The following is a 57,671-nucleotide window of genomic DNA, read 5'->3' on the forward strand; positions in this document are numbered from 1 at the left end:
GTGCGAACGCTCGCCGGTCTTCTGCTGCACGGCCAGGCGGGTGAGCTGCTGCAGGGCGTCCACCACTTCGCCGTTGCGGCCGATCAGATGCTTGATGTCGGTGTCGTCGTCCGCGACGATCTGCACCATCGGGCGGCCGTTGCGCACGCCCATTTCGATGTCGCCCTCGTAATCGGCGATGTCCAGCAGGCCTTCGAGGTAGTCTGCGGCGATGTCGGCTTCCTCATTGAGCTGATCGATCGTCTTCGCGTCATCCTGTACCATGTGTGTCTCCTTACCCAAGCTGGTAACAGTATTCCAGTCCATCCCGACTACGTTGCCGCGGACGGCGTGGCGGAACGGGACCGGCCGCGCGCGTTCTCGCGAACGTTCCACGCGGCCGGCGGTCGTCTCTGTGACGGGTATGGAAGGCGCCTACTTGCGCTTCTTCCGGCGGACGGGCTGCTGGCGCTGGAAGCCGGTCTCGGCCTTGCGCGCGGCGTCTTCCTTGGCCTTGGCGAGGGCCTCCTCCTCGAGTGAGGGTTCGCCGGCCTTCTCGCGACGGGCGTTCTCGCGCTTGTGGTCGCGGATCTCCTTCTCCTCGGCGGCCGGGGAGCCCGGCGTCGGGATGGCGTACATCTGGTACTGGGAGCGGATGAGGTTGCACACGTTGTTGGTGATCCAGTAGACCAGCACGGCGAACGGGAACATCACGCCGGAGAAGATGTACATGACCGGGAAGCCGAACGCCATGGCCTTCTGCATGGTGTACATGGAGCCCTGCATGGAGGCCTTGGGCAGGTTCTTGCGCATGTTGTTGAACTGCATGAGGAACAGCGTCAGGCACATGAGAGCAATGAAGATGCCCATGATGATCTTGCCGTGCGTGTCCGACTCCGTGAAGCGCTGGGACAGCGTGACGCCGAACGCCATAGAGTTGGCGAAGTCCTCCGCGACGGGCTGGGTGAACGCGCCGAGCGGCTCGCGCACGCCGGTGGCGATGTACGACACGGCGGACAGCGTGTACCACACGGACATGAAGGCCGGGCCCTGCACGATGGCGATGCCGCAGGAGCCCATGGGGTTGGCGCCGTTCTCCTGATAGAGCTTCATCGTCTCGCGGCTCATGGCCTCGCGGCTGGCCGGGTCGTTCCTGCCCTTGTACTTGCGCTGGATCTTCATGATCTCGGGCTGGATGGCCTGCGTCTTGCGCATGGACTTCATGGAGTGCCACCACACGGGCAGGATGATGGCGTGCACCACGAGCACGAGGAACACGATCGACAGCACCCACGCGATGCCGGGACCATCCTGGAAGCCGAGGAGCACCAGGAAGTCGTGGAAGATCTTCATGATCCACGTCTGGAGCCATTCGATGGGCCTCAGGATCGTGTAGAAGAATCCGAAGAAACCGCTGTCAAGCGTAAAATGCTGGGAATCGTACATAATGTTTTGGGTCCTATTCCTTGGGTTCCCACGCCAGTGGCGTCACACGAGGCTCCTCATGGGCCTTGGACCACGAGAACCGATAAAACGGCGAGAACCGCCGGGGAACGTCGTCGATGCCGCCGGGATTCCATGGCATGCACCGCGCGATGCGCAACACGGCGAGCAACCCTCCCCTGAGCGCGCCAAAACGTTCGATGGCGGTGAGGGCATAGGCCGAACAGCTGGGATAATACCGGCACCGCGGCGGGGACAGCGGGGAGATCCAGCGCTGATACCACCGGATCATGGCGCCCATGGCCCTGGCTGCGATCGCCGGAAAGGCCATCAGTCCGCGACCTTGGCGCTGCGGGACGCGATCTTGCGGAACATGCCGGAGATCTGCTCCTCGAGCTGCGCGTATTCGGCGTGGGCGGCCGAAGGCTTGGCCCTCAGCACGACGTCGCATGATTCCGGCAGCTGGTCCTCATAACGGGCGGCCAACTGTCGGAACCGACGTTTCACCCCGTTGCGGGCAACCGCTTTGCCCACGGCCTTGGATACCGCCAGTCCCAATCGACGCTGCGGCAAGCCATCGGGCGACGAGGGGACGCGGTAGTGCGCGACGATGTCCCTCGAACCGACCTTCGCGCGGGTCTTCAGCACCGCGACGAATTCCTGATGGCTTCTAAGCCGTTCCACGTTCGGGCCGACGGTTCCGTGGCGATCAGGCGGACAGGGTCTTGCGGCCCTTGGCGCGGCGACGGTTGATCAGCGCGCGGCCGGAACGGGTGCGCATGCGAACGCGGAAGCCGTGCTTCATGTGACGGCGACGGTTGTTGGGCTGGAATGTCCTCTTCATAGTTGTAACTCCCGGGTCTGTTTAAGCCATGCGTGCGCACGGCTTCTCTTGAAGTCAAGCTATACCAAATTACACACCCGGCGCGACACAGTCAAATGCCGCGGAACGGGAGGCGGCGAGGAACCGAGTTATCCACCGATTCCTTCACATTTGTGGATAACTGGGCATCCACCGCCGTCCGGCTGGGAAGATTGCGGCGGACGAGGGTTATCCACAAATTACACACATGTTATTCACCGGTTTTTCGGGCGCAACACGCGAACGTTGTGGATAACTTTCCCAAAGACGTGTAAATATGGTCTACTGTCTATTTTGTTGTTCGCCCGCGCGACCCGAGGAACGGAGGTGACCCCCGATGGGCCAGACCACGCCTGACGCCGACACCCGGCGCATTTGGGGCACCGTCCTGCAGCTGCTGCAGCACAACGATTCGCTCACGGCCCGCGACAAGGGGTGGCTCGGGGACATCGAGCCGGAGGCCGTGTTCGGCACGACGATCGTGCTGCGCGTCTCCAGCAAGGCCACGCAGCAGGCGATCATGGACGTGCTCAACGCCCCGCTGCTCGAGGCGCTCAACATGGTCACGGGCAAGGACATGTTCCCCGCGGTCAAGGTGGTTCCCAAGGCCAAGGAGGCCCCGCGCAAGCCCGAACCGCAGCGCGAGCGCGATGCGTGGCCGGAGGCCCCCGCGGCCGAGCCCGAGCGCCGCCGCGACGCGGAGAAGGCGCCGCGCATGCCCGAGCAGCCCAGCATCGCCGAGCTGGCGGAGTCCTACGCCAACCAGTCGATGGTCCAGCCCACGTTCGACACCCCGAACTACCCGGCCGACGGCCGCCGCATCGAGCGCGACCCGGGCACGCACCTCAACAAGAACGCCACGTTCGACACCTTCGTCCCCGGCGACTCCAACCGCTTCGCGCGCACGGTCGCGCTGGCCGTGGCGGAGGGCTCCGGACGCGACTTCAACCCCCTGTGCATCTACGGCGGGTCGGGCCTGGGCAAGACCCACCTGCTCAACGCTATCGGCAACTACGCCCTGGTCAAGGACCCCACGCTGAAGGTCCTGTACGTCACCAGCGAGGAGTTCACCAACGAGTTCATCTCCGCGCTGCAGAACTCCGCGCGCTCCCAGGGCCAGATCGCCGAATTCAACCGCCGCTACCGCGAGGTGGACGTGCTGCTCATCGACGACATCCAGTTCCTGAGCGGCAAGACCGAGACGATGGAGCAGTTCTTCCACACGTTCAACGCGCTCTACCAGGCCAACAAGCGCATCGTGATCGCCTCCGACGTGGCGCCCAAGAACCTCAAGGGCTTCGAGGCCCGCCTGATCTCCCGATTCGACTCGGGACTGACGGTGGACGTCAAGCCGCCGGACCTCGAGACGCGCATCGCGATCATCAGGATGATCGCCTCACGCAACAACGTGGCCGTCCCCAACGACGTGCTCGACCTCATCGCGGAGCGCTTCACCGAGAACATCCGCGAGCTCGAGGGCGCCCTGACGCGCGTCACCGCGGTCGCGAGCCTCAACAACCAGCCCGTCACGCGGGCCCTCGCGGAGCAGACGCTGCAGGACTTCTTCGCCACGGACGTGGAGATCAAGCCGACCGACATCATCACGCAGGTGGCCAAGTACTTCCGCCTGACCTTCGACGACCTCGTGGGGCGCTCGCGCACCAAGAACATCGCCAACGCGCGGCAGATCGCCATGTACCTCGCCCGCGAGATGACGAGCATGTCCCTGTTCGACATCGGCCAGGTGTTCGGCGGGCGCGACCACACCACCGTCCTGCACGCCTACCAGCGCATCAGCGACGAGATGCAGGAGAAGCGCGAGACGTACAACTACGTGATGGAGCTGACGGTCCGCCTCAAGCAGCATCCGAACAACTGACGGAATGCGGCCGGCCGAATCGGCGGATGTGCACAACTCGGATTTCCGCGGCCTCGCACTATCCTCAAAGTTATCCACAGGGTTGTGCACGAATGTGGGTAACCGCAGGGTATAAGCCGTGGAAAACGCCGAAAACGGTTGTTCACAATATGTGGATCCATCCACCGAATTTGTGGAAAACTTTTCCAAGCCTCGACATCGGTGGATAACCCACCCACTTATCCACAAGTCCATTCGCATGTTATCCCCTGTGCACAACGCTGTGAACAACCGCCGTTCCGCCGAAAATCCGACTTATCCACACCATCCACCGCCCTTATTATGACGATGATTGATATAGATAAGCTCATCACCGCCATCACCAGTGCCCGGCCGAAGGCCCTGCGGGCCCGGCCTGCTCCCGGCTAGAATGAAATCCAGATCCGATCAGCCGAAACCACAACCCAAGGGGCACCATGAAAGTCGAAATCAACTCCTCCGCTCTCGCCGACGCCGTCGCCTGGACCACGCGCGTCATCCCCGCGCGTCCCGCGACGCCCATCCTCGCCGGCATCCGCCTCGAGGCCATCGACGGCACGCTGCAGCTGAGCGCGTTCGACTACGAAGTCTCCGCCCGCCACCACATCGAAGCCGGCGTGGACGAGGCCGGCTCCGTGCTCGTGCAGGGCAAGCTCCTCGCGGACATCACCAAGAGCCTTCCGGCGGAGAAGGCGTACCTCGCCACGGACGATTCCAAGATGACCATCTCCTCCGGCAAGTCCACGTTCACCCTGCAGCTCATGCCCGACGCCGAGTACCCGGACCTGCCGATCGTGCCGGCCAAGCTCGGCCAGGTGGACGGCCCCACGTTCGCTCAGGCCGTCGCTCAGGCCTCCGTCGCCGTCTCCCGCGAGGAGAACCGACCGGTGCTCACCGGCGTGAAGATCACGTTCGAGGGCGACAAGGTCGTCATGACCTCCACCGACCGCTTCCGCCTGTCCCGCGCCATGTTCACGTGGACGCCGCAGAACCCGGACGTGAACACCGTCACGTTGGTGCGCGGCAGCCTGCTCAAGGACGTCGCCCGCTCGCTCGACACCGCGCAGAACGTGGTCATCGACTTCGACGAGGACAACCCGACGATGCTCGGCTTCGAGAACGCCGGCCGCGTGTCCACCTCGCAGCTCATCGACGGCGAGTTCCCCGCGGTCGACCGTCTCTTCGCGGACGACTACCCGATCCAGGTCGTCATCAACCGCCAGCAGCTCATCGACGCGATCAAGCGCGTCTCGCTGGTAGCCGAGCGCAACGCCCCGATCCGCATGGTCTTCGCCGGCCAGGAGCTCACCCTGTCCGCCGGCGCCGTGGACGAGGCCCAGGCGCTGGAGACCCTCGACGTGGACATGGACGGCGACGACATCACCGTGGCCTTCAACCCCTCCTACCTCGTGGAGGGCCTCGCGGCGATCACCGAGCCGTTCGTGCGCATGAAGATGACCACCGCCGTCAAGGCCGTGGAGTTCAACGGCCAGCAGGAGGCCGACTCCGACGAGTCGATGGACTACCGCTACCTGCTCGTGCCGATGCGCTTCAACTCCTGATGCGCATCAGCCGTCTCGCCCTCGACCACTGGCGGTCCTGGACCTCCTGCGTGCTCGACTTCGAGCCGGGGGTCAACATTCTGCAGGGCCGCAACGGTCTGGGCAAAACCAACATCGTCGAGGCCGTCGAGGTGCTCGCCACCGGCGGCAGCCACCGCGTCTCGTCGTCGCTGCCGCTGGTGCAGCGCGGCGAGCGGACGGCGACGGTCCGCGCGAACGTCGAGGACGGCGGCCGGACCGTCACCTACGAGCTCACCGTGCCGGCCCGCGGCGCCAACCGCGCGCGCATCAACGGCGGCCCGTCCCTGTACATGCGCGACATCCTGGGCCGCATCCCGTGCGTCACGTTCGCCCCGGAGGACCAGCGGCTCGTGGCAGGCGACCCCGCCGGGCGCCGCGGGTTCCTCAACCAGTCCGGCGCCCTGCTCTCCAGCGGCTACTACGACCTCGCGCAGCGCTTCGGCCGCATCGCCCAGCAGCGCGGCGCCCTGCTCAAGCGCATCGCGGGGCGCGACGGTCGCGAGCCCATCGACGCGGCGCTGAGCGGGCTGGAGATCTGGACCGGCCAGTTCATCGAGGCCGGCGTGGCGCTCACCCGCATGCGCGCCGAACTCGTGGAGCGCCTCGACGGGCCGTTCGGGCAGATCTACGCGCGGCTGACCGGCGGCACGCAGCGCGCGAGGCTCGTCTACGAGCCGAACTTCGAGGAGGTGCTCGCCTTCGAGGACCCCGAACCGCACATCAGCGAACACTTCCGCCGCATCTACCCGGGCGAGGCGTCCCGCGGGGTGAACCTGCTCGGCCCCCAGCGCGACGACGTCACCGTGGAGCTCGAGGGCATGCCGGCGCGCGAGTACGCGTCGAACGGCGAGATGTGGACCATGGCGCTGGCGCTCAAGATGGCGCTGTTCGAGCTCGTCGGCGAATCCGGGGCCAAGCCCGTGGTGATCCTCGACGATGTGTTCGCGCAGCTGGACGAGTCCCGGCGCGGGCAGATCCTCGACTTCGCCGCCGACCAGGAGCAGGTGCTCATCACCGTGGCCGCCCACAGCGACATCCCGGACGCGGGCGCGCACGTGATCGACGTGGCCGCGCTGCTGGACGACTCGGACTCGGACGCGGACATGGACGCGGTTGCGGGGGCGGGCGCATGACCCCGCCGATCGCGGAGACCCTCAAGCTGGACGCGCGCAAGCTGCCCGCGCAGGTGTTCGAGCGCTTCACCCGCCGCCAGTTCTCCCGCCGCGCGCGCGAGGAGCGGGCCGAGAAGGCGTGGGAGAGCTTCGGCAAGCCGGGGCGAGACCCGAGCCGGCTGGCGTCGGTGGCGGACGTGCTCGCCATCCGCGGCAACTGGGGACCGCACTTGAAGCTCGCGCAGCTCGAGAACCACTGGGACCAGGTGGTGGGCCCCGGCATCGCCGCACATTCGCGCCCGGCCGGCTACGACCGCGGCGTGCTCACCATCCGCACCGAATCGACGGTGTGGGCCACGCAGCTGACCTATCTGATACCGCAGCTGCAATCGAAGATCGCCGAGCGGCTGGTTGGTTTGCCGATCGAACGAATCGTGGTCACGGGCCCGCGCGCAGGCTCGTTCAGCCAAGGGCGATACGGGCGTACAAGGCGCTGACGTCCTTTATTGCTGGTACCCTAGCCATCGGTATGTGAACGCCCAGAAACGCCCTTTATTCGCGTTTTGGGACGGTAATGACAGCGCAGCGACCCTCGGCATGGAGGGCATCGGGCGCATGAAAGGAACTCTTCAGTGGCAGAACTCAATACTGGGGAAACGCCGGACGCCGAATCCGACGAACTGCAGGATTCGCAGCTGGACGATTCGCTGGCTCCCGAGCATTACGACGCCTCGGACCTGAAGGTGCTCGAGGGCCTTGAGGCCGTGCGCATCCGCCCGGGCATGTACATCGGCTCCACCGGTCCGCGCGGCCTGCACCATCTGGTCTACGAGATCGTCGACAACTCCGTCGACGAGGCCCTGGCCGGATACGCCAGCCACATCGAGGTGACGATCCTGCCGGGCAACGGCATCCGCGTCGTCGACGACGGCCGCGGCATCCCCGTGGACGAGGTGCCCGGCGAGGGCGTCTCCGGCGTCGAGACCGTCATGACCAAGCTGCACGCCGGCGGCAAGTTCGGCGGCGGCGGCTACGCGGTCTCCGGCGGCCTGCACGGCGTGGGCATCTCCGTGGTGAACGCCCTGTCCACCCGCGTGGACATCGAGGTGCGCCGCCAGGGCTTCCACTGGACGCAGACCTACATCAACCAGAAGCCCACCGCGCGCCTGGCCAAGGGCCGCCCGATGGACGAGGGCGAGTCCACCGGCACGTCCGTGACGTTCTGGGCCGACCCGGCGATCTTCGAGACCACCGTCTACGACTTCGAGACGCTGCGCAGCCGCTTCCAGCAGATGGCCTTCCTCAACAAGGGCCTCAAGATCACCCTCACCGACGAGCGCCAGCTCGACGAGGCCGGCGACGAGGTGGCGGGCGACGGCGACAACGTGGCCGAGGAGCTGCACCAGACCGTCACCTACCAGTACGCCAACGGCATCAAGGACTACGTGGCCTACCTCGTCAAGTCCCGCAAGGCCACGCCGGTCGAGGAGGACGTGATCGACTTCGAGGCCGAGGACTTGAAGCTCGGCATCTCCGCCGAGGTGGCCATGCAGTGGACCACCGCCTACTCCGAGGCCGTGCACACGTTCGCCAACACCATCTCCACCACCGAGGGCGGCACCCACGAGGAGGGCTTCCGCGCGGCGCTGACGGGCATGATCAACCGCTATGCGCGCGACAAGAACATCCTCAAGGACAAGGACGAGAACCTCTCCGGCGACGACGTGCGCGAGGGACTGACGGCCGTGGTGTCCGTCAAGCTCACCACCCCGCAGTTCGAGGGCCAGACCAAGACGAAGCTCGGCAACTCCGAGGCCAAGACCTTCGTGCAGAGGGTCATGACCGAAAAGCTCGGCGACTGGTTCGACGCCCACCCGTCCGAGGCGAAGATGATCATCCAGAAGGCCATCGAGGCCTCCCGCGCGCGCATCGCCGCCAAGAAGGCCCGCGAGAACACGCGCCGCAAGTCCATCTTCGAGTCCGCCGGCATGCCGGACAAGCTCAAGGACTGCCAGTCGAGCAACCCCTCCGAGTGCGAGCTGTTCATCGTGGAGGGCGACTCCGCAGGCGGCTCCGCCATCCAGGGCCGCAACCCGATCACGCAGGCGATCCTGCCGTTGCGAGGCAAGATCCTCAACACCGAGCGCGCGAGCCTCGACCGCATGATGAAGTCCGACACCATCGAGTCGCTCATCACCGCGGTGGGCGGCGGCTACGGCGAGGACTTCGACCTCAACAAGGTGCGCTACCACAAGGTCATCATCATGGCCGACGCTGACGTGGACGGCGCCCACATCGCCACGCTGAACCTGACGCTGTTCTTCCGCTACATGCGGCCCATGATCACCGCCGGGTACGTGTACGTGGCCATGCCGCCGCTGTACCGCCTCAAGTGGACCAAGGGCCCGCACGACTTCGTCTACACGGACACCGAGCGCGACCGCAAGCTCGCCGAGGGCAAGGCCGCCGGCCGCCAGCTGCCCAAGGGCGAGGGCATCCAGCGCTACAAGGGTCTGGGCGAGATGACGTACCAGGAGCTGTGGGAGACCACCATGGACCCGGACCACCGCATTTTGAAGCAGATCCACATCGAGGACGCGGCCCAGGCCGACGAGACGTTCTCCATGCTCATGGGCGACGAGGTCGAGCCGCGCCGCCTGTTCATCCAGCGCAATGCCAAGGACGCGCGCTTCATTGACGCGTGAGCGGAGATGAACGGACAGCAGAGCATTGACGCGTGATGCGCGTGACGGCGTCCCGATGACGGTTTGACGGAACAAAAGGAAGTTTGTAAGTGGCAGACGAAACCAACAACAACGACGGCGAGACCAACGACGGCGAGATCTTCGACGGCCAGCCCACGCCCGACGGCTCCAGCGAGCCGCTGAGCCCGCAGGAGGCCGACAAGACCGACTACGGCCTGCTCAAGGGCACGGCGATCGTGCAGCGCGACCTGCAGCAGGAGATGCGCGACTCGTACCTCGCGTACGCCATGAGCGTGATCGTGGACCGCGCCCTGCCGGATGTGCGCGACGGTCTGAAGCCCGTGCACCGCCGCGTGGTCTACGCAATGTACGACGGCGGCTACCGCCCCGACCGCGGCTACAACAAGTGCGCCCGCGTGGTGGGCGAGGTCATGGGCAAGTACCACCCGCACGGCGATGCCGCGATCTACGACACCCTCGTGCGCATGGCCCAGTCGTGGTCGATGCGCTACATGCTCGTGGACGGCCAGGGCAACTTCGGCTCCCCCGGCGACGACCCGGCCGCCGCCATGCGTTACACCGAGTGCCGCATGGCCCCGCTCGCCATGGAGATGGTGCGCGACATCGACAAGGACACCGTCGACTTCATCCCCAACTACGACGGCAAGACGCAGGAGCCGACCGTGCTGCCCGCGCGCTTCCCGAACCTGCTGGTCAACGGCTCCTCCGGCATCGCCGTGGGCATGGCCACCAACATCCCGCCGCACAACATGCGCGAGGTGGCCGACGGCGTGCACTGGGCTCTCGAGCACCCGGACGCGTCCCGCGAGGAGCTGCTCGAGGCGCTGCTGCAGCGCATCAAGGGCCCGGACTTCCCCACCGGCGCGACGATCCTCGGCCACAAGGGCATCGAGCAGGCGTACCGCACCGGCCGCGGCCTGATCACCATGCGCGCGGTCGTCAACACCGAGGAGATCCACGGGCGCATGTGCCTCGTGGTCACCGAGCTGCCGTATCAGGTCAACCCCGACCGTCTGGTCGTCTCCATCCGCGAGGCCGTGCGCGACGGCAAGATCACCGGCATCGCGGACATGCGCGACGAGACCTCCGGCCGCACCGGTCAGCGCCTCGTGCTCGTGCTCAAGCGCGACGCCGTGCCGAAGGTCGTGCTCAACAACCTGTACAAGCACTCCCAGCTCCAGCAGACGTTCGGCGCGAACATGCTCGCCCTCGTGGACGGCGTGCCGCGCACCCTGTCGCTGGACGCGTTCATCCGCCACTGGGTGAAGCACCAGCTCGACGTGATCGCCCGCCGCACCGCGTACCTGAAGCGCGAGGCCGAGGAGCGCGACCACATCCTGCAGGGCTACCTCAAGGCCCTCGACATGATCGACGAGGTCATCGCCCTCATCCGCGCCTCCAAGGACGTGGAGACCGCGCGCACGGGCCTCATGGAGCTGCTCGACGTGGACGGCGTGCAGGCCGACGCCATTCTGGCCATGCAGCTGCGCCGCCTCGCCGCCCTCGAACGCCAGAAGATCCTCGACGAGCACGAGGAGCTGCAGCGCAAGATCGCCGACTACGCGGACATCCTCGCCAAGCCGGAGCGCCAGCGCAAGATCATCGGCGACGAGCTCGACGAGATCGTGGCCAAGTACGGCGACGACCGCCGCACCAAGATCCTGCCGTTCAGCGGCGAAATGAACGTGGAGGACCTGATCGCCGAGGAGAACGTGGTCGTCACCGTCACGCACTCCGGGTTCATCAAGCGCACCAAGGCCGACGAATACCGCGCCCAGCACCGCGGCGGCAAGGGCGTCAAGGGCGCCAAGCTGCGCGAGGACGACGTGGTGGACCACTTCTTCCTCACGTCCACGCACAACTGGCTGCTGTTCTTCACCAACAAGGGCCGCGTGTACCGCATCAAGGCGTACGAGTTGCCGGAGGGGTCGCGCGACTCCAAGGGCCAGCACGTGGCGAACCTGCTGCAGTTCGGCCCGGACGAGACGATCCAGACCGTGCTGTCCATCCCGAACTACGAGGTGACCGAGTACCTGGTGCTCGCCACCCGCTCCGGCAAGATCAAGAAGACGCGCCTCGCGGAGTACGACTCCCCGCGTCAGGGCGGCCTGATCGCCGTGCGCCTCATGGAGTCCGAGGACGGTTCGTGGACCGACGAGCTCGTGGGCGCCGCGCTGTGCAACTCCACCGACGACATCATCCTCGTCTCCAAGCTCGGCATGAGCCTCAAGTTCCAGGCCAACGACGAGCAGCTGCGCCCGATGGGCCGCCAGACCGCCGGCGTGCAGGGCATGAAGTTCCGCGACGGCGACGAGCTGCTCGCCATGGACGTGGTCTGGGGCGACACCGACAAGGACCTGCTCGTGGTCACCAACGAGGGCTTCGCCAAGCGCACCGCCATCGAGGAGTATCGCCTGCAGGGCCGCAACGGCTACGGCGTCAAGGCCGTGCAGCTGACCGAGGAGCGCGGCACGCTCGTGGGCGCGGTGATCGTGGCGGAGGACGACCAGATCATGGCGATCATGAAGTCCGGCAAGGTGATCCGCTCCGACGTGGCCGAGGTCAAGCGCACCGGGCGCACCACGCAGGGCGTCACGCTCGCCAAGCCGGACAAGGGCGACGAGATCATCTCCATCGCGCGCAACGAGGAGAAGGACGACGACGAGGACGAGACTGCGGATTCCGCGTCCGAGACCTCGGGCGAGACCGCTTCGGAGACCGCCGCTCCGGCCGATGCGTCGCAATCCGGTGAAGCCTCCGCCGAGGCCGGCGACGCTGTGCAAGAGTAGTGGTAATCTGCCCTAAGACCGATCTCAAGGAGAAGCCATGACCGAAAACATGAACGAGCCGCAGGCCACCGAGCCCCGCGCCGAGCATCTGGGGCGCGAGGCCCGTTCCGTGGCTTCCAACGAGGTGCCGGCCGCGGCCCCGCGCGAGGCGGGAAGGCAGCCGCGCCCGGCGGTGCCGCTGTCCTCCGCCCGCCGCGCCGTGCCGCGCGCCCGTCGCATGAAGCTGTCGCTCACGCACGTCGACCCGTGGAGCGTGGCCAAGGTGTCGTTCCTGCTGGCCATCGCGGGCGCGATCATCCAGATCGTCGCCGTGGGGCTCGTCTGGGCGCTGCTCGACGCCACTGGCCTGTTCGCCAGCATCACCACGATGATGTCCAACACCGGCCTGAACTTCGATCTGGCCAGCGTGCTCCAGTTCGGCACGGTGATCAGCGCCGTGACGATCTTCTCGATCTTCGAGGTTGTGCTCGTCATGGTGCTCGCCACCATCGGCGCGTTCCTGTACAACGTGGTGTGCGCCCTCGTGGGCGGCGTGCACGTCACATTGGGCGATGACTGACGCCATGACCGGCGTGAATGACGCAAACGACGGGCGGCCGTCGATTCCGGAGGAAACGGGATCGGCGGCCGCCGCCGTATCCGGGGCAAATGCGACGGATACGGAGGAAACGTTGGGTTCGGGCTCCGCGGGTGCGAACGACGTGCGGGACGAGGCCGCGCAAGTCGCAGATCCATGGACCGTGGACCCGTGGGAGGACGACGACATTCTCGACGGCTATCAGCGCGCCACAGTCCATCTCGGACCGGATACGGAGGGAGCCGACGGTGAGGCCGTGGCCACCTTCGTGCGCAAGGACCCCGCGAAGCTCGGTCTGATCGAACGCCTGCGCCGTCTGCGTCTGCGCATGCTCGGCAAGCCGCTGGCGATCATGTACCTGCACGGCTGGAACGACTACTTCTATCGCCGGCACGCCTCCGAATACTGGGAGTCGATGGGCGTCGCGTTCTACGCCGTGGACCTGCGGCGGTACGGGCGCAGCTACCGGCCGGGCGAAACCGCCGGGTACATCGAGGACCTGCATGCGTACGCCGCCGAGCTCAACGCCCTGCGCGACCAGATCGTGCGCGACCTGGGCGACGACGTGCGGATCCTCGGCATCGGGCACTCCGAGGGCGGGCTCATCATGTCGCTGTGGGCCAACCGCGAGCGGCCCCACCACGTCCACGCGCTGGCCCTCAACTCCCCGTGGCTCGAGCTGCAGGGCAACACCACGTTCCGCCTCATCTCCACGCCGGTGCTCAAGGGGTTCCTGCTGGCCGGCGGCAAGACCCCGCTGCCGCTCAACGACCCGGGCTTCTACGGCCGCACCATCGACAAGGCCACCGGCGGCGAATGGGACTATCCCTCGTCGCTCGCGGCCACGGGCGCGCAGTTCCAGCCGCGGGCGGGATGGATGCAGGCGATCTTCAACGGGCAGGCGGAGGTGGCCGCCGGGCTCGACATCCAAATGCCCGTGCTCGTATGCACGTCCGACCGGTCGATGATGCAGGGCACGTGGGACGAGGCCATGCGCTCATGCGACGTGGTGCTCGACGTGACCGCGATCCGCGAGGCGGCGCTGAAGCTCGGCGACCTCGTCTCGATCGCGCGCATCCGCGGCGGCATCCACGACCTGACCATGAGCCGTCCCGAGGCGAGGCGGCAGTACTTCGGCATCGTCACGGCGTGGGGCGGGCAGACGGCGTGGCGCACGTTCCTGCCCGGTCCGGCGGTGCAGGCGGCCCTGCGGAGGTTGTAAGACGGTCAGCGCATGGCGCAGACGGTGAGGTAGACGGCGACGACGTGGCAGGCGTAGCCGACGACCGTGCCCGTGTGGAACACCTCGTGGTAGCCGAACCAGCCGGGGACGGGATTGGGCCTGCGCCACGCGAAGCAGACCGCGCCCGCGATGTAGGCCGCGCCGCCCGCCGCGATGAGGATCGTGGCCGCCGGTCCCACCGCCGGGGCCGTCCACAGGAACGGCAGCAGCGTGACCGGTGCGAGGCCGAGCACGATGTAGATCATGGTGAAGATCCAGTCGTGGTTGTGGTACCAGATCACGTGCGCGACGGATCCGATGAGCGCCGCCGACCAGATGACGATGAGGTACGGCCAGCGGATGCGCCCGTCCAGCGCGAAGAGGAACGGGGTGTTCGTGCCGGCGATGATGAGGAAGATGTTGCAGTAGTCGATCTGGCACAGCACCTTGTTCATGCGCGGCCCCCAATGGCCGATGTGCAGCAGCGCGCTGTTGCCGAACAGCAGCATCGCCGTCGCGCCGTACACCGCGCACGCGATCTTGACGGCGCCCCACGGGGCCACGCAGATGAGGACGATCGACGCGGCCACGGCCAGCGGGAACGTGACGAGGTGCATCACGCCGCGCAGCCGGGGCTTGGCGATGTAGTCGCGTTCGGGGCGGTTCCGGTTCGCGGCCGACCGGCGCAGCAGACGCTCCCGGCGCTGGGCCTCCTTGCGCGCCGCAGTGGCCTCACGCGCCCGTTTGCGCGCATGGGCGACCCGTTCGCGCACCTCATGCTCCCGGCGCTCGCGGTATTCGAGGTGTTCGCGCCGGAACCTGTTCGCATTCGTCATCGCCGTGCTCATGCCTCCGATCGTACGCCGGGAAGCCCGTGGCCGGAGCTGCTCATTCCGTGGGAGAACAGTTGCGGATTGAGCGGATTGAGTGCGCTGGAGGGCCGCGGAGGCTTGTGAAATCCTATGGCGTCCTATGCGAGGCTGGTGGGGCATCCGTTTCGCTCAATTTGCGGGTGGTTGATTATGGATTGAGCGGATCGAGTGCGTGAGGAGCATGTTCAAGCGTGCTACGCACTGGATCCGCTCAATCTGCAGGATGATGGTCGGAGATTGAGCGGATTGGATGCGTGAGCGGTCCTTGAACGCTCGTTGGGCATCCGTTTCGCTCAATCTGTCGGAAGACGTTCGTGGATTGAGCGGATCCAGTGCGGGAAAGTCCGGGTTGGGTGCCGCATACTCAATCCGCTCAACAATCCGCTCAATCTGATGTGAGATGTGGGTGTTGTGTGCGTGGACGGAATCGGGAGCTGCGAAATCCGAAACCGCATGGATCGTCAATCCGCGAACTGGCGAATCGTCTCGCCGATGCGGTCGTCCAGCGTGCCTTCGGTGATGACCGGCAGGTAGGGGCGGTGCGCGTCCACGATCTCCAGCAGACGGGCCACGGGCGCGATGCCGTCGCCGATCTGGCAGGGGGTGATCTCCGCGGCGGCGGAGGGCGCTGTGCCGGCAGCGGATTTCGTGGCGGAGGGCGCCGTGCCGGAGGGCACCGTGAAGTCCTTGAGATGGAAGGCCACGATGCGCTCGCCGAACCGCCGGAACGCGGCCTCGGTCACCGCAACCTCACGCTCGGCCGGGTCGCGCGGATCGGCGGCGTCGTTGCCCGCCGGATCGTCGAGCGCATGCCCGGCCGGGTCGAGGATGATGCCGAGGAACGGCGAATCCACCGCGTCGAGCAGCCTCTCGGTGCTGTCCAGATCGTGCAGCGCGTGGTGCGGGCACGGCTCCAGACCCACGATCGCGCCGAACCGCTCGCCCACGTCGGCCAGCCGGCGCACGAGGTCCACAAACTCGGCCCACGCGGCCGGCGATTCGCCGCCGTCGCCGCCATCAGGCGTGAGCCGTCCCGGATGCGTGCCCACCACCGGCGCGCCGAAGTACCGCGCGTGGCGCAGATACGCTTCGAACGTGGCGACGGCAGCCTCGCGCTCGCCGCCGGACTTGTCCATCGGATTGACGTAGCAGCCCATCACGGCCACGGACACGCCCCGCGCGGCCAGCGCCAGACGGCAGCGCTCCCCCATGCCGGGGTTGATCGCCGCGGCGCCGGAGGGCATGTGCGGGAACGATTTGCCGAGCGCCAGCTGCGTGCAGTGCGCGCCCTGCGCGGCGAGGCCGTCGGCCAGCGAGTCGAAATCCGTGGCGGTGGTGATGTCGTGCCCGCGGGCGCCGAAGTTGATGGTGTGGGAGGTGTACGTCGTTGTCATGCCTTTGAGCATACCGTTCGCCGGGCCGCGGGAACGCGTTCGTTGCCGCGCGTTGGCGGACGGCGTTGGAGACTGGTTGCGCGTGCTCACACTTCTCAAAAATTTTGAGAAGTAAATGGCAAAACTTCTCAAAATTTTTGAGAAGTGCGCATCTGACCAGTCGCCGTCCGTCATCCAAAAGACGATGCCGAGCGCGCCCAAGATAAGCTGGAGACATGAGCGGGGTGGAACGAGCGAACCGGGATGGCCAGCGATTTCGCATCGGCGTGGTGGACAACGACGCCATGGTGCTCGTCGCCCTGCGCGCCATTTTGCGGCAGCGGCTGGAACCGTTCGGCATCACGATCGCTTGGGCGGTCCGGGGTGGCGAGGAGGCCGTGCAGCGGTGCGTGGACGTGGCGTCCCGGCCCGATCTGGTACTGGTGGACATGGGCATGGACGACGTGGACGGGGCGACCGTGTGCCGGAGGATTCGCATGCTGTCCGACCGGATCGCGCTGCTTGCCATGACCTCGTATTCGCTCAACCGGTACCGTGACGCCGCGATGCGTGCCGGGGCGCAGGCGTTGCTGGACAAGGCGGACACGGACATGTTTGTGCGGCGGATCGTCGCGTGCGCGGAGGGACGGCCATACGCGGAGGACGGATTTCCCACGCCGGCGCAGGCGCATCGGAGGCTGTGCGCGGGGCATGCCGCAGGTCGCTCCTCCGGACACGGCGGTGCAGGACCGGGAGCGGACGAGCAGAGCAATGCGCTGCTCCGGGGATTGTCCGACAAGGAGATCGAAGTCATGGACTACTGCATTCAGGGCTACACCTCCCGCGAAGTGGCCGCCAAGCTCGGACTGACCGAATCGACGGTGAAGACGCACGTCCGCCACGCCATCGCGAAACTGGGCGTGCGCAACAAGCTGCAGGCCGTGCAGCGGTGGACGGCGTTGCGGGCCGCATCCGGATCGGGGCGTGCGCAATGACGTGGATGGAACGTCTCAGGCGCTCGGCCCGCCCCTACGCGGTGCCGCTCATCGCCGCCACCGTGCTGCTCACCATCGTCGATGGCGTGGCGAACCGGTCCATGTCGAATCTGGTGCCGGTCACCACCTGCCTGTACGCGCTGCTCGTCATGGAAACCTACTGGTGGCCCGCGTTCGGCTCGTTCGGCGTCGTCGCGATCGCCGTCACCGCCGCGCTCACGCCCCGCATCATCCTGCCCATGCCGGTGTGGAGCCTGTGGTTCGTCTACGGCATGCTCGCGTACCGTCGCAAACACGCGGCGCTGGCGGTCACCCTGCTGCTGGGCGTGGCGGGCACGGCGGGCGGTGTGATGCTGGGTCGATACCCGCTGTGGAACATGGCCAGCATCGTGTCGCTGGACGGCTCGTTCTGTCTGGCCGCGCTCGCCGGATACGCGCTGGTGGAGCGCGGGCGGATCGAGGAGGCCAAACGCGTGGCGGCGGAGAACGCGCGCATGAAGCGGGATCTGGAACTCGGCAGCCGCATCCACGATTCGGTGACGCAGGGGCTGACGGTCATCGCGCTCACGGCGGAACGGGAGGCGGCGTCCGCGGACGCGGCGGCTTCCGACGGGAGTGACAAGGCGTGGGATCTGGTGGCCCGGACGGCACGCGCCACGCTCGGGCAGCTGCGCGAGGTGATCGACATTCTCGGCGGCAGGCAGGCGGATGCGGTGAGCGATCAGTCCGTGATTCCCGTCCCGGTTGAGGCATCGGTTGAGTCCCCGGGCATGAAGGATTATCCGGCCGCCGTGCGCGCATTGGCCCACAGCGGCGACGATCGTCTGCATGCGCTGGGATTCGGCGGGCAGACGGTCGTGGAGGTTGATCGGTCCGGCGTTGGCGCAGACATGGGTGCTGCGGACGCGGGTGCCGTGGGCAGTGCGGACGCATGGCGGGAAGTGCTGGATCTGCTTGGCCAGCTGTACACCAACATCGCCGGACACGCCGATCCGCACGGCGGCGACTATGCGCTGCGCGTGACCGTGGCCGAGGAACGCGTGACGATCGTGCAGTCCAACGGCGTGGCGGTGGATTCCGATGAAAATGCGCCCGGCGCGGTGCCGCATGCGGGACGCGGATTGGCGTTGCACCGCAGGCGGGTGGCCGCGCTGGGCGGCACGCTGCACACGAGTTTGGAGGACGGCGTGTGGGTGCTGTCCGCCACGGTGCCGCTTGCGTCGGCTCGCCGCCGCGGCGATGTCCAGGGGAGGGAATGATGGAAACGTCAACGACGGCCGGGCGGCGGTTCGGTCTGAGCAGCTTCGGATTGAAGATCGTCGGATGCGTGTGCATGGTGTTCGGCAGCATCGCCATGTACGTGCCGGGTACGCCCATTGCGTTCGCGTGGATCGGTCAGGCGGCTCTGCCGATCTTCCTCTATCAGGTCGGATGGAGCTGCGAATATACGCGTAGCCGCCGGCGGTACCTGCTGCGGCTGTATGCGGCCAGCGTGGCGACGGGGTTCATACTGGCGGCCTGGCCATGGCCGGGACTGGGCGTGAACGTGTTTCCGGTGCTGCTGCACACGGCGATCATCATCTGCATGCTGCTGGAGCCCGATGTGCGCACGCGCATACGGTACGCGCTGCTGTACGTGGCGTGGCAGGTGGGTGCGTACGTGCTGCTGTACGAAGGCGTGGCGCGGGTCGTCCGGCTGATTCCCGAGTCGTATTATTCACAGTGGTCCGCGTCGTTTGACCTCGAACGATTCCTGCAAAGCCTGTTCGGCATGGCCCTGTTCATGGACTACGGGTTGTTCTACGTGGCCGTTGGCGTGGGGCTGTGGCTGTGCCGCAAGTCGCGGGCGCATGTGACCGTCACCATGGCGCTCATCGGCGTGGTGAGCATGTTGATATATTCCGAATCCTATGCCATGGCCATTCTGCAATTGCCGGGGCGTTTGCTGGGAATGGAGTGGAATGAGGCGGAATCCCTGAACCAGACGTTGCATAGGGTGTTGTTCGCCAACCGTCTGGTCTACGCCTATCCCGCGCAAAATCTGCCTTCCGACAATTTGGGGTGGATGATGATTTTCGCGCTGCCGTTCATGCTGCTGCATAACGGTCGTCGCGGGTGTGGCGGGCGCTGCACCAAGTGGTTGTTCTACGTGTTCTATCCCGTGCACATTATGGTGCTGTTCATTGTCGGGCGTCTGTTGGGTTACGGTACCATCTTTTAAGGATGTATTACAGATAACCGTGCCGTTTTCCTACGATTTTATCGGTCGCTAAGTGACTGATTTCGGATAGGGTATATTCATCATCTAAAAGATGATATACGGATGGACGGTTTTATCATTATCTTGTCATGATAAATATCAAAAAATATCAATGAGAAGGTTTTTGCGAAAAGATAATATCTGGTTGTAGTGGCTGCTATTCCATCTATCTTTTCCTTGGATGGTTGGTGATTGCGATGAAAGTGCGTTTGCAACATATTCCGCTCATTGCTGGAAACGGTCTTACGGGTTTCGATCTGAAGATCATCGCCTGCGTCATCATGGTGATTGATCATATTGGCATGTTTATTCCGCATATGCCAGTGGAAATGCGTTGGGTGGGGCGCATGGCGATGCCTGTATTCATGTTTTTGATAGGTCAGGGCATGGAACATACGCGCGACCGCAAGCGATACATGTTGCGGCTATACCTTGCCGGCGTGGTGATGTCTCTGCTGCAAGTCGCATTGCAAATACCGAATAATATATTCCCAACTTTATTGCAAATAGCTATTATTATTGACATCATTTCCAAACAAAGCAATAAGGCTAAGATTTGGCGAATAGCATTATACTGTCTATGGCAAGTTGTGTGTGATGCTTTGTATTATTACGCTATTTATAATACTGATAATGCTGTGTTGAGTTATTATAGTCCGGTTTTGTTTGCCCTATTCAATTTTGGTCCATTTGAATATGGGTATGGCTTTATAATAATGGGCGTTCTGTTTTGGTTGTATGGGAAGTCAAAACTCGGTATTGCGCTATCTTTTTCGATTTTTACGATTTCGTATGTGCTGATGATGAATAATCGGTATTTGCTGAATTTTCTTCTGGATACAGTGTGGTTTGATTATCATTCATATTGGTACTACATAACATATCAAATGGCATCGGTTGTTGGCATGCATCCCATGGTTATGGGTCGTTCCCTGATGGAATATCCGCAGTGGATGATGATCGCTTCTCTTCCGCTGTTGCTGTTATACAATGGCCGACGCGGTGCCGGCGGCGGTGCTGCCAAATGGTTTTTCTACGTGTTCTATCCCGTGCACATTGCGATGCTCTTTGCGATTGGACGCTTGCTGGATTAGTGCATCATCTTTTCGATGAGCGGCTACTGCGCTCGAATAGCATGCAGGCATGAAGATCATGAAACGTCTCGGCGGGCCGGCACTGGCCGGCGCATGCGTGCTGCTGGTTGTGCTTGTGGCCGCTTTCGCAGGTACCGTTGCCGGGCCCGGGCGGTCTCCCGCGGAGGCGACGTCCGGGCCCTTCATCGAAGCGACGGACCCCGTCTCCCCCGCCGCCATCCGCGATCCCCGACCGTTGGCGATGCCCGCGCAAACCATGAGCCTTGCGCCGATCAAACAAGGCGTGCGGCGTCGCACGGTCGTCTATCCCGCATTCGAGTTCTCCGGACGCAGCATGCCGCCCGGCGACGGGGACTCGTTCGTGCTGTATTCCGCGCGCCGATTCACCGGCAAGCAGCGCTACGACGTGTTCGTGCGCAATGACGGTGACGGAGGCATGACCGTGCGCGTATGGAAGATCATGCGATCGTGGTGGGCGTGGAGCCGTGTGATGGCCTGTGAAGTGCGCATCCAGGCGCATGGCGCGGCCGGATTCCGGGTGGCCGGCATGCAGGCGCAGGAGGAATGGTATTTCACCGTGGCGGGCGACGGCATGGCGAGCGATTTCAGCGGGGATGTCCGATAAATAGCCTTCGTTGCCGCCGTGCCGTCGTGATGCCGTGTCGGGCGGGTGAATGGATATCGGGCAGCGGAGCGGGCGATGAGGCGGATGGTCACGCGGCGGTCACGCAGGCAATCGGATGGCCAAGCCGTGAGGGTAGTCCGAAGGACGATCAGCGGACATCCTTGATGGATTGTTCCGCAGGCAATGCGGGCAATTGCACGGACGATCGAGAGGAAGGAATACACGCTATGAACGGTTTGACGCTCGCCGTCATGGCGGCCGCATGCCTGATCGCGCAAGTCACCGCGCAACTCATTCCCGGTGCCCCGATCTGGCTCGCTTGGGCGGGGCAGATCGCCATGCCGCTGTGCGCGTTTCTGGTGGGGCGGGGCTTCGAACGGACGCGTAACCGGGTTGATTTCCTCATTCGTCTGCATATGGCCAGCGTGATGACGGCGGCTCTGCAAACGCCGCTGCACATCGACGTCAATCCATTCCCCGCGCTGGTGCAGATCGCGCTCCTCGTCACGTTCCTCTTCTGGCATGACCGTCGTCGGCGACTCATCGGTCTTGGCGCGTACGTGCTGTGGCAGGCCGCGTGGTTCGCGCTGCTCAACGCAGTGCTCCCGTTCCATGCGGTTCCGGCGCTGTATGACCATCGGCACCTCGTCGCCGCGTTCTTCGGGCTCGTGCCCATGTGGGACTATCGCGCATGCTTCATCGTGCTCGGAGTACTGCTGTGGCGGTTCCGTCGTTCGCCGGCTGGCATTGCGGTGGTGATGACGGCGTTCTCCCTGCTTTGGCTTGCCATGATGAACACGCGGTTTGGGCTCGGCGTGCTGTATTTGCCGTACCGCATTGGGGTGGCGGATCCTGTGGGTATGAGTGCCACGGCTATGAGTCCTGTGATCGTGAGTCCCACGGAAACTGCGTGGTCGATCGCCCTGCAGTATCTGGGCTTCGATCCGTTCGCCATGGGCTCCCCGCCGTTCGGGCCGCAGTCCCCATGGATGATGATCTTCGCGCTGCCGCTCATGCTGGCCTGCGACCGCCGGCGGGGCTTTGGAGAACCGCGAATATTGCGGTCGGCTTTATGACGAACTTCGCAGCCAACTTCGTAAAGCTTCGTAAAACTTCGCAACGATCTTAAGATGATGCGAAGCTCTGCGAAGTTCGTTGCGAAGTTGTCGCGTGAACCGCGTTATGCGTCGCGCCGACCGAGGCATCCTTTAAGCTGGGCACGTCGGAATCCGCGTGAAGCCGGAAGCTGAAGAAACAAGAGTCCGAGGAGCAAAGGAGCCCCGATATGCCGCAATCACGCGTCACGTTTTCCACGGACGACGAGCTGGAGCAGCGGTTGTTCGACGCGGCCGAGGCCAAGTCGCTCGGTAACATCAAGGACTTTGCGGGGCGGCCGGTACTGGTGGAGGGCGGCGGATACGAGAAGATCTGGCTGGAGACCCAGCCGATGGGCGGCGAGATGTACGCCAAGCGCGATCTTGAGGTCGGGCTCAACAACCAGCTGTTCTTCATCGAGACCCAGCGCGAGGATGGCAGGCTCGCCGGTGCGATTGCGTGCGAGGGCGGCGTGGTCGACCCGCAGTTCAACCAGTTCCAGGGCTTCTGCTTCGCCGAGCCGGCGCTCAACATGTACTACCTGACGGGCAGGAACCCGGACTATCTGCACGCGCTGTACCGTGCGCTCAAGCGCTTCGACGCTTACCTGTGGGCCACGCGCGACTCCGACGGCGACGGCTGCCTGGAGACGTGGTGCCAGTTCGACACCGGCGAGGACCACGCCCTGCGCTTCGCCGACGCGCCCACCCAGTGGCGGCCGGACACGCCGCCGACCGGCTTCGAGGTGGTGCCGATCGCGTCGATGGACTTCATGGGCTACTCGTACGCCTCGCGCGACGTGCTGGCCCGCATCTGCGCGCTTGCCGGTCAGCAGGAGGAATCCGCGAGTTGGCGCGCGAAGGCCGATCAGGTGCTGAACCGCATGCGCGAGTACCTGTGGGACGACGGTCGCGGTGCCTACTTCGACCGCGACAGGCATCACCGCGTCATGCCCGTGCTGCTGCACAACACGCTGCGCACCATGTACTGGGGCGCCATCACGCCCGCCATGGCCAACCGGTTCGTGGACGAGCACCTGACCAATCCGCGCGAATTCTGGCCGGCCATGCCGCTGCCGAGCGTGGCGGTCAACGACCCGCTGTTCCGCAACGTGCCCACCAACAACTGGAGCGGCGCGTCCGAGGCACTCACCTACCAGCGGGCCATCCGCGCGCTGGAGCGATACGGCCGCTACGAGCTGATTCCCAAGCTCGGGCGCGCGCTCATGGAGGCGATCGGCCCCGACGGCGCGTTCGTGCAGCAGTTCGACCCGTTCACCGGCCGGCCGTACGAGTCCGCGTTCCCCGGGCAGCGGCAGGACGCATACGGCCCCTGCATGCTGTCCGTGCTGGAATACCTTTCGCGCATGCACGGCGTGCACATCGAGTTCGACCGGGTCATCTGGGGCTCCTGCGGCAAGGCGTCCACGGACTACACGCAGGAGTGGGACGGCCGCACGTTCCGCATCGTCAGCGACGGTCGGTGGGCCGAAGCGTTCATCGACGGGGTTCGCGCGTTCTCTGTGCCCGCCGGGCGCCGCGTGGTCACGGACCTTACCGGGGAAATGCTCGCGCAATGCGATTTCTGACCTCATGCACCGGGTAGCATGCCGATCCGGCGGCTGCCGCGCGAAGGCACAGGGTTGGAATTCCGCCATTGTGCGGTTGCCACGCCATGCTGATTCGGGCGGCCTATCGGGAGGGTTAGGTCAGAAATCGAATGTTCCGCGCGAAGTGGGCGTGTGCGCATCAAGTAAGCGCAGACTTGGTGTTAAAACTGTGGATTTTTGCGTATCCTCGGTGGTGGAACGTGGTCGCAGGTACCATTCCGCCGTTCCTCATCTCTCGTTCCCGTCTCCGAACGTATGCCAGATGCATGCCGCGTTATACGAAAATCGCCCGTTCGGTCCAACCTGCGGGCCATTTTGCGCAGGTTGGACCGAACAGGCGATTTTGGAGCCTCTCGGGAGGCCATTTTTCGGTCATTCGGTCCAAGCTGTTCCGGAGAGAGCCCAGATTGGACCGAATGACGCATTATGCCCTATGCAGTGCCTATGCAGTGGCCGATGCAGTGCGACGAGGGGTCACAGGGCGAGGGGTCACAGCACGCCCTGGGCGACCATCGCGTCGGCCACCTTGACGAAGCCGGCAATGTTCGCGCCCGCCATGAGGTCGCCCTCCTCGCCGTACTCCTTGGCGGCGGCCAGCGAGTTGGCGACGATCGACTCCATGATCGACTTGAGCTTGGCGTCGGTCTCCTCGAACGTCCAGCTCAGGCGGTAGCTGTTCTGGCTCATCTCAAGGCCGGACACGGCCACGCCGCCGGCGTTCGCGGCCTTCGCCGGGCCGTAGAGCAGGCCGTTCTTCTGGTAGACCTCGATGGCCTCCGGCGTGGACGGCATGTTCGCGCCCTCGCACACCACCGTGCAGCCGTTCTTCACCAGCGCCTCGGCGGATTCACCGTCGATCTCGTTCTGCGTGGCGCACGGCAGCGCGATGTCGCACGGCACGGTCCACACGCCCTTGCAGCCCTCGTGGTACTCGGCGCCCGGCACACGCTCGGCGTACTCCTTGATGCGGCCGCGGTGGCCCAGCTTGATGTCCTTGACCACGTCGAGCTGGATGCCGTTCGGGTCGTACACGTAGCCGTTGGAGTCGGAGACGGTCACGACCTTCGCGCCCAGTGCCTGCGCCTTCTCAGTGGCGAAGATCGCCACGTTGCCGGAGCCGGAGACGACGACGGTCTTGCCCTCGAAGGAGTCGTTGCGCAGCACGCGCAGGGCCTCGGCGGTGTAGTAGCACAGGCCGTAGCCGGTCGCCTCGGTGCGGGCGAGCGAGCCGCCGAACTCAAGGCCCTTGCCGGTGAGCACGCCGGAGTACTCGTCGCGGATGCGCTTGTACTGGCCGAACAGGTAGCCGATCTCGCGGGCGCCCACGTTGATGTCGCCGGCCGGCACGTCCGTGAACTGGCCGATGTGACGGCACAGCTCGGTCATGAACGCCTGGCAGAAGCGCATGACCTCGGCGTCGGACTTGCCCTTCGGGTCGAAGTCGGAGCCGCCCTTGCCGCCGCCCATCGGCAGCGTGGTCAGGCTGTTCTTGAGGATCTGCTCGAAGCCGAGGAACTTGATCACGCCCTCGTTCACGGTCGGATGGAAGCGCAGACCGCCCTTGTACGGGCCGATCGCCGAGTTGAACTGCACGCGGTAGCCGCGGTTGACCTGCACCTTGCCGGAGTCGTCCACCCAGGCCACGCGGAACTTGATCACGCGTTCCGGCTCCACGAGGCGCTCCAGCACGCCGTTCGCCTCGTACTCCGGGTGCTTCTCCACCACGGGCTGGAGGCTTTCGAGCACCTCGCGCACCGCCTGCAGGAATTCGGGCTGATCGCCGTCGCGCTTCTCGACCTGCGCGTAGACCTTCTTGACGTACTCGTCAGTGAGCATGTGATTCTCCCTTGATTGGGTCAATGAGACGCCTTCATTGTAAGCAGAAGCCGTCATGCCCCGGAAGAGGTTCGGCCCGGACGTCCCACATAGTAAGCGGGCGTGCCAATGAGGGGCCGGGCTAACAGATAGTCCGCTGTGAACAAGTTGGCGGGCCTGTGGACAACCCGGATTCCGCGCCTCGTCCACCGCCCGAACCCGCCAAACCGTGGATGACCCGCCTCGCCGGGCCAGAGCTGTGGATAAGCTCGGGAACCGATTGATGAAGGCGTGGAGGCGATATGGAGAAGATCATCGAGCCGGTGGTGTTTCTGTGCATCATTCTGGCCGGATACCTGTTCAAACGCATCGGATGGTTCAAGCCGAACGACTACCGCGTGCTGCAGAAGATCGTCTTCAACCTGCTGCTGCCGGCCGCGGTCGTGGTCTCCTTCATGGACAACCCGCACGACATGAACCTGCTGTGGGTGACGCTCTTCGGCTTCTGCTGCTCGGTCATCCCCATTCTGGTGATCTACTTCGTCACGCGCAGGGCTCCGCTGGGCGACCGCGCGTTCGAGATGCTCAACGGCTCCGGCTTCAACATCGGCTGCTTCGCCATGCCGGTCGTGCAGGCGCTCATGGGACCGACCGCCGCCGTGGCCGTGGTGATGTTCGACATCGGCAATTCGGTGATGATGTCCGCCGGCATGAACGCCGTGACCACGCAGCTGCTGCACATCGACGACACGCATCCGCTGAGCCCCGAGGAGCAGGCCCGCCCGATCGGCCCGCGCGCCCCGCGCAAGATCCTCGACAAGGACGCCCGCCGACTGCAGCGCCGCGCCAACTTCCGCCGCATCGCCCGCAACTTCTACTCCTCCGCCGCGTTCATGACGTACATGATCATGCTTCTCGTGCTGCTGAGCGGCTTTGTGATGCCCCAGTGGATCGGCACCGCGCTGCGCCCGCTGTCCAACGCCAACGCGTTCTGCTCCATGATGATGGTCGGCATGCTCATGGATCTGCCGCAGGGCCGCGACGACGTGCGCCGCCTGTTCACCGTGTTCGGCTGGCGCACCCTGTTCGCCGCGGTGTTCGCTGTGGCCGCGTGGTTCATCCTGCCGGTCGACCCGGCGGTCCGCAAGGCCGTGATCTTCGCCTGCCTCGCGCCGGTGGGCGTCTTCTCCACGCTGTTCACCGACCGAGTGCTCGGCAACGCGCGTCTGGCCGGCCTGTGTCTGGCGTTCCTCGCGATCGTAAGCCTGATTGCCATGACCGCGGTCAACATCCTGCTGGTGGTGTGACATGGCGGCCGAGACGCGCGGTGCGAATGCGGTGCAGGCACGCCGGCACATGACGGTCACGGGCCGCGTGCAGGGCGTCGGCTACCGGTACACGGTGGTCATGGCCGCCCGTCGGCTCGGCGTGAGCGGCTGGGTGCGCAACTGCCGCGACGGGTCCGTGGAGTGCGAGGCGCAGGGCACGGACCGGCAATTGGATGATCTGGAGGCCCGCATGCGCGTCGGGTCGCAGTGGAGCCGCGTGGCGGACATCGCCGTGCAGGACGTGCCGCCGCTGGCCGGCCCGCAGCCGCCGTTCGCCGTGCGGGGATGACCGCGTGATGACCGCGTGGGGATGACCGCGCGCGGCGAATGGCGGCAGGCCGTCGGGAGACGCGATCAGGACCAGTTGGACAGGAACGTGCCGTCGCCGTCCTCGTTGATGAGGATCGGGTCGGGCCATGAATCGCCCTTCACCGGTCCATAGATCGAGGCCTTCACGTCACCGTTCTTGGACTTCATGGACGAGAACGGCGTGTTCGCCGGGTACCAGTGCCATGTGCCGCAGGTGTAGATGCCGGCGGACGTGCTGGGATCGCTGCTGTCGCCGGAGGCCATTTCGATCTTGAGCGCCGTCGCGTCGCATTGCAGGTCGTAGCCGCCGGCGTCGTTCTTGGCGATTGACAGGAATGTGCCGCGGAACGGCGAGCGGTGCCATTCCGATTGCGGCGTGGACTGGATGTTTTTGTCCTCGTCGACGGAATCGTAATAGCCGGTGAACGTGCCGTCCGCATTGACCGTCAGCTCGGTCTGGCTCATGCCGCTGCTGGGAAAGACGTACGATCCGGTGACGTTCTTCATCATCGACTGATCGAGCGTCGCGCTGGCGGACGCGGACGAGCTTGCCGAAGCGGATGCGGACGCCGACGGCGAGGGCGATGTGCTCACGGTCGCGTCGGGCAGCGAATCCCAGTCGAGGTCGCTGTTCTCCACGAGGTAGTAGACGTTGTCGTCGGTGGGCGCGGGCTTCATCTTGACGTGGCTGTCGTCGCCGTAGCCGCTGTAGGGCAGGAACGGGTTGGTGGCGTTCATGCCGTCGGCCGAGGCGGAGGTGCTGCTGTACTGCGACTTGTCGCGGGCCAAGATGAACGGACGCGTGGTGTCCACGGCGGGCTTGCCCTGCGCGTCCTTGAGCGCGGCGTCGTCGAAGTAGCCGTCGGACTTGAGCTGGTCGAGGTCGGCGCCCACCGGGAAGACCACGTAGAAGTCGTCCATCTCGTAGGTGGAGCCGCTGGACTGCGGGAAGCTGTTCCAGTCGGTTATGGTCTGGAGCTTGCCGTTGACGCACACCTGACCGATCACGTCGCCGGCCGGCTTGCCGCCGCACATGGTGGACGTGAGGTCGCGCTGCGGGAACAGCTCAAGCGCTCCGGTGCCCCCGTTGACGAGATACTGGGCCTTGTCGCTGCTGCAGTACGGCTGCTGGGCCGCGTCGCAGGTCACCATCATGGTGCCGGATTCGCCGTAGTAGTTGTCGTCCTTGAACGGGCTCGTGCTGCCCTCGGTCTGGTACAGGGACGGCGCGTAGGCCTGGGAATTCGGGGTTTGGGACTTGAAGGTCAGGCAGTCGCCGGCCTTGGTGCAGTAGCGGCCGGCCAGATTGAACGGCGAGCCCCAAGTGCCCGTATAGCCGTAGCCGTCGTCGACGTTGCTGAGCGCCTTCTTGACGCTGTCCGCATCCATGCCGCGGTACAGCGTGATGCTCTTGGATCCTGAGGCGCTTTCGCCCGGGGCCGGATAGGAGCCCGCGACCTTGCCGACGTTGTCCTTGGCGGAGAGGCGGTTCACCACGGTGACGCTGAAGCCCTGCTTGGTCAGCGCCTGCCTCGTTTCGTCAACGTCCTTGCCGATGATGTCGAACGGCACGCCGTCGCCCTTGGTGGCCACGCCGACGAAGATGCCGTCGGACTGCTGGTCCTCGGGCAGCGCCTGACCGTCGGCCGGGGACGTGACGACCACGTCGCCCTCCGCGTACTGGCTGTCGTCGGAGACGACGACCTCCTTCGCGGTGACGGGCACGCCCATGTCCTTGAGGGACTCCACGGCGTCCGAGGCGCTCTTGCCCACCGTGCCCTGCGGGACGCCGGGGCCGGCGGATTCCTGCACGGTGACGGTCTGGTCCTTCTGCACGCGGTCGCCGGGCTTGAGGTTGTCGTAGCCGACGAACGCGCCCTTGGGCTTGCCGGAGAAGATCTGCTGCTTCTCGACCTTGACGCCCTTGGACTTGAGCTGGTCGGCGACCACGTCGGCGGTGAGCTGCTGGCCGGCCTGCACGGTGAAACTGGACTCCTGCGGGAGCAGGGTGCCGCCCCACAGGCCCTGACGCCAAGTGAGGTAGGCGCCCAGACCGCACGCGGTGGCCAGCACGGCCAGCGTGACGGTGATCGCCACGGGCTTGACCCAGCCACGGCGGGGCTTGGCGGCGGCAGTCGTGCCCGATTGCGCCGGTTCGCCGGCCGGTGGCGTGGATGGGGTCTGCATCGATTGCGGTGCCACGGCGGGTTCCGGTGTGATGGCCGGAACAGCCGGAGCCGCCGGGGCCGCGGGAACGTCGGGCTGCGCGGCTTCCGCAGTGGTGGTCGATTCGGTGGTCGATTCGGCGGAAACCGGAGTCTCCGACGTTGCGGCTGCCGGCGCTTCGGCGGTTTGCGCGGGCGCGGATTCGGGTTCCGGTGCGCTCATCGGGGCGCCGCAGTTCACGCAGAACTTGTCGTCGGCGTCGTTGTTGGCGCCGCAATGGATGCAGAACATGGTTGTGCCTTTCGTGAGTCGGCAGTCGGCTAAACTACAGGCGCATCAGATCGGTGAGCGCGGATCCGGCGATGCTGCCGGCGATGATGAACGCGACGAACAGGATCACCACGCACACCACGATGGAGGCGAACCACAGCCAGAAGCGGTCGACGCTGCGGTGCTGCTCGCTCTCCACGATGATCGCGCTCGGCATGAGCAGCACGGTGAGCAGGTAGGCGAAGTAGAAGATGACGAGCGCCACCACGGTGCCGCCGACGAGCGAGAGCAGGATGAGCACCACGTACAGCGCGCAGAACGGCACGAGGCGCTGGGCGTACATGTCGTGAATCTGCAGGAAGGACGCGGGATCGCCGAAGATCTTGCGGCCCACGAACGACATGAGCACGCCCGCGTAGGTGATGACGAGGAACGCGATCCACGCCTTGAACCACACCGACGCCGAGGGCGCGGAGGCCGAATACGTGGGCGCGACGTTGCTGCCGAGAATCTCGTTGAGGCTGCTGGAGTAGCCGTTGACGAAGCCGGACGCCGCGCTGACGGCCTTCGCGGCCCACGTGTAGATGAGCAGTCCGGTGGCGAGGCTGGTGACCACGGTCACCACGAACGACCACCACGGTTTGGTGTTGAAGTCCTTGGACGGCGACTTGAACGAGTCGAGCAGCCACTGGCCGAACGCCTTGGCCTCCTCGGCGGTGTGGTCGGGGGCGGCCGGTGCGGCGGGAGCGGCGTTGGGGGCGCCGGGCGCCGGGGCATAGCCGGGCTGCGGGTAGCCGTTCTGGATCGGCTGACCGGGCTGTACGGGCTGACCGGGCTGGGGTGCGGCGTAGCCGTTCGGCTGGGCGTAGCCGGGCTGCTGCGGTGCGGGCTGGGCATATGTGGGCTGCGGTTGCGGCTGAGCCGGCTGCTGATATCCGAACTGCTGGGGTGCCGATTGGACGGGCTGCGGCTGAGGAGCGGGCTGCTGCGGCGCCGGCTGCGGCTGCGCGGGCGCCACATAAGCCGGCACGGTCGCAGCCTCCGGAGCGGCCGGTGCATCCGGCGTGGTTGCGGTGGTGACCATTGTGGGCTCGACGGTGGGCTCGGTGGCGGGCTGCTGGAAGTCAAACGATTGCGGAACCGTCGGGTTGACGGGCTCTTCCGTTGCGGTCGGCGCCGCATCGGAGGTGGGCTGCTGGAAGTCGAAATGCTGCGGTGCGGCCGGCGTCTCCGGTGCGGCGGGCTCAGCGGGCGCGGCAGGCTCGGCGTTTTGCGCGATCGGCACGGTCTCGTCGGATTCCGGGGCGGTCGTCGCCGGAGCGATGGGTTCAGCGGACACCGCCGGCATGGCGGTGGTCGGCGCGTCCGCAATGGACGGCACGGGCGCGATGGCCACGGTCGGTGCATCCTCGACGGGCTGTGCAGGCGTCGGCAGCACGGTGGTCTGCTGCACGTCAGGCGTGACGTCGGCGGGCGCGGGCTGAGCCTCTGCCGCGACCGGTGCAACGGGTGCCGCCGGCGCGGCCGCCTCGAACGGATGACCGCAGAAACGGCAGAAACGTGCTTCTTCGGGGTTGTTGCCCCCGCATGCGGAACAGGCCTTCATGGTGTTCTCTCTTCCCCCACGAACAATCGTGGTTATAACGACATTTTCATCTTAGGTTGTGCAATGTTGCCGGTACAGGGTCCGCGCAATATTCGCCGCATTTCAGTGGAACAGTCACTTGACCAGATACAGCACGTTCGAGTCCACGGGCGGCACGTTCATGTGGTAGCCCATGATCTTGAGGAACGGCTTCGAGGAATCCGGCTTGGCCTTGCCCTGCACCTGGGGATCCTCGTAGGACGATCCGCCCAGCGTCTCGTACTTACTGCTGCTCACGCCGGCCGGGATGTACACCGCGTCGAACGGTTTGGTGATCTCGGCCTCCGAGTAGGAGCCGCTGCCCTGATAACAGGCCTTGTACCCCTTATTGCCGCCGCATCGGTAGTCGCTGTCCGGACCGCGCAGCTCGATGCCCACGTCCGGGTCGGGCGCGAACCACGTGTCGCCCTGCGCGCCGGTGGAGACGTGCAGTTTGGCGGACGTCGGATCGTCCGGGCTCATGTACGCGTAGCCCGTGGAGCCGGACGATGTGATCTTGCCGGTCTTGTCGAGCGTGAGGCAGATCGTGCCGTCCTTCATGCAGTACTTGCCCGCGATGGCGGAGAAGTCGCCGCCCTGCGCGGCCTTGCGGATGTCCGCGAGCGACGTGGGCGTGGCCGAGGCGGATGCGGACGGCGATGCGCTGGCGTCCGGCGACGGCACGGACACGTCCGCATCCGGAAGATCGTCCCAATCAGGCTGCACGTCCTCCACGAGGTAGTAGGCGTTCGCGTCGGTCGGCGCCGGCTTGAACTTCACGTCGTTGGTGTCCGTGCTGGACGGCACGAACGGGTTGTCCGTGGCGTTGTCCTTCGTCACCGGAACGCTCGTGGAATCGTACAGCGACGGATCGCGGTACAGGATGAACGGACGGTCGTTGTCCGCGGCCTTCTCGCCCTTGGCCTTGGCGAGCGCGTCGGCGTCGAAGTAGCCGCTGGACTCGATCGAATCTAGATCCGCGCCGGCCGCGACGTACAGGAAGAAGTCGTGCATCTCGTACGTGGCGCCGTCGAACGGGCCGGCGCCCATGCCGTTGGCGGAATACGAGGCCGTGCCGTTGGAGCAGCTCTGGAACCATGCGGAGATGGTCGTGGAGCCGCATTGTGCGCCCTCGCCGCCCTTGCCGAAGTCGAACGCACCCCAATCGTGCGCGGCCAGCCGGTTCTCGGCGCCGTACGTCACGTCGAAGCCGTAGGAGCCGTCGTCGTCGATGGTGCAGCGGCCGATGTCGCCGCCGTTCGTGGCGAAGCACTGGCTGGTCGCATCGTCTTCGGACGGCGAGGATGCGGCTTCGGTGCCCCACGTCTGGTAGAGCGCGGTGCCGCCGAGCCCCTGATCGCCGCCGTCGGTGGCGAACGTCATGCAGTCCTTGGACGGGTCGCTGACGGTGGCCTTGCAGTACGTGCCGGCGATGGCGTCCGAGTAGTACAGCGTTTCGTAGCCGCCGATCTGCGAGACGATGAGGTCGTTGAGGTCGTCCGCGCCCACGCCCTCATACAGGGTGATCGACTGGCCGTGGCTCAGTTCGGAGCCCGGCTTCGGGCTCGCGTCCACGACCTTGCCCTCGTACTTCGAGGAGGCGAGCTTCTTGTCGACGGTGACCGTATAGCCCTGCGACTCCAGATCGCTCTGCACGCTGTCCGCGTCCTGCCCGATCACATCCCAGCCGAGCCCGTCGCCCTTGGTGGCCACGCCGATGGAGATGCCCTTGTCCTTCTGGCTGTCCTCCACGGGCTGACCGGCCTGCGGGGAGGTGACGACGACGCTGCCCTCGGGCGCCTGCGACTGGTCGGACATGACGACCTGCTTGTACTCCACGGGCACGCCCATGTCGCTCATCTCGGCGGCGATGTCCGTGGCCTGCTTGCCGATCACGTCGTCCGGGACGCCGGGGCCGGCGGATTCCTGCACGGTGACGGTCTGGTCCTTCTGCACGCGGTCGCCGGGCTGCATGCCCTCGTAGCCCACGAAGCCGCCCTTGGGCTTGCCGGAGAAGATCTGCTGCTTCTCGACCTTGACGCCCTTGGACTTGAGCTGGTCGGCGACCACGTCGGCGGTGAGCTGCTGGCCGGCCTGCACGGTGAAACTGGACTCCTGCGGCAGGATCGCGCCGCCCCACAGGCCCTGACGCCACGTGAGATAGGCCGTGGCGCCGATCGCCGCGATGAGCAGCAGCACGACCGTCATCACGATGGCGACGATCTTCCCGCCCTTGCCGCCCTTCTTCTTGGGCTTGGGCTTGGGCGTGGGCTGGGACGCGGCCTGCGCGGGAGCGTTGGTGGTGGTCGGAATCGCCGGGGCGGCGGGTTGCACCGGCGTTGACTGCACCGGCGGCATGGCCTGCGTCGTGGCGATCGGCTGACCGTTCTGGACTGGCCGTACGGGCGGCATGGCCTGCGTGGGCTGCTCCTCCGCGGCGGGTGTTTGCTGCGGCAGAATTTGCGTCTGGTCTGCGGCCGGCTGAGGCTGTGGCGGCAGAACCTGCGTCTCCTGAGCGGGCTGATCGGTCTGCGGACCCGGAGCCTGTGCGGTGGCCTGCGACGCATCTGCCGGAGTCTGCGGAACCGTCGGGCTCAGCTCCTCGAACGGATGCCCGCAACTCGTGCAGAACTTGGATCCCTCGTCGTTTTTCGCGCCGCACTGCGTACAGAACATGGCGTCTTCCTTCCCTCGGAACGCTCTCTCCCCATTCTATGTGACAAACAAATGAACCAATTAGGCGCGGCGTTGGCGTAATTCCGCCATTTCGCATGGAAATATGCAGCTTCCCTTGTCAACATTGGTACCAGTACAATTGGAGCGCAAAGACGCAGGGAAGGCAGGGGATCTCTTGACCTCGCAATCGATAATGTACGTTATACCGGTCATTCGCCGGTCGGCGACCATTTCCGCCGCTGTGATCCTCGGCGGCGCGCGCATAGGCGCCTGAGGTGGCCATGAAGTTCGTCATCGCACCCGATTCGTTCAAGAACTGCATGACCGCGCGGGAGGCCGCCGAGGCGATCCGCGCCGGACTCGCACGCGTATTCCCCGACGCCGACTACGTCATGGTCCCCATGGCCGACGGCGGCGAGGGCACGGTCCAGTCGCTCGTGGACGCCACCGGAGGCACGCTGCGCTACGCCGACGTGCTCGATCCGCTGCAGCGGCCCACCCGGGCGTCGTACGGCATGTTGGGCGGTTCCGGGGCCGACGGCTCCGTGGCCGACGGTTCCGGGGAGTCCCAGACCGCCGTGATCGAGATGGCGGCGGCCAGCGGCATCCACTTCGTCGACGAGCACACCAAGAACCCGCTGGTCACCACCACCTACGGCATCGGCGAGCTCATCCGCCATGCGTTGGACGACGGCGCGCGCACGATCATTCTGGGCGTGGGAGGGTCGGCCACGAACGACGGCGGTGCGGGCATGGCCGAGGCGCTGGGCGCGCGGTTCCTGGACGCCGGCGGCAACCCGATCCCCCGCGGCGGCGGCTTCCTCGACCGTCTCGCCACGATCGACGTGTCCGGCCTGGATCCGCGTCTCTCCGAAACGCGGCTGCTCATCGCGTCCGACGTGACCAACCCGCTGGTCGGGCCCACGGGCGCCTCCGCGGTGTTCGGGCCGCAGAAGGGCGCCACCCCGGAGATGGTCCGCCAGCTCGACGCGAACCTGAGCCACTACGCGGCCGTGATCAAGGCCCAACTCGGCATTGACGTGGCCCATACGCCGGGCGCGGGCGGCGCGGGCGGACTCGGCGCGGGACTGCTCGCGTTCACCAACTCAACCATGCGCTCCGGCGTGAAGATCGTAGCCGAAACGGTACGGCTGGCCGAGCGCGCGGTCGGTGCCGACTACTGCTTCACCGGCGAGGGCGGCATCGACTTCCAGACCCAGTACGGCAAGACGCCCATGGGCGTGGCCGAGGCTGTGCACGCCGGCAATCCGGACATCCGCGTGGTCGCGTTCGCAGGGTATGTGGGCGACGGCATCGAGGTGCTGCACGATCTGGGCATCGACGCGGTGTTCGGCATCGTGCCGGGCGCCATGGCCCTCGACCGCGCGCTGGCCGACGGTCCCGCGAATCTGGCACGCACGGCCGAAAACGTGGGCCGGTTGATCCGCGTCGCGCTGCGGTAGCAACACTGCGGATGCTATGCAAAAACCCTTGGAGCCAAACGGTTCCAAGGGTTTTTCCGGGTGGAGCATACCGGGTTCGAACCGGTGACCCTCTGCTTGCAAAGCAGATGCGCTACCAGCTGCGCCAATGCCCCGTGCAGTATTGATTTTACAGAAAAAAAGAGCGGCCACACTGAGCCGCTGAGATTTTTCCGTGGGCCCGGGAGGACTTGAACCTCCGACCTCATCCTTATCAGGGATGCGCTCTAACCACCTGAGCTACGGGCCCGATCCATGCACTCTTCAAAAGCGCACAATCGTTTAGTTTACCAAGAAGGAACTATCTGTCAAATATACGGTAACCATCGGCGTGTCCCGCGGAATATGGCCGATTGTGGCGGTCGGTGGGCTGTCGGTCGGGGACACTCGGGACACGACGAAAGACACAATGAGGGACGTGAGCAGCAAGCAATCAGCGGAGACGACGCTCAGCATGGCCGGCATAGCGGTGCGTCTGACGCGCAAACCGATCAAGAACCTGTACGTGCGCGTCAAGCCGCCGGACGGACGGGTGGAGATCTCCGCGCCCATGCGCATGAGCATGCGGCGGATCGAGGCGTTCGTGGAGGAGCGGCGCGAGTGGATCCTCGCCCATCAGCGCAATGTGATCGCCGCGCGGGAGCGGACGCTGGTCGGCGGCACCGGCGATGAGTCGGCTGGCGCCGGCGATGCGGCTACGACGTGGACCGACGAGCGCGCAAAGGAGGCCGCCCGCGCGATCAACGCCGCATTGCCCGGCCTGCTGGCACACTGGGGACCGATCATCGGGCGCACGCCCACGCACGTCACCCTGCGCGTGATGCGTTCGCGGTGGGGCTCCTGCACGCCCGCGACGGGCCGCATCCGGCTGAACCTGCAATTGGGGCTCATGGAGCCGCGGTTCTTGGAATATGTGCTCGTGCACGAAATGACGCATCTGTGGGCCGGCGGGCACGGCGAGAAGTTCCAGAGGTTGATGAGCTCGTACCTGCCGAATTGGCGGGAGCTGCGCCGCGAACTCAACCGGCGGGTGGTGCTGTAGGCGCGGTGCCGTGAGGGTCTTGGGGCACGCGTGCAAACGAAACGGCCGCACACACTCAGCGTTGCGGAGCGTATGCGGCCGGAACGGATGCGCAATCCGACGGATCAGGCGACGTGCGAGCGCAGGAACCACTGGAACTTCTCGAGCTCCTGCACGTGGTCCTGCACGATGTTCGAGGAGACGAGATCCAGCTCATCCAGCTCGGCGATGGCCTTGCGGTCGTCGGCGATGAACGCGTCGTAGTACTCGATCAGTGCGTTGATGTAGTCGGTGGTGGACTGGCGGCCGGCGAGGTCGAAGTCCTTCCACGTGCGGTTGCGCACGATCGCCTCCGGGCGGCCGTCCAGGGTGCCGCCCAGCGTGGCGATGCGCTCGGCGGTCTCGTCGGCCTGCGCGAGCACCACCTCGACCTGCGGGTCGAGCATCTCGTGCACGGCGATGAAGTTCGGGCCGGTCACGTTCCAGTGCGCGTGCTTGAGCACGAGCGCGGCCTCCTGCTCCTGGCTCAGGCGGTTCTGCAGAATGGCGACGGCCTTCTCGCTGGCCGCTTCGTCGAGACCGGGTACGGTGAATGCAAGCGTCATGGCAACGCTCCTTCCTGTTGGGGATTTCCCTGACGGAAACCCGCTCGTTTCCAGTGTAATTTCAGGGCGTGGCTTTTGGCGCCGAATCCCGGTCCGGTCAGGCTTTCTCGGTCTCCTGGGCCTCCGCGGACCCGTCCGTGTGCTTGCGCACCTCGATGGTCTCGATGCGCCGGCCGTCCACCTTGGTGACGACCATGTCGTAGCCGTCGTCCGTGTGCAGCACGTCGCCCACCTCGCCCATCTTGCCGGTATGTGCGAGGAAGTAGCCGGCGACCGTCTCGTACGGGCCGTCCTCAAGCTCGATGCCCGTGAGGTCGGCGAAATCCTCGATCGTCATGCCGCCGTCCAGCGTGGCCACGCCGTTGACGAACGCGGTGCGCTTCGCGCCGTTCGCCCCGCTCTTCTCCTCCGGCAGGTCGTACTCGTCGCGGATGTCGCCCACGAGCTCCTCGGTCATGTCCTCAAGGGTCACGATGCCGTCCGTGCCGCCGTATTCGTCGATCACCACAGCCAGATGGATGCCGCGCTTGCGCAGCAGCGACAGGCTCGGCAGCAACTTGGAGGTGCCGGGCAGGGAGATGCCCTCGCGGGTCACGTCGCGCACGGTCCTGGCGTTCGGATCGCGCACGTCGAGCAGGTCTCGCACGTGCACGAAGCCGAGCACGTCGTCGAAGTCCTTGCCGGTGACCGGGTAGCGGGAGTACGGCATCTCGCGCACGTAGGCGGCCGCCTCCTCGATGGACTGGTCGCCGTCGAGGAACACCACGTCGGCGCGCGGGCGCATGACCTCGGCCACGATCGTCTCGGACGCGTCGAACACGTCGTCGAGGATCGTGCGCTCGTCCTTGCCGAGGTTGGAGTTGGAGTTCACCAGCACGCGCAGCTCGTCGTCGGACACCTCGGATTCGGTCTCGTTCGGGTCGAAGCCGAGCAGGCGCACGATGCCGTTCGTGTTCTTGCCGATGAGCCAGATGATCGGGCTGCACACCTTGGCGAACACGTCGATGGCCGGCACCACCGCGCGGGCGATGGCCGCGTTCTTCTGCATGGCGATGCGCTTGGGGACCATCTCGGAGATCACGATCGAGCAGTAGGAGATGATGAGCGTCAGGGCGATGGTGGTCAGCGGCGCGGCCACGTTGGTCGGCACGCCCCAGCCCTCCACCACGGGCACGATGAACGGGGAGATCGACGATTCGCCGAACGACGCGGACAGGAAGCCGCAGAGCGTCACGCCGATCTGCACGGTGGACAGGAACGTGTTCGGGTCGCGGGCGATCTTGGCCACGCGGGCGCCTCGGGCGTCCTCCTGCTCCATCTGGTCGATCTGCGAGCCTCGCAGACTGACCAGCGCCAGCTCCGTGCCGGAGAAGATGGAACCAAGAAGAAGGAAGACGAAGATCAACGCGATGTTCAAACCTAGAGGCATGCCTACCACATTAGGGGATTGGCACGTCAATCGGCTTTACGCGTTGCAGAGCGTTGCAGGAGTCGCGGCTCCCGCGATTCAGAAGCTCAACACCTCGACCTTGCCGGTGGACAGCTGGTAGCGCGCGCCCACGATCATGAGCCGGTCGTGCGCCAGCGCGTCCTGGATCACCTCGGAGCGGGTGACCAGTTCCTCGATGGTGTACGCCACATGCACGCGCTCGAAGTCCTCGTGCGCCTCCAGCTCGGCCTCGCGCGCCTGCCACACGGACATGCCGACCGTGCGCAGGACGATCGACTCCGCGTCCGCGATCCGCTCGTCCAGATCGTCGATCGCGGCGGCGGCCTCCAGCGAGCCGGCCGGGTTGTCCGTGGCCTCGGCGATCAGCGCGTCCAGCTCCTTGGCGGCCGTGTCGATCGCCCCGCAGCCTTCGTGGCCGAGCACCACGAGCAGGCTCACGTGCAGTTTGGAGACGGCGTATTCGAGCGAGGCGAGCACCGCGTCGTCGATGATCTGGCCGGCCGTGCGCACGGTGAACAGGTCGCCGAGCCCCGCGTCGAACACGATCTCCGGGGGCACGCGCGAATCCGAGCAGGCGAGCACCGCCGCGTCCGGGTTCTGCCGGTCGATCAGCGTCTCGCGCGTGGTGGCGTCCTGCCACGGATGCTCCGGCTTGCCCTCCGCGAACCGCCGGTTGCCCGCCAGCATGCGGCTCCACGTGGCGTTCGCCGTGGTGTCCTGATCGTCGCCCGCGCTGTTCATCGTCTGATCGTCCATCTGATCGTCCTCGGCCATGATGCTCCCGTCGCTTGGTGGCTGTTTTGGCTGCCTGCCTGTCTGCATGCCAGCTTTGTCTACGGCCATCTTACGGCCACCGCCCGCTGATCGCCGTCTTCTTCCCGACCTCGCTAAAACGCGCAATCGGTCCAACCTGTGCCCTCTGTGCTGCAGCTTGGACCGATCAGTGCGTAAATCGCCACCGCGGAGGGCTAATTTGCGCGCAATCGGTCCAATTTGCTATGCGGAGGGGGCAGGTTGGACCGAATGGGCGAAACGATCAGAGGCGGTGTGATGTTTCTCACCCTGCGCTTTCAGCATGCTTCCAGCGTCGTCAGGCGCGCTCGGTATAGGATGGAAGACGGATGAAATCGCATCCGATTCGAAAGGAACGATGATGACTCTTCTGCAGCACGAGCTTACCGATTTCAAGGTCCAGGCCTTCCAGAACAACGAATTCCACGAGGTGACCAAGGAGGACGTGCTCGGCCACTGGTCCGTGTTCTTCTTCTATCCCGCCGACTTCACCTTCGTGTGCCCCACGGAGCTTGAGGACCTCGCCGCCAAGTACGAGGACTTCAAGAAGATCGGCTGCGAGATCTACTCCGTCTCCTGCGACACCCACTTCGTGCACAAGGCGTGGCACGACGCCAACGAGAAGATCGCCAAGATCCAGTACCCGATGCTGGCCGATCCGACCGCCCTGCTCGCCCGCGACCTCGACACCTACAACGAGGTCGACGGCATGGCCGAGCGCGGCGACTTCATCGTGAACCCGGAAGGCAAGGTCGTGGCCTACGAGGTCATCTCCTCCAACGTGGGCCGCAACGCCGACGAGCTGCTGCGCCGCGTGCAGGCCTCCCAGTTCGTGTACGAGCACGGCGACCAGGTGTGCCCGGCCAAGTGGCAGCCCGGCGAGGACACCATCGAGCCGAGCCTCGACCTCGTGGGCCTGCTCTGATCGCACTCATCCCATCAACCTGAGTGGACCGCGCAAGGCGGAGTCGAACGATCCTTCGGCTCCGCCTTGCTTCATTCATGACGAAAGGAACCAAGCATCATGCCCAACAATGATCTCTACGACGTGGTGGTGATCGGCGGCGGCCCCGCCGGCCTCACCGCGGGCCTGTACCTCGCGCGCGCCCGCTACCGCGTGCTCGTGCTCGAGAAGGACGACTTCGGCGGCCAGATCACCATCACCGACGAAGTGGTCAACTACCCCGGCGTCGGCCGCACCACCGGCCGCGCGCTCACCCGCATCATGCGCGAGCAGGCGAAGGACTTCGGCGCCGAATTCCTCACCGCCGAGGCCATCGGACTGGACGTGTCCGACGACGTCAAGGTGGTCCACACCTCGCGCGGCGACCTCAGGACCTTCGGCATCCTCATCGCCACCGGCGCCAGCCCCCGCAAGCTCGGCTTCGCGGGCGAGGCCGAATACGCGGGCCGCGGCGTGGCCTACTGCGCCACCTGCGACGGCGAATTCTTCACCGGCAAGGAGGTGCTCGTGGTGGGCGGCGGCTTCGCGGCCGCCGAGGAGTCCGTGTTCCTCACCAAGTACGCCTCGAAGGTCACCGTGCTCGTGCGCGAGGAGGACTTCACCTGCGACGCCTCCGTGGCCGCCGAGGCGAAGAACAACCCGAAGATCGAAGTGCGCTACCGCACGGAGCTCGAGGGCGTGACGGCCGGGCAGGGCGGCCTGCGCTCGGCCACGCTGCGCAACGCGGACACCGGCGAGACCTCCGAATGGAAGCCGGCCGACGGCGGTACGTTCGGCGTGTTCGTGTTCGCCGGGTACGTGCCGGCCACGTCGCTCGTGAAGGGCGTGGTGGAGCTGGACGACCACGGCTACGTGGTCACGCACGGCTACTTGGAGACCTCCGTGCCGGGCGTGTACGCGGCCGGCGACCTGCGCGTGAAGAACCTCAGGCAGGTGGTCACCGCCACCGCCGACGGCGCGATCGCCGCGGTGGAGCTGGAGCGCTACGCCAAGCAGATGAGCGAGAAGACCGGTCTGGTGCCGCCGCGCCCGACCACCTCCGCATACGAGCAGGCCGAAGCAGCCGCTGCCGCCCAGGCATCCTCCGCCGCTTCCGCCGGCACGACCCCGGCCCCCGCGACCGCCCGCCGCAGCGCCGACGAAGCAGCCGCCCGCGCCCAGTCCGCGCGCAAGCCCGGCGAGCTGTTCTCCGACGCGATCAAGCAGCAGCTCAAGGTGGTGTTCGGACGCCTCGCGCGGCCGGTCACGCTCGCCCTGGAGCTGGACGATACCCCGCTTTCCGCGGAATTGCAGGGATTCGTGGGTGAAATGGCGGCCCTGTCCGAGGGCAAGCTCGGCGTGGTGTCCATCGATGCGGCCGGCATGGTCACGGCGGTGAACGGCGCTGCCGCAGCTGGTTCGGCCGCCGCTCCGGCTGTGGGGTCGCCGGCTTCGATCGTGCTGCCGGACGGCTCGCCGTTCCCGGTCTCCGGCACCTTGGACGATTCCGGCCGCGCGGTCTTCGACGCCGCCGGTGTGCTGCCGGGCGCCCGTCCCGTCGCGCGCCTTTGCGTGGAGGGCGAGGCCGGCTCCCCCGCCGCCGGCAAGCCGGTCTACACCGGGCTGGCGTTCCACGGCGTGCCCTCGGGCCACGAATTCAACTCGTTCGTGCTGGGTCTGTACAACGCGGCCGGCCCCGGCCAGCCGATCGACGACGACCTGCGCGAGCGGGCCGAGGCCGCCGGCAACGGAGAGCCGATCGACGTGATGATCCTCGTCTCCCTCACCTGCACCATGTGTCCGGAGACGGTCCTCGCCTCCCAGCGCATCGCGTCGCTCAACCCGAACGTGCGTGCCGAAGCCTACGACATCTCGCACTTCCCCGAGCTCAAGGACCAGTACGGCGCCATGAGCGTGCCGTGCATCGTCATCAACCGCGGCGGCTCGGGTGCTGAGGGCTCCCCCGCCGAGCCGCAGGTCGAGTTCGGCAAGAAGTCCGTCGCCCAGATGCTCGACCTGCTTGGCGCATAGTGCGTGGCGCACGGCCTGCGGTCTGTATCCTCGCGGCCCGCAGACCGTAACCCGTAACCCGTAACCAGGCTTCGCGGCGACCCTCCGTTCGCTCGCCGTCCCTCACGGTTCTGCCCAATCTGTGCCCGAATTTTGCCAGATTGGGCAAAACCGTGATCTGAGGGCCGCAAACCGCCCTTCCAGATCATGTATCTGCCCAATCCTGCAAAATCCGTGCGCAAATTGGGTAAAAACGGCTTCCTCCGCTACCCTTGGATTAAGGGATCCGTGTCGGAATGTGAGACATAGTCGACGTTCCGAAGCGACATGGGAGGGAAGGCACCATGAGATTCTGTACGCAATGCGGCAAGCCAATGGCGGATACCGCGAAATTCTGTGGCTCCTGTGGCACTCCGGCGGCGTCTGATGCGGTGGCTGGGGTGGGTGAGGCGTCCGCACCGCAGCAGTTCCAGTCCGGCCCGCAGGCGGCGCAATCCGCTCAACAGGTATTCACGCCCGCGGCGGCTCAGCCGACTATGCCGTCGCAGCATCAGCCTCATCTGCAGACGGAAGCGCCGTTCCGGTCCGCTCAGCCGGTTGCGCCGCAGCAGCCCGTCACGGCCCAACCCGCATTCACCGCTCCGGCGCAGAGCGTCCCCGTCGGTCCTGCCACTGGTCCCAGCGTCGTTGCATCGTCCGGCGTCGCGGAGGCCGCCGCATCAGCAGCCCCTCGGCACGGCGGTCGTCTGGCGGCCATCATCGCCGCGATCGTGGCCGTGGCCGTGGGCGGCACTTTGGCGTGGGCCGTGCCGAACGTTCCCGCGGTGCGACAGATTCTGGGCGTCGGGCCGAAGAATCCGGCCGCCATCACCGCACAGGTGATGCAGTCCATGCAGCATGTGAGCAGCGCCCGGTTTGAGGTCACGTATTCGGAGAACTACAAGAATCAGGGTGACACCCCCATGCTCACGGCCAAGGGACAATACGCCCTTGGAGAGAACACGGATGCGTCCCTGTTCGACATGCAGTTGGATCAGATATCGCGTCAGGGGACGGGACGTCTTGTGTGGTCCAACGGTGCCGTCGGCCTGTACTCGCACTACGATTCCGGCGAGCGATACGGCTACATCGACGTCAACGGACTGCGCGACGATCTGCAGAACCTGCTGGAATACGACCTTGACTCCGCGACGGCCAAGCAGTACACGGACCTCGCCTTCAACGTCAAGGACGCGATCATTCGCAACGGCAAAGTGGACAGCGAAGGCGCGCTCAAGGTGTTCAACGACGGCATGAGCGCCCTCAACGACGAATACGCGCAGGAATACCGCAAGTACGCGCCGAATGACGCGGTGAACAAGCAGTACGCCGCATTCCTCACCGCATTCGGCACCAAGGAGCTGGAACGCGACGACGTGCAGGCGCGCGTGTTCCCCGGCAAGACCGAGACCAAGGGCTCCGGCGGCACCACGCTGAGCTTCGGATTCAACGTGCCGGAGTTCGTTCACGTGCTCGCCGACTACTGGTCCGCGAACCAGAACGCCTACCCGGACCTGCGCCAGACGCTCGTCGACTCGTTCTCCAGCTCGTCGGATCCCGAGGGCAGCTACAACGACGCGATTGAGCGGATGCGCGACTGGCAGCCGAGTGACGTGTCATTCGACGAGCCCTTGCAGATCTCCGTCACCTACGGGCTGGGATACCAGCTTCAGGAATTCAGCATCCTTCAGGAATTCAGTATCGCTGAGAAATTAGATCCCTACAGCGTGCGCTGGGACCTCAAGCTGAGCGATCTCAACAAGGTCTCGGCCAACGACCCCGACGCGGCGCAGTTCATGAGCGACGCGAAGGCGAAGAATTCCATGTTCTGATCGCGACTGCCCATCGGTGGGAAAGACGGGAAGACGGGAAAAGGAAAGGCCTCCGCGAAAGTGCGGAGGCCTTTCCTGTGCCGCGGTGTTTCCGCGTGCGCTATGCCGCAGCGCGGAAACACCGCTACGTTTGCGTGGTTGGAAGCCCACCGGGCTTCCAACCCGGTTTTCCGCGATGCCAATCGCGGAAAACCGACGCAAACGTCAGCCCGTGTTCTGCAGGCCGGCGGCGACGCCCGAAACGGTGCAGAGGATCAGGTAGATGAACCCGGCCTGCTGGTCCTTGCTGAGCTCTTCCTTGTCCACCTTCTTGCGCAGCGAACGCAGGGCGAGCATCTGGGTGACGGACAGCGCGTCCACGTACGGCGAGCGGATGCGGATGGCCTGGCCGAGCACGTGGCGGTGCTGCAGCGGCCACTCGTCGCCCACGATCTTCAGAACCCACTTGCGGGTGAGCTCCATCTCGGAGAGCACCTTCTCGTTGAGGTCCTCGCGGTCGCCGAGCGAGAGGTACATCTTGGCGATGCGCTCGTCGGTCTTCGCGATCGACATCTCGATGTTGTCGATGAACGTGGAGAACAGCGGCCACTCCTCGTACGCCTCGCGCATGGTGGCGAGGTCGCCGAACTTCTCGCACGCGGTGCCCAGACCGTACCAGGCGGCCAGGTTGATGCGCGCCTGAGCCCAGGAGAAGATCCACGGGATCGTGCGCAGGTCGTCGAGCGACTTGGCGCCGAGGCCGCGCTTGGCCGGACGGGAGCCGATCGGCAGCAGGCCGATCTCCGTCAGCGGCGTGACCGTGGAGAACCACGGGGCGAAGTCTGGGGTGTTGAGCAGGTCGAGGAAGCGCTCGTGCGACGCCTTGTCCAGCGCGGCCGCCATGTCCGCATACTTGCGGGTCATTTCGGTGTTGCGCTTCTCCACGCTCGGAGCGGACTGCAGCAGCGTGGCCGCCGCGACCGACTCGACGTGGCGGACTGCCAGCACCGGGTTGCCGTAGCGGGCGAAGATGACCTCGCCCTGCTCGGTGAGCTTGAAGCGGCACTTCACGGAGCCGACCGGCTGGGCGAGCACCGCGCGGTTGGCGGGGCCGCCGCCACGACCGACGGCGCCGCCGCGGCCATGGAACAGGGTCAGGTCGATGCCGTGCGACTCGGCCCACTTGGCGATGCGCTCCTGCGCGGAGTGCAGGGCCAGCGTGGCGGAGGTCGGGCCGGCGTCCTTCGAGGAATCCGAGTAGCCGAGCATGACCTCCAGCTTGTTGCCGGTGGCCTTGAGACGGGCCTGAACCTCGGGGATCTTGATCATTTCCTCAAGCACGTTCACCGAGTTCTGCAGGTCCTCCAGCTGCTCGAACAGCGGGATGACATCGATCGTCGGCACGTCCTCCGGATGGGCGAACGCGAGGCGGTTGAGCTCGAAGACGTCCTTGATGTTCTGGGCGCTCTTGGTGAAGGAGATGATGTAGCGGCGCGCGGCCTTGATGCCGTTGCGCTTCTGGATGGAGCCCAGCGCGCGGAAGGTGTCAAGCACCTCGTGCGTCATGGGCTGCAGCTCGCCGCGCTCGCCGTGCAGGCCGTGCTCGCGGATGTCCGCGAGGGCGCGGGCGTGCACCACCGAGTGCTGGCGGAACTCCATCTCCACCATGTGGAAGCCGAACGTCTCCGCCTGCCAGATCAGGTCCTGCAGGGGGCCGTACGCGCTGCGCTTCGCGCCGGCGGCGGCCAGCGAGTGCTGCACCACCTTGAGGTCGGCGATGAAGTCGTCGCAGGAGTGGTACATCAGGTCGGCGTCGCGTTCGATCGTGTAGTGCAGGCGGTCGGCCATCACCAGCATGACCGCGCGGTGCAGCTCCTTGGTGGAGATCAGCGCGGCCTTGTCGGTCAGGCGCTCGCTCATTTCCTTCTGACGGTTCCACAGGGCCTTGAGCTCGTCGGAGGCGGGCGTGGTCTCGGATTCCATCGTCAGGTTGCGGCCCACGGTGCGGCAGGCGTCCTCAAGCGCGGCGATCACGTGATCGGAGAACTTGCGGGCCACCTGACGGCTCACCTTCGCGGTCACGTTCGGGTTGCCGTCGCGGTCGGAGCCGATCCAGCTGCCCGGGTGGAAGAACGCGGGGCACACCGGCTCCACGAGTCCGGCCTTGTCGCCCAGCATCCAGTCGTCGAAGCGGCGGTACACCTTGGGGATGGTGTGGAACAGGGTGTTGTCGAAGATGTCGAGGATCGTGTCCGCCTCCTCGACCGGGGTCGGCTTCTTGAGCGCGATCGGCGAGGTGCGGAACAGCGCGTCGATCTCGTTGTAGAGACGGCGGCAGTTCTCCTTCTTGTCCGTGCCGCCGAGCAGCTTGTGCTGTTCGAGCAGCTGGGAGATGCGGCGGATCTTGCCCTCGACGGCCTTGCGGCGGGCCTCGGTCGGATGCGCGGTGAACACCGGGTGGAACTCCAGGCGGTTGAGCAGGTCGCGGGCCTTCGCCGGGCCCATCTCCTGCAGCAACTGGTGGTAGGCCAGCGTCATCTCGTTGATCGGATCGACGGCCTCGTTCTCGTCGACCTTGGCCTCGCGGCTGTGCAGCACGGAGACGCGGTAGTTCTCCTCGCACAGGTTGGCCAGATGGAAGTACGTGGCGAACGCGCGGGCCAGCAGCTGGGCGTCGTGCAGGTTCATCGCGTCGATCGTCTTCACGGCCTCGGCCAGTCCGTCCTCGTCGGGGTTCGGATCGGTCATGCCGAAGTGCTCGGCGCTCGCCTCCACGGCATACGCGCGGACGGTGTCGAACTTGGCGAGCAGATCCTTGTCGAACTCGCCAAGTACGTCCCTCAGAATGCGCAGGCACAGATCCATGTCCTGCTTGAGGGAAGCGGGCAGATCATGCTCTTCCGGGCCCTTCTTGCCCGTACCGGACGTCAGGATGCTGGCGTCCGCAGCATTGATCTGTTGATCGTTAGCTGTCATCAGACCTCCTTTACCGGGCCTCCGGTTGCTCGTCAACCGTCCTTCCGCGGCTCCTCCGCGGTTGTGTGGGGACGGACGTACCAAGCCCAAAGCCTTAAGCCCGATTGGCTAGTGGGCACCATTCTAGGCGCCAAATCGACACTTGTATTACGGGCGGCTGGATAGTGGAAGGAACGATCGATGAGGCGCCGGCTTCCCCGCGCGCAAATTTCGCCACGTGGGGGTACATATGGCACTGTGAGTTTCCTGAGGAAGAACAAGGACGCGGAAAACAAGTCCGCCGCGCAGCCGGTGGGGGCCACCGCCGTACGCAAATTCCACACCCACTCCATTCCGCTGGACATGGAGGACATCGCCCGCGACTGGGACAAACCGATCGTCGACGCGGGCATCGCCGCCAAGGCGAGCGTGATCGTGCGCGTCGGCACGCTGGACCTCGGCGCCGGCACCGGAAGCTTCCGCGTGCGCGAGATGATGCACCGCATCGCCTACCCGCTCGGCGTGCACGTGCGTGCGGACGTCAACCTCACGGACATCGAGGCCACCTGCACCGACGGGCGTCACCGCATCACCGAGGTGATCGACCTGCCCACCACCGGCGTCAACACCGAGCGCATCTGGCTGCTCGAGCACTTCGCCGACTGGTTCGCCGTGAACCTCGGCAAGAGCTCCATGTACCACGTGCAGTCCAAGCTGTCCGAAGGCGTGGTGCAGCACCTTGAGGAGCGCGACGCCTCCCAGTACTCGGCGGACCTGTCGAAGAAGATCCGCGAGGAGCTCAAGGCCGCGCAGGAGGGCGAGGCGTCCGAGGATCCGGTCGTGGAGGCCATGGAACTCGCCGAGCGCGTGAACACGCTGAAGCGTGCGGAGGCCGAGCGCTCGCTGGGCGACGACAGCGAGGAGACGCACCGTCTGCTTGCCGACGACCTGCCCGTCGTGCCGGTGGAGAGCCGGACCAGCGACGAGGAGCGCTTCGATCAGGAGGAGGTCTTCTCCGGCGACAGCGACGCCGTGCGCGACCGTGTGGCCGCCCGTCTGGCCGAGCGCGACCGCCGGCAGCGGGAGAAGCTCGAGGGCGAGGGCTATGTGTCCTCCCCCACGTCCTCGTCCGCCGGCAAGAAGTCCGGCCGCGTCCACCAGCCGCCCAAGGGCGAATACGCCGAGCACTTCGACCATGTGGGCGCGCAGCCCAAGACCGGGCGGCACGAGGGCATCACCGTGCGGCAGGCCCATGAGCGACTCGACCTGATCGAGCGCCGCAAGCCCCTCTACAAGCCGTGGTTCTCGGGCCTCGCGTCGGCCATCGCCTGCGCGTCCTTCGTGTTCCTGCTCGGCGGCGGCCCCTACGACATGATCGGCGCGTTCGTGGGCGCCGGACTCGGCCAGTGGATGCGTCGCCGGCTGTTCGCGCACCACCTCAACCAATTCTTCGTCACCTTCGTGTGCGTGGCCGCGGCGGCGCTCGCCTGCACCGGCACGCTGCGATTCGTCGGCCTGTTCGACCCGGTCGCCCTTTCGCACGACACCGCGTACATCGGCGCCATGCTGTTCGTCATCCCCGGCTTCCCGCTCATCACCGGCGGGCTCGACATGGCGAAGATCGACTTCCCGTCCGGCATCCAGCGCATCACCTACGTGCTGTGCATCATCCTCATGGCCACGCTCGCCGGCTGGATGGTCGCGTCCATGGTGCACCTCAATCCGGAGGGCTTCGAACCGCTGGGGCTCAACGCATGGGTCAACGGGTGTCTGCGCTTCGTGTTCGCGTTTCTGGGCGTGTGGGGCTTCTCGGTGCTGTTCAATTCCCCCCAGCGCATGTGCCTCGTGGCGGCGTTCATCGGCGCCATCACCGACACGCTCCGCCTCACGCTCGTGGACTTCCAAGTGCCCGCGGAGGCCGCGGCGTTCATCGGCGCGTTCCTGTCCGGCATTCTCGCCTTCGTGTGGCGTTCGTCGGTGCGGCACGGCTGGCTGCCGCCGCACCTCGGCTACCCGCGCATCTGCCTGACGGTGCCGTCCATCGTCATCATGGTGCCCGGACTGTATATGTACCGCGCCATGTTCTATCTGGGCGGCTTTGACACCATCAATGCGCTCGACTGGGCGTTCCGCGCGTTCATGGTGATCATCTGCCTGCCCATCGGACTGGCCATGGCCCGCGTGGTCACCGACAAGTCCTGGCGCTACGACGTGTGAGGCGATTAAAGCCCGGGGGCTTCCCGATTCCGGTTGTATTTTGCCGGCGAGATGCTCCCCGCGGAGTGGTCACGGCCATGGCAAGGCGTCCTCCATGGGACAAGCATGGATTGGGGAAGGCTATCTCCATAGTGAAGGGCACTTTTGCCGATCTGGGAACAGATATCTCAAGAGTCAGGGTGTTCCATGGCGGATAATTGAGAAGATGGACGCTGAAAATGGCGGAGTTGCAATGCCGTTTTCCCAGTTCCTGCCGCTACAGTGCCCCTCACTCTCGAGATATCTCCTTGCACAAGTCGAAATCTGCCCCTGACTCTGGAGATATCCCGTTGATATATGACTCCATGCCTCACGATGCGGTTTCTTGCGCCCATGGTGCTTTCCACAGGTGTCTGGGAACGCGATCCCATAGCGGCTTGCGGCGGATCCGGCGTCCGTCGCAGATCTGTTGCACCGACATTCTCGCAGTCAGTGGCACCGATACGCCGAGCACGCGCTCGCATTGCGTGGCCACGCGTTGGGCCAGAGTCTCTTCGACCTGTTCATTGCCCATATCGATGCGGGTGACCTTGATGTACAGCCATCCCAATTCCTCCAGTGCTTCGCGGCGTTTGTCATCCCGAAGCACCTGGTTGCTGTCGAATCGGTGATAGCCGCCGTCGTACTCGATGGCTATCCGTAACTCCGGATATGCCATGTCCGCCAGTACCACACGTCCGTTGTGCAACGTGATCGGGTAGTTCACCGCCGGCTCCGGCAGACCGTATTGCATGAGTGTCAGGCGAGTTCGCGTCTCCTGCGAGGAATCCGTACCTTCTCTCATGAGCTTCAACGCGCGTTTGCAATTCAGTTTGCCGAGGAATTGGCCGTCTCCGTCTAAGTACCTTACGAAGTCGGAAAATTCCGCGCGAGCCAATCGCCGGTTGCGGCGCATCATGGAATCGCCAAGCACGATGAGTTCCCGCAGCGTGATGAGTCCGGAGTAATGGGCCCACGTGCATACGGGCGTAGTGCATTCAATGGCCCGATTCACATCGATGACTTCAATGGGGCCATGCCATGTGAGAAAACGTATGCCACGCAAGCGCCCCTTCTCCCCGGGGCTGCCCACCACCACGTCCATGTCCTTGCGGCGGCGCTCGGATTCCGGCTCGATGGGCTTTTCGACGGCAAGCAGCTCCAGCGCCTCGGAGCGCGCGAAGACCAGCCGGCGCTTGGTGCGGCGTTGCAGTTCGGCGCAAGCGTTGAGTCGTTGGTACTTGACGTTGGTGAGCGATTCGAGCGAATACGATTCGGTGTTCATGCCTTTGACGCTAATGGCGTGGGACTCGGAATCCAACGGACGGCCGCGGGACGGTGGATAAGTGGATGATTCGTGTCGCGGTGGACAACTTCGGGCGTCGGGCGTCGGGCGTCGGGACGGCTAACGGACGGCTAACAGGCGACCGTGGACGACGGCCGTCAACCGCCAAGACGCCCGCCCGGTCCCGCGGCGCGGCCCGCATGCCGAGACGGATGGTGAGACAATCCGCCGCGCCCGCTCCCCCGACCGATAGATTGGAAAATCCATGCGGCGCGCGAGCGTGCGCGGGATCTTCAGGGTGCAAGAGAAAGAGCGGCAAAGCATGGTTTCTGCGGATGTCTGGGTGTTTGTGGCGATGGTCATCTACTTCGTGGCCATGCTCGCCATCGGCTTCTTCTATTCGAAGCGTTCGAACTCCTCCGCCCAGCAGTACTTCGCCGGCGGACGCGGCGTGGGGCCGTGGCTCACCGCGCTGTCCGCCGAGGCGTCCGACATGAGCGGCTGGCTGCTCATGGGCCTTCCCGGCGTCGCCTACTTCACCGGTCTGGCCGACCCGCTGTGGACCGCCACCGGCCTCGCGCTCGGCACCTACCTCAACTGGCGCATCGTCGCCCGCCGCCTGCGCCGCTACTCGGTGATCGCCGGCGACGCCATCACCATCCCCGACTTCTTCGCCAAGCGCTTCCACGACGACAAGGCCGTGATCTCCACCATCGCCGCGCTCATCATCCTCGCGTTCTTCTGCGTGTACGTGGGTAGCTGCTTCGTGACCGTCGGCAAGCTGTTCGCCACCCTGTTCGGCTTCGACTACCACCTGACCATGGTCCTCGGCGCCGCGGTCGTGTTCGTCTACACCATCGTCGGCGGCTATCTGTCGGTGGTGGCCACGGACTTCGTACAGGGCGTGCTCATGTTCTTCGCGCTCGCCGTCGTGTTCGTCGGCTCGATCGCCGGTGCGGGCGGACCGGAGCGCACGGCAGCGTTCCTGGAGGGCATCCCGGGCTACCTGTCCGGTACGCAGGTCGCCGCGCCCGCGCTCAACGATCTGGGCGAGCAGATCGTGCGCGAGGGCCAGGCGGTGTTCGGCGCGCCCACCGATTACGGCATCATCACGATCGTCTCCATGCTCGCGTGGGGCCTGGGATACTTCGGCATGCCGCAGGTGCTCGTGCGGTTCCTCTCGATCCGCAGCGTGGGCGAGATCCGCAAGTCGCGCATCATCGCCACGTCGTGGTGCGTGGCGTCGCTGGGCTGCGCGATCGCGATCGGTCTGGTGGGCCGCGCGATGATGCCCACGCAGTTCCTCACCGAAGCCGCCGCGGAGAGCGTGTTCATCGTGGCCGCCCAGACGTTGCTGCCGAGCTTCATGTGCGGCGTGGTCGTCTCCGGCATCTTCGCCGCGTCCATGAGCTCGAGCTCCTCATACATGATCATCGGTGCCTCCGCGATGGGCGAGAACATCTTCCGCGGCCTGCTGCACCGCAAGGCCAACGACCGTCAGGTCATGATCGTGGCGCGCATCACCCTGCTGGTCATGTTCCTGTTCGGCGTGCTGGTGGCGTACGACCAGAATTCCTCGATCTTCCAAGTCGTCTCCTATGCGTGGGCGGGCTTGGGCGCCTCCTTCGGCCCGCTCATGCTGTGCGCGCTGTACTGGCGCCGCACTAACAAGGCCGGTGCCATCGCCGGCATGCTCACCGGTACGGCAGCGGTGCTCGTCTGGCACAACCTCGTCAAGCCCATGGGCGGCGTGTTCGCGATCTACGAGCTGCTGCCGGCGTTCCTGCTGTCGTTGCTGGCCATCGTGGTGGTGTCGCTGATCACCGAGCCGCCGTCGGCGCGGATCCTCAAGGAGTTCGACCATTACCTGACCGCGCCCGACGATGCGCTGGTGGACCACGAGCTGCTCACCGCCGAAACGATGGCCGCCCAGCATCCGACGGTGTGAGGCGTCTGCAAGCCGTTCACTTTCTGCCGGCCGTTCGCGCCCAAATGCGCCCAAATCACCCTCCGAGCCCTCGCCCGAGCCATTATTCAAGCCGGCGAGCGGCGGTGGCGTTCGGATCCCGTGTCTCCTGCACTGTTTGTCATCCGGGCCAATGATCGGCGGCGCCCAACTTTCTCCCCGCCCTCCCCATCGTCGAATTTCTCGCCGCGCGAGTCCGCTGCTGGCCGGGACGGCATGGAGTGTTTTATGACGGTGGTGACAGCGTGGGCACAATGGGCCCACATTGTGCCCACGCTGTCACCAGTGCTGCAAAACACCCACCGTGTGCCGTGGCGCGGGCGGGGTCCTCGTCGCGTTCCCGCGTTTGCGCTTGCGGTGATGGATCGGGGAGGTGGCTAGCATGGTCGGAGGCGAATGAAATCGGAATGGAGCTGCATATGGCCGAGCGCATGATGATCCGCAACGTCAGGTTTCCGGGTGAGAAGGCGGACAAGAAGGCGGACGAGAAGACGAGCGGGGAGTACGAAGCGCCGTTGCATGACGTGCTGATCGCCGGGGCCACGTCCGCAGTTGAGGACGCAGCGATCGCCGCCATCGGCCCCGCGGGCTCACTGGATGATCGGCCGGACGCCGCAAAAGCCGAAACCGTGGATGCCGACGGCCGCTGGCTCATTCCCGGCCTGTGGGACTGCCACACGCATTTCACGCAATGGTCGGCCACGTTCGGGCGTCTTGACCTTCTGGCAGCCCGCAGCGCGAGCGAGGCGATGGCCATGCTGCGCGCGTATCTGGACGAGCGGCGCAAAGCCGGCACGCTCAGCCCGGACGTGTTCGTGGTGGGCATGCGCTTCCGCCATTCCCTGTGGTCGGACGCCGAGCAGCCCACGCTGGCCGCGATCGACGAGGCGTCCGGCGAGCAGCCCGTGGCCCTCTCCAGCGCGGACATGCACTGCGGGTGGGTGAATTCCGCGGCGGCCCGGCGGTTGGGCGTGCATGTGGATGCGTCCGGTCTGGTGAGCGAGCTGGAGTGGTTCGACGCCTACTGCAAGTTGGACAACGCGCCCGGCGCCGCGGAGGAGTCCCTGCGTCTGCTGCGCCGCGCCGAGGAGGACGCCGCCTCCAAGGGCGTGGTTGGCATCCGCGACTACGAGATGGCCGAGAACATCGATTCGTGGACCAGACGGTTCGCGCTCGGCATCGACCGGCTGCGCGTGGACGCGGGCGTCTATCCGGAGCGTCTGCAGGCCGCGATCGACGCCGGCTGGCGCACCGGCTGCGAACTGCCCGGCTCGCACGGCCTGGGCCGCGTGGGTGCGATGAAGCTCATCTCCGACGGATCGCTCAACACCCGCTCCGCCTACTGCTCCACGCCCTATTCCGGCATCGAGCCGCCCACCCGCGGCGTGCTGAGCTATGCGCCGGCGCAAATCGAGGACTACATGCGTCTCGCCACCGAACATGGTTTCGACATCGCCTGCCACGCGATCGGCGACGAGGCGAACACGGTCGTGCTCAACGCGGCCGCCGCCACGGGCGCGCACGGGTCGATCGAGCATGCGCAGATGCTCAAGCCCGTTGACATCCCGCGCTTCGCCGAGCTGGGCCTGACCGCCAGCATCCAGCCTCAGCACGCCATGGACGACCGCGACGTGATCGCCCGGTTCTGGGCCCATCCTGCGGGCATTCCCTACCCGTTCCGCGCGCTGCACGACGCCGGCGCCCGCCTGCGCATGGGCTCCGACGCACCCGTCGCCCCGCTCGATCCGTGGCTGGCGATCTCCGCCGCGGTGTTCGGTACCGAGAGCTCCGACCGCGAGCCGTTCCAGCCCGAGCAGTGCCTTGACGTGCGCACCGCGCTCGCCGCCTCGACCGCCGTCGGCCGCGACCGCTTGGCGCCCGGCGACTCCGCCGATCTGGTCCTCCTCGACCGCGATCCCTACGCGGTCCGCACTCCGGAGGAAATGCGCGCGATGCCCCGGTCCGTCGCCGCCACGATGGTGGCCGGGCGGTGGACCCACCGTACCTTCTAACTCGTTCCCCTGCCTAGGGGGAGCCGGGTGGGTGGGCTCATGATGCTCCCCTTGTCAGGGGAGCTGTCGCTGAAGGCGGCTGAGGGGTAGCCCGGTGATCCTGTCGCATGGTTCCGTCCGCTGGGTCCGTCAGGGAGCTAAGCGGCCGGCCCGGTGCTGCCGCGAACGGTGAGCGTGCCGGCGATCATGAGGCATGGGCGTGCGGTGGTGGTGGACGGTTCGTTGGATTCCGTGGCCCGTTCGGCCTTGTCCTGTCGTGCGTGCCGGTCGGCTCGTCCCGTGGCGTAGACGGTTTCGAGCTGATGCAGCAGCAGGCGGGTCGCGGCGGCGCCGATGTCACGCTGACGGGTCGCAATGGAGGTGAGCTGTGGGCGCGAGGTGCGGGCGATCAAGGAATCATCTACGCCGATTATGCTGCAATCGTCCGGAATCCGTTTGCCCCGTTCGATCAGGCGCGACAGCATGCCGGATGCGATGGCGTCGTTGAAGGCGATGGCCGCCGTAACGCGGCGTTCCCCGGCATGATCGTTGAGCAGCGGCATCAGCGCGTCGGCGGCGGTGTGCCCGCCGTGATGGGTCGGCTCGTATGATCCCAGTGCCTCGCCGCGTACGCCCAGCTGCCGGCAGACGTCAAGGAATGCGGCCCGGCGGCGCCCGTTGCTCCATGAGTATTGCGGTCCGCCGAGGTAGGCGATGCTGCGGTGCCCCAGTGAGGTCAGGTGCCGTACGGCCTGCTGCATGGCCGCCGTTTCGTCGATTACGACGGCGGCATAACCTTGATGGCTTCGGTTGATCAATACGGTGGTGCGCGGGTCGCTGAGGGAACGTGAATCCAAACTATCTAATGCTGGGGAAACGAGGATCATTCCATCCGTGGCGCGAGCGTATTCGTTGACGATCGCTTCTCTGGGTATGCGCCCGTCCCCCGCGTCGGCGAGCAACGTTCGGTATCCGGCCTGATGAGCGGTGGAAGTGATCGCGGAGAGAATTTCCGTCGTGTAGTAAGTCGAGAAGTTCCATATCACAATGCCGAGGGTGTGATTGCGTCCGCTGGCCAGACTGCGGGCGACGGCATCACCGTGGTATCCGAGGCTCTCGGCGGCCGCAAGCACATTCCTGCGCGTGGTTGCTCTGACCGAACCGCCATTTAACGCGCGTGAGACCGTGGAGATGGCTACGCCGGCCAGTTTGGCGACATCGCCAATGGTGGGTGAGTCCATCCTTCACTCCTCTCCGAATCGGTCGTTGGACGATTGAAGCGGTGCAGTCCTTGCCGTGCCGACGTCATTGTCCGTGTGATACGAATCGATACTATGCTCATTGTAGCGCGCGGATGCGGGATACGGCGCGGGGAAAGTTATGGAAGCGTTTCCATTGAGACGAAACGGCGTAGCGACAGGGGATGACGCCGTGCGGCACTGACGGGCGGAATCCGGCAGCCTCCCGGACTCGCTTTTTCGCTGTTACCGTGAGGGTTACGGTAACGATTCGAATCGATCCCGGGTGTGATCTGATGATCGCACCCGAAAGATGTTTCTTGTCGGTATCGGAACTGACCGTACGCGGCGCAGTGATGCGGAGCGCGCAAAGATGCAGGTCAGTGGCGTTCAGAAAGGAAGCGGGTAATGCGAGAAGAACGATCAACGCGAACAGCCGTAGGCAGAACGGCTGCCGCGGTTATCGCAGCCGGTGCGATGCTGCTGTCGGCCGCGGCCGGTCCAATGACGGCGCTGGCGGCGGGTGAGACGGTTCCATCCGAAACCCCTGTCGGATATACCGATAAAACCGCGCGCAAGGAAGCCGGTCGTGCATCCGTCAAGGCCGGCGCGCTGGCGGTCAAGGACGGATCGGCTCCCACGGCCACCGGCGTCACGTATTATGTCGATTCGCGCGACGGTGACGATTCGAATGCGGGTACTTCCGTGGACAAGCCGTGGAAATCCCTTGACAAGGTCAATGCCATCACGTTCCAGCCGGGCGACCGCATTTTGCTCAAGGCGGGCAGCGTGTGGAACGCCACAGGCGACGCCGTGGCCAAGGAAGCCTATGATTACGCCACCGCGGTAGGCAAAGTGGAAGACAACGCCGCGCCGACTTTCCTGCTGCATCCGCTCGGTTCCGGCACGGCCGAGGCGCCGATCGTCCTGTCCAGCTACGGCGACGGCGACGCTCCCGAGCTCAACGGCCGCGGCGTGGTCAACGACACGGTCCAACTCATGAACCAGCAGCATTGGGACATCTCCAACCTCGAGATCACCAACGTGACGGACAACTTCGATGCCACCAAATTCCAGCCCAAGTCCGACAATGGTCAGATCCCCGGCACCGAGAACGAGGGACAGGGCGATCTGCGCGGTTTGCACATCGCCGGAGAGAAGGCGGGCGAACTCAAGGGCTTCACCATTCACAACCTGTTCATCCACGATGTCTCCGGCGTGACGTGGTCCGTTTCCAAGGCCGGCATCGACCGTTCCAAGCGCACCGGCGGCATCCTGTTCGAAGGTCTGCTTGGCGATGCCACCGAGGCCACGGTGCTCTCCGACATCGACGTGTACGGCAATACCATCGCCAACACGTCGTTTGCCAACATCGTCTTCAAGCAGGCATCGGGCAACGTAAGCCGCGGCAGGAAGAACGCGCCCGGCTGGGGTGATCGCTACGGCGCCGGCAAGGTGAGCAACACCGGTGCCTTCCGCGAAGACGCCTCCTGGCAGCCGCACAACGACATCACCGTCTCCGGCAACTATATGACCAACCGCGACACC

General features: G+C 65.5%; 43 protein-coding genes, 2 tRNA genes and 1 pseudogene (2 of these 46 cut by a window edge). 27 read left to right on the forward strand and 19 right to left on the reverse strand.

The features are described 5' to 3' along the window. The 5 genes from DSM100685_RS05275 to rpmH all read right to left on the reverse strand — a co-directional run. A protein-coding gene (locus tag DSM100685_RS05275) for a Jag family protein (protein WP_152350315.1) crosses the window boundary here: on the reverse strand, nucleotides 1-264 show its 5' portion. 315 nt of this gene lie to the left of the window's left edge; the window shows 264 of its 579 coding nt (coding positions 1-264); the start codon lies at nucleotides 262-264; the stop codon falls past the left edge of the window. A 150-nt stretch (nucleotides 265-414) separates the two neighbouring features. Then, nucleotides 415-1,425, reverse strand: coding sequence for a membrane protein insertase YidC (gene yidC / locus DSM100685_RS05280; RefSeq protein WP_152350316.1), 1,011 nt, complete (start codon nucleotides 1,423-1,425; stop codon nucleotides 415-417). A 13-nt stretch (nucleotides 1,426-1,438) separates the two neighbouring features. Further along, nucleotides 1,439-1,753 carry a membrane protein insertion efficiency factor YidD gene (gene yidD, locus DSM100685_RS05285; protein ID WP_420837374.1) on the reverse strand — a complete coding sequence of 105 codons (315 nt, stop codon included), beginning with the start codon at nucleotides 1,751-1,753 and terminating at the stop codon, nucleotides 1,439-1,441. Then, nucleotides 1,753-2,106: a ribonuclease P protein component gene (gene rnpA / locus DSM100685_RS05290; RefSeq protein ID WP_152350317.1), complete on the reverse strand. Its 354-nt coding sequence runs from the start codon at nucleotides 2,104-2,106 to the stop codon at nucleotides 1,753-1,755. The genes yidD and rnpA overlap by 1 nt, the downstream gene beginning before the upstream one ends. A gap of 25 nt (nucleotides 2,107-2,131) precedes the next feature. Beyond that, nucleotides 2,132-2,266, reverse strand: a complete 135-nt coding sequence (gene rpmH, locus DSM100685_RS05295) for a 50S ribosomal protein L34 (protein ID WP_152350318.1) — start codon at nucleotides 2,264-2,266, stop codon at nucleotides 2,132-2,134. A 355-nt stretch (nucleotides 2,267-2,621) separates the two neighbouring features. Between rpmH and dnaA the strand changes: the two genes are divergently transcribed. The 8 genes from dnaA to DSM100685_RS05335 all read left to right on the forward strand — a co-directional run bounded on the left by dnaA (nucleotide 2,622) and on the right by DSM100685_RS05335 (nucleotide 14,190). Continuing rightward, the gene (dnaA, locus tag DSM100685_RS05300) at nucleotides 2,622-4,163 is read left to right on the forward strand and encodes a chromosomal replication initiator protein DnaA (RefSeq protein WP_152350319.1); all 1,542 of its coding nucleotides are present in this window, start codon (nucleotides 2,622-2,624) and stop codon (nucleotides 4,161-4,163) included. Between the two features lie 455 nt (nucleotides 4,164-4,618). After that, entirely contained in the window at nucleotides 4,619-5,743 is a 1,125-nt protein-coding gene (gene dnaN / locus DSM100685_RS05305) for a DNA polymerase III subunit beta (RefSeq protein ID WP_152350320.1), read from the forward strand. Further along, nucleotides 5,743-6,897 (forward strand): DNA replication/repair protein RecF, encoded by a 1,155-nt coding sequence (gene recF / locus DSM100685_RS05310; RefSeq protein WP_152350321.1) that lies wholly within the window; start codon nucleotides 5,743-5,745, stop codon nucleotides 6,895-6,897. Before dnaN ends, recF begins: the two co-directional genes overlap by 1 nt. Continuing rightward, nucleotides 6,894-7,373 carry a DciA family protein gene (locus tag DSM100685_RS05315; RefSeq protein WP_152350322.1) on the forward strand — a complete coding sequence of 160 codons (480 nt, stop codon included), beginning with the start codon at nucleotides 6,894-6,896 and terminating at the stop codon, nucleotides 7,371-7,373. The genes recF and DSM100685_RS05315 overlap by 4 nt, the downstream gene beginning before the upstream one ends. 183 nt (nucleotides 7,374-7,556) lie before the next feature. Further along, entirely contained in the window at nucleotides 7,557-9,581 is a 2,025-nt protein-coding gene (gene gyrB / locus DSM100685_RS05320; RefSeq protein WP_239512669.1) for a DNA topoisomerase (ATP-hydrolyzing) subunit B, read from the forward strand. Between the two features lie 89 nt (nucleotides 9,582-9,670). Beyond that, entirely contained in the window at nucleotides 9,671-12,391 is a 2,721-nt protein-coding gene (gene gyrA, locus DSM100685_RS05325; RefSeq protein WP_420837375.1) for a DNA gyrase subunit A, read from the forward strand. Between the two features lie 37 nt (nucleotides 12,392-12,428). Further along, nucleotides 12,429-12,950: a DUF3566 domain-containing protein gene (locus DSM100685_RS05330; protein ID WP_152350324.1), complete on the forward strand. Its 522-nt coding sequence runs from the start codon at nucleotides 12,429-12,431 to the stop codon at nucleotides 12,948-12,950. A gap of 112 nt (nucleotides 12,951-13,062) precedes the next feature. Then, the gene (locus DSM100685_RS05335; RefSeq protein ID WP_239512662.1) at nucleotides 13,063-14,190 is read left to right on the forward strand and encodes an alpha/beta hydrolase; all 1,128 of its coding nucleotides are present in this window, start codon (nucleotides 13,063-13,065) and stop codon (nucleotides 14,188-14,190) included. A gap of 5 nt (nucleotides 14,191-14,195) precedes the next feature. Here DSM100685_RS05335 and trhA read toward each other — a convergent pair whose 3' ends face one another. Beyond that, entirely contained in the window at nucleotides 14,196-15,038 is an 843-nt protein-coding gene (trhA, locus tag DSM100685_RS05340) for a PAQR family membrane homeostasis protein TrhA (protein ID WP_152350325.1), read from the reverse strand. Between the two features lie 485 nt (nucleotides 15,039-15,523). Beyond that, on the reverse strand, nucleotides 15,524-16,456 hold the full coding sequence (locus tag DSM100685_RS05345) for a sugar phosphate isomerase/epimerase family protein (RefSeq protein WP_163200972.1): 933 nt from the start codon (nucleotides 16,454-16,456) through the stop codon (nucleotides 15,524-15,526). A 215-nt stretch (nucleotides 16,457-16,671) separates the two neighbouring features. On the opposite strand from DSM100685_RS05345, the gene DSM100685_RS05350 reads away from it, so the two are divergent. The 7 genes from DSM100685_RS05350 (at nucleotide 16,672) to DSM100685_RS05380 (ending at nucleotide 24,092) form a co-directional block, all read left to right on the forward strand. Then, complete coding sequence (locus DSM100685_RS05350) at nucleotides 16,672-17,430, forward strand: response regulator transcription factor (protein WP_152350327.1); 759 nt, start codon at nucleotides 16,672-16,674, stop codon at nucleotides 17,428-17,430. A gap of 5 nt (nucleotides 17,431-17,435) precedes the next feature. Next, the gene (locus DSM100685_RS05355) at nucleotides 17,436-18,689 is read left to right on the forward strand and encodes a histidine kinase (RefSeq protein ID WP_163200970.1); all 1,254 of its coding nucleotides are present in this window, start codon (nucleotides 17,436-17,438) and stop codon (nucleotides 18,687-18,689) included. Further along, nucleotides 18,686-19,651 (forward strand): TraX family protein, encoded by a 966-nt coding sequence (locus tag DSM100685_RS05360; protein ID WP_152350329.1) that lies wholly within the window; start codon nucleotides 18,686-18,688, stop codon nucleotides 19,649-19,651. Before DSM100685_RS05355 ends, DSM100685_RS05360 begins: the two co-directional genes overlap by 4 nt. Nucleotides 19,652-19,878: 227 nt before the next feature. Then, entirely contained in the window at nucleotides 19,879-20,784 is a 906-nt protein-coding gene (locus DSM100685_RS05365) for a TraX family protein (RefSeq protein WP_240811891.1), read from the forward strand. A gap of 49 nt (nucleotides 20,785-20,833) precedes the next feature. Next, entirely contained in the window at nucleotides 20,834-21,409 is a 576-nt protein-coding gene (locus DSM100685_RS05370) for a hypothetical protein (protein ID WP_152350331.1), read from the forward strand. A 227-nt stretch (nucleotides 21,410-21,636) separates the two neighbouring features. Continuing rightward, nucleotides 21,637-22,485 carry a hypothetical protein gene (locus tag DSM100685_RS05375; RefSeq protein WP_152350332.1) on the forward strand — a complete coding sequence of 283 codons (849 nt, stop codon included), beginning with the start codon at nucleotides 21,637-21,639 and terminating at the stop codon, nucleotides 22,483-22,485. Between the two features lie 209 nt (nucleotides 22,486-22,694). Then, nucleotides 22,695-24,092, forward strand: a complete 1,398-nt coding sequence (locus tag DSM100685_RS05380; protein ID WP_152350333.1) for an MGH1-like glycoside hydrolase domain-containing protein — start codon at nucleotides 22,695-22,697, stop codon at nucleotides 24,090-24,092. Between the two features lie 510 nt (nucleotides 24,093-24,602). On the opposite strand, the gene gdhA is transcribed toward DSM100685_RS05380, so the two are convergent. Continuing rightward, complete coding sequence (gene gdhA, locus DSM100685_RS05385) at nucleotides 24,603-25,949, reverse strand: NADP-specific glutamate dehydrogenase (protein ID WP_152350334.1); 1,347 nt, start codon at nucleotides 25,947-25,949, stop codon at nucleotides 24,603-24,605. 281 nt (nucleotides 25,950-26,230) lie between these two features. Between gdhA and DSM100685_RS05390 the strand changes: the two genes are divergently transcribed. Continuing rightward, complete coding sequence (locus tag DSM100685_RS05390) at nucleotides 26,231-27,235, forward strand: AEC family transporter (RefSeq protein WP_152350335.1); 1,005 nt, start codon at nucleotides 26,231-26,233, stop codon at nucleotides 27,233-27,235. A gap of 1 nt (nucleotide 27,236) precedes the next feature. Next, on the forward strand, nucleotides 27,237-27,545 hold the full coding sequence (locus DSM100685_RS05395) for an acylphosphatase (RefSeq protein ID WP_152350336.1): 309 nt from the start codon (nucleotides 27,237-27,239) through the stop codon (nucleotides 27,543-27,545). A 65-nt stretch (nucleotides 27,546-27,610) separates the two neighbouring features. Here the strand turns inward: DSM100685_RS05395 and DSM100685_RS05400 are convergent, their stop codons facing one another. The 3 genes from DSM100685_RS05400 to DSM100685_RS10960 form a co-directional block, all read right to left on the reverse strand. Beyond that, nucleotides 27,611-30,022: a PASTA domain-containing protein gene (locus DSM100685_RS05400; RefSeq protein ID WP_152350337.1), complete on the reverse strand. Its 2,412-nt coding sequence runs from the start codon at nucleotides 30,020-30,022 to the stop codon at nucleotides 27,611-27,613. Between the two features lie 34 nt (nucleotides 30,023-30,056). Further along, nucleotides 30,057-31,454, reverse strand: a complete 1,398-nt coding sequence (locus DSM100685_RS05405) for a DUF6574 domain-containing protein (protein WP_152350338.1) — start codon at nucleotides 31,452-31,454, stop codon at nucleotides 30,057-30,059. Between the two features lie 267 nt (nucleotides 31,455-31,721). Beyond that, entirely contained in the window at nucleotides 31,722-34,301 is a 2,580-nt protein-coding gene (locus DSM100685_RS10960; protein WP_239512661.1) for a PASTA domain-containing protein, read from the reverse strand. Nucleotides 34,302-34,582: 281 nt separating this feature from the next. Here DSM100685_RS10960 and DSM100685_RS05425 point away from each other — a divergent pair, with 281 nt between their 5' ends. Continuing rightward, nucleotides 34,583-35,764, forward strand: coding sequence for a glycerate kinase (locus DSM100685_RS05425; protein WP_152350339.1), 1,182 nt, complete (start codon nucleotides 34,583-34,585; stop codon nucleotides 35,762-35,764). A 61-nt stretch (nucleotides 35,765-35,825) separates the two neighbouring features. Here DSM100685_RS05425 and DSM100685_RS05430 read toward each other — a convergent pair. Continuing rightward, nucleotides 35,826-35,898, reverse strand: a tRNA-Ala gene (locus DSM100685_RS05430). 60 nt (nucleotides 35,899-35,958) lie between these two features. Then, nucleotides 35,959-36,032: transfer RNA gene (locus DSM100685_RS05435), tRNA-Ile, on the reverse strand. A 159-nt stretch (nucleotides 36,033-36,191) separates the two neighbouring features. Here DSM100685_RS05435 and DSM100685_RS05440 point away from each other — a divergent pair. Then, on the forward strand, nucleotides 36,192-36,824 hold the full coding sequence (locus DSM100685_RS05440; protein WP_152350340.1) for a M48 family metallopeptidase: 633 nt from the start codon (nucleotides 36,192-36,194) through the stop codon (nucleotides 36,822-36,824). Nucleotides 36,825-36,928: 104 nt separating this feature from the next. On the opposite strand, the gene DSM100685_RS05445 is transcribed toward DSM100685_RS05440, so the two are convergent. The 3 genes from DSM100685_RS05445 to DSM100685_RS05455 all read right to left on the reverse strand — a co-directional run bounded on the left by DSM100685_RS05445 (nucleotide 36,929) and on the right by DSM100685_RS05455 (nucleotide 39,599). Next, on the reverse strand, nucleotides 36,929-37,408 hold the full coding sequence (locus DSM100685_RS05445) for a Dps family protein (protein ID WP_152350341.1): 480 nt from the start codon (nucleotides 37,406-37,408) through the stop codon (nucleotides 36,929-36,931). A 97-nt stretch (nucleotides 37,409-37,505) separates the two neighbouring features. Further along, nucleotides 37,506-38,837, reverse strand: a complete 1,332-nt coding sequence (locus tag DSM100685_RS05450) for a hemolysin family protein (protein WP_163200968.1) — start codon at nucleotides 38,835-38,837, stop codon at nucleotides 37,506-37,508. A 78-nt stretch (nucleotides 38,838-38,915) separates the two neighbouring features. Continuing rightward, a complete protein-coding gene (locus tag DSM100685_RS05455) occupies nucleotides 38,916-39,599 on the reverse strand; it encodes a carbonic anhydrase (RefSeq protein WP_152350366.1) in 684 nt (227 codons plus the stop codon). A 412-nt stretch (nucleotides 39,600-40,011) separates the two neighbouring features. Here DSM100685_RS05455 and ahpC point away from each other — a divergent pair, with 412 nt between their 5' ends. From ahpC to DSM100685_RS05470, 4 genes and pseudogenes are all read left to right on the forward strand, one after another. Next, nucleotides 40,012-40,575 carry an alkyl hydroperoxide reductase subunit C gene (gene ahpC / locus DSM100685_RS05460; protein WP_152350343.1) on the forward strand — a complete coding sequence of 188 codons (564 nt, stop codon included), beginning with the start codon at nucleotides 40,012-40,014 and terminating at the stop codon, nucleotides 40,573-40,575. Between the two features lie 99 nt (nucleotides 40,576-40,674). After that, entirely contained in the window at nucleotides 40,675-42,624 is a 1,950-nt protein-coding gene (locus DSM100685_RS05465) for an FAD-dependent oxidoreductase (protein ID WP_152350344.1), read from the forward strand. 323 nt (nucleotides 42,625-42,947) lie between these two features. Next, nucleotides 42,948-43,013, forward strand: a pseudogene (locus tag DSM100685_RS11200) (zinc-ribbon domain-containing protein); the annotation flags it as partial. 30 nt (nucleotides 43,014-43,043) lie between these two features. After that, nucleotides 43,044-44,474, forward strand: coding sequence for a hypothetical protein (locus tag DSM100685_RS05470; protein WP_239512660.1), 1,431 nt, complete (start codon nucleotides 43,044-43,046; stop codon nucleotides 44,472-44,474). Between the two features lie 204 nt (nucleotides 44,475-44,678). Here the strand turns inward: DSM100685_RS05470 and DSM100685_RS05475 are convergent, their stop codons facing one another. After that, the gene (locus DSM100685_RS05475; RefSeq protein WP_152350346.1) at nucleotides 44,679-47,429 is read right to left on the reverse strand and encodes a phosphoenolpyruvate carboxylase; all 2,751 of its coding nucleotides are present in this window, start codon (nucleotides 47,427-47,429) and stop codon (nucleotides 44,679-44,681) included. A 237-nt stretch (nucleotides 47,430-47,666) separates the two neighbouring features. Between DSM100685_RS05475 and DSM100685_RS05480 the strand changes: the two genes are divergently transcribed. Further along, nucleotides 47,667-49,625: a threonine/serine exporter family protein gene (locus DSM100685_RS05480; RefSeq protein ID WP_420837376.1), complete on the forward strand. Its 1,959-nt coding sequence runs from the start codon at nucleotides 47,667-47,669 to the stop codon at nucleotides 49,623-49,625. A 349-nt stretch (nucleotides 49,626-49,974) separates the two neighbouring features. Here the strand turns inward: DSM100685_RS05480 and DSM100685_RS05485 are convergent, their stop codons facing one another. Continuing rightward, a complete protein-coding gene (locus tag DSM100685_RS05485) occupies nucleotides 49,975-50,928 on the reverse strand; it encodes a PDDEXK family nuclease (RefSeq protein WP_152350348.1) in 954 nt (317 codons plus the stop codon). A gap of 322 nt (nucleotides 50,929-51,250) precedes the next feature. On the opposite strand from DSM100685_RS05485, the gene DSM100685_RS05490 reads away from it, so the two are divergent. Both DSM100685_RS05490 and DSM100685_RS05495 read left to right on the forward strand, forming a co-directional pair. Then, complete coding sequence (locus tag DSM100685_RS05490) at nucleotides 51,251-52,876, forward strand: sodium/proline symporter (RefSeq protein ID WP_152350349.1); 1,626 nt, start codon at nucleotides 51,251-51,253, stop codon at nucleotides 52,874-52,876. Nucleotides 52,877-53,301: 425 nt separating this feature from the next. Beyond that, complete coding sequence (locus DSM100685_RS05495) at nucleotides 53,302-54,906, forward strand: amidohydrolase (RefSeq protein ID WP_239512659.1); 1,605 nt, start codon at nucleotides 53,302-53,304, stop codon at nucleotides 54,904-54,906. Between the two features lie 137 nt (nucleotides 54,907-55,043). Here the strand turns inward: DSM100685_RS05495 and DSM100685_RS05500 are convergent, their stop codons facing one another. After that, on the reverse strand, nucleotides 55,044-56,126 hold the full coding sequence (locus DSM100685_RS05500; RefSeq protein ID WP_152350350.1) for a LacI family DNA-binding transcriptional regulator: 1,083 nt from the start codon (nucleotides 56,124-56,126) through the stop codon (nucleotides 55,044-55,046). Nucleotides 56,127-56,627: 501 nt separating this feature from the next. Between DSM100685_RS05500 and DSM100685_RS05505 the strand changes: the two genes are divergently transcribed. Next, nucleotides 56,628-57,671, forward strand: partial view of a carboxypeptidase regulatory-like domain-containing protein gene (locus tag DSM100685_RS05505; RefSeq protein ID WP_163200961.1) — the 5' end (the start) only. The gene runs 5,415 nt beyond the window's last position; 1,044 of the gene's 6,459 nt are visible here — the first part of the coding sequence; it begins with the start codon at nucleotides 56,628-56,630; its stop codon lies off the right edge, out of view.

This window comes from Bifidobacterium avesanii (genome assembly GCF_009299475.1).
Taxonomy (GTDB): Bacteria; Actinomycetota; Actinomycetes; order Actinomycetales; family Bifidobacteriaceae; genus Bifidobacterium; species Bifidobacterium avesanii.

Excerpts from the sequence above, each read along its gene's own strand:
- yidC (WP_152350316.1), bottom strand. The coding sequence starts at position 1,425 with ATGTACGATTCCCAGCATTTTACGCTTGACAGCGGTTTCTTCGGATTC.
- yidD (WP_420837374.1), bottom strand. The coding sequence starts at position 1,753 with ATGGCCTTTCCGGCGATCGCAGCCAGGGCCATGGGCGCCATGATCCGG.
- rpmH (WP_152350318.1), bottom strand. The coding sequence starts at position 2,266 with ATGAAGAGGACATTCCAGCCCAACAACCGTCGCCGTCACATGAAGCAC.
- dnaA (WP_152350319.1), top strand. The coding sequence starts at position 2,622 with ATGGGCCAGACCACGCCTGACGCCGACACCCGGCGCATTTGGGGCACC.
- dnaN (WP_152350320.1), top strand. The coding sequence starts at position 4,619 with ATGAAAGTCGAAATCAACTCCTCCGCTCTCGCCGACGCCGTCGCCTGG.
- recF (WP_152350321.1), top strand. The coding sequence starts at position 5,743 with ATGCGCATCAGCCGTCTCGCCCTCGACCACTGGCGGTCCTGGACCTCC.
- DSM100685_RS05315 (WP_152350322.1), top strand. The coding sequence starts at position 6,894 with ATGACCCCGCCGATCGCGGAGACCCTCAAGCTGGACGCGCGCAAGCTG.
- DSM100685_RS05330 (WP_152350324.1), top strand. The coding sequence starts at position 12,429 with ATGACCGAAAACATGAACGAGCCGCAGGCCACCGAGCCCCGCGCCGAG.
- trhA (WP_152350325.1), bottom strand. The coding sequence starts at position 15,038 with ATGAGCACGGCGATGACGAATGCGAACAGGTTCCGGCGCGAACACCTC.
- DSM100685_RS05345 (WP_163200972.1), bottom strand. The coding sequence starts at position 16,456 with ATGACAACGACGTACACCTCCCACACCATCAACTTCGGCGCCCGCGGG.
- DSM100685_RS05350 (WP_152350327.1), top strand. The coding sequence starts at position 16,672 with ATGAGCGGGGTGGAACGAGCGAACCGGGATGGCCAGCGATTTCGCATC.
- DSM100685_RS05355 (WP_163200970.1), top strand. The coding sequence starts at position 17,436 with ATGGAACGTCTCAGGCGCTCGGCCCGCCCCTACGCGGTGCCGCTCATC.
- DSM100685_RS05360 (WP_152350329.1), top strand. The coding sequence starts at position 18,686 with ATGATGGAAACGTCAACGACGGCCGGGCGGCGGTTCGGTCTGAGCAGC.
- DSM100685_RS05370 (WP_152350331.1), top strand. The coding sequence starts at position 20,834 with ATGAAGATCATGAAACGTCTCGGCGGGCCGGCACTGGCCGGCGCATGC.
- DSM100685_RS05375 (WP_152350332.1), top strand. The coding sequence starts at position 21,637 with ATGAACGGTTTGACGCTCGCCGTCATGGCGGCCGCATGCCTGATCGCG.
- DSM100685_RS05380 (WP_152350333.1), top strand. The coding sequence starts at position 22,695 with ATGCCGCAATCACGCGTCACGTTTTCCACGGACGACGAGCTGGAGCAG.
- gdhA (WP_152350334.1), bottom strand. The coding sequence starts at position 25,949 with ATGCTCACTGACGAGTACGTCAAGAAGGTCTACGCGCAGGTCGAGAAG.
- DSM100685_RS05390 (WP_152350335.1), top strand. The coding sequence starts at position 26,231 with ATGGAGAAGATCATCGAGCCGGTGGTGTTTCTGTGCATCATTCTGGCC.
- DSM100685_RS05395 (WP_152350336.1), top strand. The coding sequence starts at position 27,237 with ATGGCGGCCGAGACGCGCGGTGCGAATGCGGTGCAGGCACGCCGGCAC.
- DSM100685_RS05400 (WP_152350337.1), bottom strand. The coding sequence starts at position 30,022 with ATGTTCTGCATCCATTGCGGCGCCAACAACGACGCCGACGACAAGTTC.
- DSM100685_RS10960 (WP_239512661.1), bottom strand. The coding sequence starts at position 34,301 with ATGTTCTGTACGCAGTGCGGCGCGAAAAACGACGAGGGATCCAAGTTC.
- DSM100685_RS05425 (WP_152350339.1), top strand. The coding sequence starts at position 34,583 with ATGAAGTTCGTCATCGCACCCGATTCGTTCAAGAACTGCATGACCGCG.
- DSM100685_RS05440 (WP_152350340.1), top strand. The coding sequence starts at position 36,192 with ATGAGGGACGTGAGCAGCAAGCAATCAGCGGAGACGACGCTCAGCATG.
- DSM100685_RS05445 (WP_152350341.1), bottom strand. The coding sequence starts at position 37,408 with ATGACGCTTGCATTCACCGTACCCGGTCTCGACGAAGCGGCCAGCGAG.
- DSM100685_RS05450 (WP_163200968.1), bottom strand. The coding sequence starts at position 38,837 with ATGCCTCTAGGTTTGAACATCGCGTTGATCTTCGTCTTCCTTCTTCTT.
- DSM100685_RS05455 (WP_152350366.1), bottom strand. The coding sequence starts at position 39,599 with ATGAACAGCGCGGGCGACGATCAGGACACCACGGCGAACGCCACGTGG.
- ahpC (WP_152350343.1), top strand. The coding sequence starts at position 40,012 with ATGACTCTTCTGCAGCACGAGCTTACCGATTTCAAGGTCCAGGCCTTC.
- DSM100685_RS05465 (WP_152350344.1), top strand. The coding sequence starts at position 40,675 with ATGCCCAACAATGATCTCTACGACGTGGTGGTGATCGGCGGCGGCCCC.
- DSM100685_RS05475 (WP_152350346.1), bottom strand. The coding sequence starts at position 47,429 with ATGACAGCTAACGATCAACAGATCAATGCTGCGGACGCCAGCATCCTG.
- DSM100685_RS05485 (WP_152350348.1), bottom strand. The coding sequence starts at position 50,928 with ATGAACACCGAATCGTATTCGCTCGAATCGCTCACCAACGTCAAGTAC.
- DSM100685_RS05490 (WP_152350349.1), top strand. The coding sequence starts at position 51,251 with ATGGTTTCTGCGGATGTCTGGGTGTTTGTGGCGATGGTCATCTACTTC.
- DSM100685_RS05495 (WP_239512659.1), top strand. The coding sequence starts at position 53,302 with ATGGAGCTGCATATGGCCGAGCGCATGATGATCCGCAACGTCAGGTTT.
- DSM100685_RS05500 (WP_152350350.1), bottom strand. The coding sequence starts at position 56,126 with ATGGACTCACCCACCATTGGCGATGTCGCCAAACTGGCCGGCGTAGCC.